The sequence below is a fragment of the Streptomyces sp. NPDC030809 genome, from assembly GCF_055572195.1.
This window is the reverse complement of record NZ_JBVIDV010000016.1, coordinates 170,536-212,974: the sequence shown is the minus strand read 5'-3', so window position 1 is coordinate 212,974 and position 42,439 is coordinate 170,536. Positions and strand designations below refer to the sequence as shown.

Here is a 42,439-nt window from a genome sequence, read left to right as displayed (position 1 = left end):
CCCCCCACCCCCCCCCCCCCCCCCCCCCCCCCCCCCCCCCCCCCCCCCCCCCCCCCCCCCCCCCCCCCCCCCCCCCCCCCCCCCCCCCCCCCCCCGCCGGAGGTACTTGGAGGCGGACCCGATCATTCCTTATCGGGGCGCCTCACGGCAGAGGGGTGCCGTCAGTTGCGCAGCTGCGGCGCAACGATGTTCGCGTAGGTGCTGTACTTCGCGTACACCGGGTACAGGCCCTTCTGCACGCAGTTCAGGACACCCCAGGACGTAACGCCCACGACGCGGCCGTTCACGACCAGCGGGCCGCCGGAGTCACCGTTGCAGGGGGCGACGGTGGTGCGGTCGCTGCCGGTGGTCTTGTTGCCCACGCACAGCATGTGGCCCTTGATGAAGCGGTTGCCCCACACGGACGGGCTGGAACACTTCGAGTCCGCCTGGATGGGCAGGGTGGCCCGGCGCAGGTAGGTCGAGATGTTCTGGCTGGTGGAGCTGGTACGGCCCCAGCCGACCGCGGTGGCCTTGGTGCCCGGGCGGTAGGAGGCCTTGTCACCGGAGGTGGTGACCTTGATGGGCTTGGCGTGGGTGGACGCCGCCAGGGTCAGCACCGCGATGTCGTTGTCGAAGGTGCGCGCGTTGTAACGCGGGTGCTGCCACTGCTTCTTGACGCGGAAGACCTTGCCGCCGTACAGGTTGGAGCCGGAGGCCAGGCGGGTGGCGCCCGTGACGACGACGCCGTTGCGCGCGAAGTTGCGGCCGTTGACGCAGTGCGCGGCCGTCAGGATCTTGCGGGAGTTGACGACGGCGCCGCCGCAGAAGGACACCCGGCCCGGGCTGACCTCGACGAACAGCTGCGCCATGTACGGGTAGTTCTTGATGCTGGTCTTGGTGCCGCCGATGATGTACGAGTCACGCTCGGGGCGGTCGGTGCCGGTGGTGGCGCTCTGGATGATGCGCATGGCCTCGGCGTCGGCCTTCGGCGCTGCGGCGGCACCGGCCGGCGCGGCGGAGGTGGCCATCAGGCCGGCGGCGATGGCGGACGCGAACCCGGCGGCGGCAATGCGACGCACGGACGTGGAAAAGATCACTCAGACTCCCCGTGGGAACGGCTACTCGGGCACGCGGGGAAGGGATTCCGGTTCGACCCGGCTGCGGCATGAGGGCAGGAGGTCCTGCCGGCCGCCCATGAGCCCGGCTGTCGTCTGTCGTCGACAGTCCGGCTGATGTCCCCCGACGTGCGGCATGGCGATCTTATGGCGTGCTCACGCCCGGCTCCAATCAATAACGGGCATAAAGCGAGCGTAAGTTGACCCCATGACCATTCCGAGACACGGCGGTGACAAAGGAGACCTGGCCGTTATCCGGAGCGTTCCGCTTCGGGCCGGGAGCAACGACAAGGCCGCCCCGTCACTGGGTGACGGGGCGGCCTGAGACCGGGTCAGGCGGGGCCTGGGTCCTAGTCGTTGTTGTTCGACGGAGTCGTCTTCGCGATCTGCATCAGGAACTCCGCGTTCGACTTCGTCTGCTTCATCTTGTCGAGGAGCAGCTCGATCGCCTGCTGCGAGTCGAGCGCGTGCAGCACCCGGCGCAGCTTCCAGACGATGTTGAGCTCCTCGCTGTTGAGGAGGATCTCCTCCTTGCGGGTGCCCGAGGGGTCCACGTCCACGGCCGGGAAGATGCGCTTGTCGGCGAGCTTCCGGTCGAGCTTGAGCTCCATGTTGCCGGTGCCCTTGAACTCCTCGAAGATCACCTCGTCCATGCGCGAGCCGGTGTCGACCAGCGCGGTGGCCAGGATGGTCAGCGAGCCGCCGTCCTCGATGTTGCGCGCGGCACCGAAGAAGCGCTTCGGCGGGTAGAGCGCGGTCGAGTCGACACCACCGGACAGGATGCGGCCGGAGGCGGGCGCCGCGAGGTTGTACGCGCGGCCCAGGCGGGTGATGGAGTCCAGCAGGACCACCACGTCGTGACCCAGCTCGACGAGGCGCTTGGCGCGCTCGATGGCCAGCTCGGCGACCGTGGTGTGGTCCTCGGCCGGGCGGTCGAAGGTCGAGGAGATGACCTCGCCCTTGACCGACCGCTGCATGTCGGTGACCTCTTCCGGACGCTCGTCGACCAGGACGACCATCAGGTGGCACTCGGGGTTGTTGGTGGTGATCGCGTTGGCGATCGCCTGCATGATCATGGTCTTGCCGGTCTTCGGCGGGGCCACGATCAGGCCGCGCTGGCCCTTTCCGATCGGCGACACGAGGTCGATGATGCGGGTGGTCAGCACGCCCGGGTCGGTCTCCAGGCGGAGCCGGTCCTGCGGGTAGAGCGGGGTCAGCTTCTGGAACTCGGGACGGCCGCGGCCGGACTCCGGCGCCATGCCGTTGACCGAGTCGAGGCGCACGAGCGCGTTGAACTTCTCGCGGCGCTCGCCTTCCTTGGGCTGGCGGACCGCGCCGGTGACGTGGTCGCCCTTGCGCAGGCCGCTCTTGCGGACCTGGGCGAGGGACACGTACACGTCGTTCGGACCGGGCAGGTAGCCGGAGGTCCGGATGAACGCGTAGTTGTCCAGGATGTCGAGGATGCCCGCGACGGGGATCAGGACGTCGTCGTCGGCGACCTGCGGCTCGTTCGGGCCGAACTCGTCGCGGCCGCGGCGGCCACGGCGGTCGCGGTAGCGGCCGCGACGGCCTCGGCGGCCGCCCTCGTCGTCGAAGTCGTCCTGCGGCCCGTTGTCCTGGCGGCCCTGCTGGCCGCGGCCGCCCTGCTGCTGGCGCTGGCCGCCCTGGCCGCGGTCCTGGCGGTCCTGGCGGTCCTGGCGGTCGGCCTGCTGGCCGCCGCCCTGCTGCTCGTCGCCCTTGGCGGTGCGGTCGCGGCGGTCGCGCTGACCGCGCTCGCCGCGGTCGGCGCGCTCACCGCGGTCGCGGCGGTCCCGGCGGCCGCGGCCCTCGGCCGCGCCCTCCTGGGTCTGGACCGCGCCGGCCTCGGCCTTGGCCTCGGCCTGGACCGTCTCGGTCTTCGGCTCGGCCTGCACCGGGGCGGCCTGCTCCGGGCTGCCCGAGGGGGCGGTGGCCCGGCGGCGGCGGCGCTCGCCGACCGGCTGGTCGGCACCGGCCGGCTGGCCGGGGATGTCGATCTGCTGCTGGGCGGCCGGCTTCTCGGCGGCCTTCTCGGCAGCGGCCGGGGTCTCGGCGGCCTCGGTGGCGCGGGCCTTGGAGGTGGCGCGGCGCTTCGGCTTGGCCTCGGCCTCGGCGGAGTCCGCGGCCTTGGGGGCGCTGCCCCCGCCGGCCTGGGCCTCCTTGATGACCTCGATCAGCTGGCTCTTGCGCATCCGCGCGGTGCCCCTGATACCGAGGCCCGAGGCGACCTGCTGCAGCTCGGCCAGGACCATGCCCTCAAGGCCGGTGCCGGAGCGGCGTCGCTTGGGGGCGGAGCCCGCGGCGGGCGCGCTGGTGTCGACAGAGCTGTCGGCAACGCCCATCAGATCGGTGGTGTCGCTCACGAAGGGTCCTTCCCTGGAGCGGACGTCGGCCTGTCTGGCTCGGCGACCGGTTGTGCTGTCCGGCCTCGGCCCTTTTGTCTGGACCGTGCCGGGGCGGTGGTCCGCCGGAACCCGGAACGGGGTACGGCGGAGGAATTCAGTGCATGGGTTCCGGCGAGAAGCCCCCCAGCTGGAAGCGTGGGAATTACACGCCGATTCCGGAGCGTGCTCGAAACTGCCTGGCAGTGATCAAAGCAGTTGGGGAGGCTCCCGGAAGAAAGGTGGTCCCGGATGGGGACACTGAGCACCGAGCCGCAAAGGCTTCGGATGCGTACTTGAGGTTAACACTACCGGATCCAACAGACATTCCCCCTCTCACTCACCGGCAATCGCAAGACTCACCGGCGCAAGCGCTCCCGCCTGCCCTGTGCAGGAGCGCTCCGACGGTCGCCGGCCGGGCCGGTCAGGCGCCGAGCGGCAGCACGCTCGCACCCGCGGTGTCGAAGGCCAGCCGGTTGGCCGCCCAGCCCTCGCCCGCGAGCAGCGCGACCTTGTCGGCCGCACCGTTGTCGACCAGCGCGAGGACCGTGGGGCCCGCGCCGGAGATGACTGCGGGGACGCCGTCCGCGCGCAGCCGGTTCACCAGGGCGGCGCTCTCCGGCATGGCCGGGGCGCGGTACTCCTGGTGCAGACGGTCCTCGGTCGCCGGCAGCAGCAGCTCGGGGCGCCGGGTCAGGGCCTCGACGAGCAGCGCGGACCGGCCGGCGTTGGCCGCGGCGTCGACGTGCGGGACGGTACGCGGCAGCAGGCCGCGCGCCGTCTCGGTCAGCACCGGCTTCGAGGGCACGAAGACCACCGGAACGATGGAATCGTTCGGCTGCATCGTGATCGCCTTGGCGGACCCGCCGTCCATCCAGGCGAGGGTGAAGCCGCCGAGCAGACAGGCGGCGACGTTGTCGGGGTGGCCCTCGATCTCGGTCGCCAGCTCCAGCAGCGCGGCGTCGTCGAGCTTGGCCTCGCCGCCTATGGTCACGGCGCGGGCGGCGACGATGCCGGCGCAGATGGCGGCGGAGGAGGAGCCGAGGCCGCGGCCGTGCGGGATGCGGTTGGCGCAGACGACCTCGAGGCCGCGCGGCTGCCCGCCGAGCAGGTCGAAGGCCGTGCGCATCGAGCGGACCAGCAGGTGGCTCTCGTCGCGGGGCAGCGTGTCGGCGCCCTCGCCCGCGATGTCGATGTTCAGGCCGGAGTCGGCCACCCGGACGACGACGTCGTCGTAGAGCCCCAGGGCCAGGCCCAGGGCGTCGAAGCCCGGGCCGAGGTTGGCACTGGAGGCGGGGACGCGCACCCGTACGGCGGCGGCGCGGAACGCTGGACCGGCCATCGCTCGATGACACTCCTTGTGACTGGCTGCGAGATTTCGCGGCGAATGTACTGCAGAAGGTACGACATCCACAGGCCGCTGCGGGCGGAACCCTGGCATATGCAGTATCGGCACGGCATATGCGGCGGACGGATGTAAGTACAGCGTATCGAAGGAAGGTTCTGTCGCGACATAGGGCGCACAGGAGGCGCACGATGCGTGTCGGAACCCCGCTGTGCCTCTTTATCGCGTTTTCACCGCGTTTCAGGCGGCTTGGGAGGGCCTTCCGCCAGGCGGTACGCCGGCCCCGGCGCCCGCGGGGACGCCCGTACGGCATCGGTTTTCGGCCATCAATGGCCGGTTGTGTGCCGGTGTGGCCGGTCCCCGGCCCTCCGGCACGCGTCCGGACGGGCTCCGCCGCCGCCCGCAGGTTTCCCCGCGGGCGGCGGCGGCACACCCGGCCCGGCACCGCGTATGCCACCGCGTACGGAGCCGGAAGGCCCGTACGGCCCGTACGGCACCGCGTACGGAGCCGGAAGGCGGCTACGCCAGGCCCAGGCGGGCCGCGGCGGCCTCGGCGTCCACCGGAACGGTGATCGGCTGCGGAGCGCCGGCCACCGCCCAGTCGGGGTCCTTGAGGCCGTTGCCGGTGACGGTGCACACGATCTTCTGCCCCGGATCGACGAGCCCCAGCTCGGCCGCCTTGAGCAGACCGGCCACCGAAGCGGCCGACGCCGGCTCGACGAAGACGCCCTCCTGAGAGGCCAACAGCCGGTAGGCAGCGAGGATCTGGCGGTCCGTCACCTCGTCGATGAAGCCGCCGGACTCCTCCCGCGCCTGCAGGGCGTAGTCCCAGGAGGCCGGGTTGCCGATCCGGATCGCGGTGGCGATGGTGTGCGGCTCCTTGACGACCTCCCCGCGCACGATGGGGGCCGAACCCGAGGCCTGGAAGCCCCAGATCCGCGGCGTACGGGTGGCCAGGCCGTCGGCCTTGTACTCCTTGAAGCCCTTCCAGTACGCGGTGATGTTGCCCGCGTTGCCGACGGGCAGGACGTGGATGTCGGGGGCGTCGCCGAGCGCGTCCACGATCTCGAACGCGGCCGTCTTCTGGCCCTCGATGCGCACCGGGTTCACCGAATTGACCAGGGCGACCGGGTAGTTCTCGGACAGGCTGCGGGCCAGGTCCAGGCAGTCGTCGAAGTTGCCGTCCACCTGGAGGATGCGCGCGCCGTGCACGAGCGCCTGGCCCATCTTGCCGAGGGCGATCTTGCCCTGCGGCACCAGCACCGCGCTGACCATGCCGGCCCGTACCGCGTACGCGGCCGCGGACGCGGAGGTGTTGCCGGTGGAGGCGCAGATGACGGCCTTGGCGCCGTCCTCCTTGGCCTTGGTGATGGCCATGGTCATGCCGCGGTCCTTGAAGGACCCCGTGGGGTTCGCCCCCTCGACCTTGAGGTGCACCTCGCAGCCGGTGCGCTCGGAGAGGACCTGGGCCGGGACGAGCGGAGTGCCACCCTCGCGGAGCGTGACCACCGGAGTCGTGTCCGTGACCGGAAGCCGGTCCCGGTACTCCTCGATGATGCCTCGCCACTGGTGGGTGCGATTGCTGCTCATGGGTCCTTTACTCCCCTTCAACACGCATGATGCTGGCGACACCGCGCACGGTGTCGAGCTTGCGCAGCGCCGCAACGGTCCCCGAGAGGGCCGCGTCGGGCGCGCGGTGGGTGACGACGACGAGGCTCGCCCCGTCGCCGGCCTTTTCCGGATGGCCCTGCTGCCGCACGGTGTCGATCGACACTCCGTGCTCGGCGAACACCGTCGCGACCTGCGCGAGGACGCCCGGCTTGTCCGCCACATCGAGGCTGATGTGGTACCGGGTGACGACCTCGCCCATGGGGCTGACCGGCAGCTGGGTGTACGCCGACTCGCCGGGCCCCGTTGCCTCGGCGAGCTTGTTGCGGCAGACGGCGACGAGGTCGCCGAGCACGGCCGAGGCGGTCGGCGAACCGCCGGCGCCCGGACCGTAGAACATCAGCCGCCCGGCCGCATCCGCCTCGACGAAGACGGCGTTGTAGGCCTCCCGCACGGAGGCGAGGGGGTGGCTGAGCGGAATCATCGCCGGGTGGACGCGCGCGGTGACGGACTCGCCGTCCGCGGCGCGCTCCAGGATGGCGAGCAGTTTGATGGTGCAGCCCATCCGCTTGGCGGAGGCGAAGTCGGCCGCGCTGACCTCGGTCATGCCCTCGCGGTACACGTCGTCCAGCCGGACGCGGGTGTGGAAGGCGATGCCGGCGAGGATGGCGGCCTTGGCGGCGGCGTCGTAGCCCTCGACGTCGGCGGTCGGGTCGGCCTCGGCGTACCCGAGGGCGGTGGCCTCGTCGAGCGCCTCCTGGTAGCCGGCGCCGGTGGTGTCCATCTTGTCGAGGATGAAGTTCGTCGTGCCGTTGACGATGCCCATCACCCGGTTGATCTTGTCGCCGGCGAGGGACTCGCGCAGCGGGCGGACCAGCGGGATCGCGCCGGCGACGGCGGCCTCGTAGTAGAGGTCCCGGCCGTGCTGCTCGGCGGCGGCGTGCAGGGCGGCGCCGTCCTGGGCCAGCAGGGCCTTGTTCGCGGAGACCACCGAGGCCCCGTGCTCGAAGGCGGTGGTGATGAGGGTGCGGGCCGGCTCGATGCCGCCGATCACCTCGATGACCACGTCGATGTCCCCGCGTTTGACCAGGGCGGTCGCGTCGGTGGTGACCAGCGCGGGGTCGATGCCCTCGCGGACCTTGGAGGGCCGGCGCACGGCCACGCCCGCGAGCTCCACGGGCGCACCGATCCTCTGCGTGAGGTCGTCGGCGTGCGTCGTCATGATGCGCGCCACCTCTGAGCCGACCACTCCACAGCCCAGCAGCGCCACCTTCAGCGGACGCGTACGCATCATTCGACCTACGCCTTTCGTCAGAACACGGCCTGCGCCCTGCAGGCCGCTCCCCCGGCCGGGGGACATTCCCGGCCAGGTACGAACCAGTCTCACGCACTGGACACAAGTTTCCACCCTCTGTCCAGTGCGTGAGATGCCTATTTCATCATCCGAGGTCGAGACGCAGGAGATCTTCCTCCGTCTCGCGGCGGACGATCACCCGCGCCGCCCCGTCCCGCACCGCGACCACCGGCGGCCGCAGGGCGTGGTTGTAGTTGCTGGCCATGGAGCGGCAGTACGCCCCGGTGGCGGGCACGGCCAGCAGGTCCCCCGGCGCGAGGTCCTCGGGCAGGAACGCGTCGCGCACGACGATGTCCCCGCTCTCGCAGTGCTTGCCGACCACCCGGGTGAGCATCGGCTCGGCGTCGGAGGTGCGCGAGACCAGGGACACGCTGTACTCGGCGTCGTAGAGGGCGGTGCGGATGTTGTCCGACATGCCGCCGTCCACGCTCACGTACGTGCGCAGCCCCTCCAGCGGCTTGATCGTGCCGACCTCGTACAGGGTGAAGGCGGTCGGGCCGACGATGGCGCGGCCCGGCTCCACCGAGATGCGGGGGGTGCGCAGCCCGGCGGACTCGCACTCGCGGGTGACGATCTCGGAGAGCGCCTTGGCGATCTCGTGCGGCTCGCGCGGGTCGTCCTCCGAGGTGTACGCGATGCCGAGGCCGCCGCCGAGGTCGATCTCGGGCAGCTCCACCCCGTGCTCGTCGCGCACGTCGGCGAGCAGCTTGACCACGCGGCGGGCGGAGACCTCGAAGCCGGCCATGTCGAAGATCTGCGAGCCGATGTGCGAGTGCACGCCGATGAGTTCGAGGCTCTCGTGGCCGAGGGCGCGGCGGACCGCCTCGGCGGCGGTGCCGTCGGTGATGGCCAGGCCGAACTTCTGGTCCTCGTGCGCGGTGGCGATGAACTCGTGGGTGTGGGCCTCGACTCCGACGGTGACGCGGATCTGCACGCGCTGGCGGACCCCGAGCTCGGCCGCGGTGTGCGCGACGCGGGCGATCTCCTGGAAGGAGTCGAGGACGATGCGTCCGACGCCCGCCCCGATGGCCCGGCGGATCTCGGCGGCCGACTTGTTGTTGCCGTGGAAGGCGATCCGCTCGGCGGGCATCCCGGCGGCGAGCGCGGTGGCGAGCTCACCGCCCGAGCAGACGTCGAGGTTGAGCCCCTCCTCCTTCAACCAGCGGACGACCGCCTTGGAGAGGAAGGCCTTGCCGGCGTAGAAGACGTCGGCGTCCGGGCCGAAGGCGTGCGCCCAGGCGCGGCAGCGCTCGCGGAAGTCCGCCTCGTCGAGGAAGTACGCCGGGGTGCCGAACTCCTCCGCCAGCTTGGTGACTTCGATGCCGCCGACGGCCACGACGCCGTCGGCACCGCGCGTGACGGTCTTCGACCACACCTTCTCGTCGAGGGCGTTGAGGTCGGCGGGCGGCGCGGTGTAGTGGCTCTCGGGGAGCACGTCCCCGTGGCGGGGCCCTGCGGGGTGCGCGGAACGGCTCATCGTCGGTTCTCTCTTTGCTTTACAGGGTGTCGGGTGCGTCGATGCCGAGCAGGGACAGGCCGCCGGCCAGCACCGTCCCGGCGGCCTCGGCGAGGGCCAGCCGGGAGCGGTGGGCGGCCGAGGGTTTCTCGTCCCCCTTGGGCAGCACGTCGTACGAGGCGGAAAGCAGCGCATCGGCAACCACGACCAGATGCCGCCCGACCCGCTCGGGCTCCCGCCGATACGCCGCGGCCTCCAGCACGAGGGGGTACTCGGCGAGGGCGGCGCGGAGGGCGGGGGTGGGGTCGGGGGCGGGGGTGGGGGTGGGAGTGACGGTGAGGTCGGAGGCAGGGGTGACGGTGAGGTCGGGGGCGGGGGTGGGATTGGCGGCGGGGGCGGGGGTGGGGGTGGCCGAATCGTGCGCACGGGGGCCGAAACCGAGCAGGGCGGCGTTGCGCACGAGGGCGCGGGCGCGCGAGTGCGCGTACCGCACCAGGAAGCAGGGGTTCCCCTCGTCCTGCGGCAGGGCCCCGGGCCCGGTTCCCCGCACCGTCACCGTCTCCTTGCCGGCGACGGCGAGCATCAGCCAGTACGCGTCGTCCCGCCCGAGCCGCTCCACGAGATCGACGTCCCGGCGGGCCAGGGGGGCCACGTCGAGGTGCAGGGTCTGCACGGGAGAAGGAGAAGAAGAAAGAGGAGGAGGACCGACACGGGGGGACACGCCGACCGGGCCGGCCGGGTCGGCGGGGGCCGCAGGGGCCGCAGGGGCCGCAGGGGCCGCCGAGTCTGCCGGGTCGGACGGGACTGCCGGATCGGACAGCTCCGCAGGAACGGACGGGGCTGCCGTATCCGACGGGTCCGCCGGGTCCGCCGGCCGCGCCCCCTGGGCCTCCAGCAACCGCCCGACGGCAGCCCGTACGACCTCCCCGCGCAGCCCGCCCCCCTCGGTGAACCGGAAACGCATTCCGGCCAGCGCGTCGGAGTGCCCGTACCGCCGCCCCTGCGCCGCCACGAGAGCCGGCAGGTCGTCCTGCCCGCCGAGCGAGAAGTTGAGGAACCCGGGGCCGGTGATCTCCACCCCGGCGATCCCGGCCGTACCCGCGAGCCGCCCGGCCAGCACCTCGGCCACCTCCCGCGGCGGCCTCCCGGCCTCCCGCGCGATCCGCAGCGCCACGTTGCAGGCGTACTCCCCCACCCCGCCGGGCCGGGTCCGCTCGACCACGACCCGCGCGGGCACCTGTACGCGCAGCTCCCCGTCCTCGACGGCGCCACGCACAGCACGCACGACGTTCCGGGAAAGCTCTGCGGGGGTCACAGCCCCAGCCTAGGCGAGGACCCCCACCCCACCGCGAACGGTTTCGCCATGTGGTCGCCCCCTGCCCCCACCAGCCCGAATGCCGCGGGCCGGCAAGCCGCCGGCCCTCCCCCGGACCGGGTAACGTCATCGCCATGTTCTCCACACCCGGATGCCGAGTGCGCGCGTGACGGCCCCCGGCCGAGGCCCGCACCACCGCATCCGCGGATCACTGCACGAGACCACTGCACATCACGACCGGGAGAACCCGTGACCAAGAGCAAGAACATCAACAACCCCGTGGGCCAGGGCGGCGGCCAGCGCAAGCGCCAGTCCCGCACCGAACGCCAGAACAACGGCCCCCACCGCAACCTCGACCGCAAGACCGCCGCCGACCAGAAGGCCGAGCTCCTCCGCAAGATGCGCGAAAAGACGGCCGCCCCGGACCCGACCACCCAGCCGTCCGACACCCCCACCGAAGACTGACCCACCGCCGCCCTGGCCGGCCCGTGGACAAAGGCCCCGCCCCCCAGCGCTCCCGCTGGGGGGCGGGGCCTTCAGCCGTTCTCGGCCATTCCCGGCCGTTCCCGGCCGTTCCCGGCCGTTCCCGAAGTCCGACCCCACGCCCGGAGGCCTTCTTGTGGGGGGGCTGCTTGTCCTGTTGCCATGTTCAGTGGGGACGGCCAAGGCTGAGGGGGGCTTGTGGGGGGCTTGTGGGGGAGCTGACGGTCAAGGCGTGGAAGAGGTACGGGCGCGACCGGCTGTACGTGAATGCAGCCGATGGCGGCGAGGTGGCCTGGTTCGATCAGGTCAGCGGGCATCTGGAGTTGAAGCGTCCGGAAATGCAGGCAGAGGTGTTGAAGGCGCTCGTTCGGTACGTGCCGAAGGAGGGCGGCACGAACGCACCCCCGGCGGGGAGGGCTTCGAAGCCCGTTTTTCAGGCGCCACCTCCCCCTCCCCGCCCTGCGCTGCCTCCCTCGCTACCGCCCTTGGCCGACGCGGACGATCTGGCGCGGCACAGGCCCGGTGAGGCTCTGAAACGGAAGCTGGACGCAGAGGGGCCCGGGCCGGCTCGGCGGATGCTCGACGTGGCGCTGCGGCGCCCGTCGGAGATGGACAGCTGGCGCAAGGGCCTGGTGGGAGAGCGGAAGGTCGGGAAGGAGCTGCGGCGCTTCCTGGGGCACGGCTGGGAGGTCTTGCACTCGGTGCCGTTGCCGCCGCAGCACGACATAGATCACTTGCTGATCGGCCCCGGCGGGGTGTTCACCTTGAACACGAAGAACTTCCGCGGGCGGAAGGTCTGGGTCGGCGACGACGTCGTCAAAGTCGATCACGGCCCGGGGCACCCCCTCCCGAAGAAGGCCCGGCGGGAGGCCGAGCGCGCGGCCGGAGTCCTGACGGCGCACTGCGGGTTCCCGGTTGACGTGACCCCACTCCTGATCTTCGTACAGCCGGCGGCGGTCGACTTCGCTTCGCCTCGGCAGAAAGTGCAGGTGTACGACGACCGGAGCCTGGCGGCTCTCGCACACCGCAGCGGAGTTCTGGACGCCCGGAAGGTGGAGCACATCTACTCCGTGGCCCGGCACCGCCAGGCGTGGCGGGATGCGTGAGACGGACCCGGCGGACCGAGGTCCTGCCGACCAGCCAAAGCGACCCCCGCCCGAACCGCACGGACCTCGCGCCTGCACAACCGCCCCCAGGTTCCCCCAGCAGCACCCGCCCCACATACACCAAGACCCCACCCCCAGCGTTGCTGCTGGCGGCGGGGTCTTTCGGCACTTCTCCCGAAGTGCCCCCGGCAGGATTCGAACCTGCCACACGGCTCAGGAGGGGCCTTGAGCCTCACGCGTTTCAGCAGGTCACAGCCTCACGGACTGAGCATGCGCTCCGGTCAGTCCATGAATAGGCCGCGCGCGGTGTCAGAGCGTCGCTTTGCGCCACTGCTGCTGGCCGCCTCCATCCAACCCTAGACCAATCGGGTGTTTACAGAGGGTTACCGTGCGGGTAGGCAGAGGCTCTGTCGCTCAGTCTGATCAATCAGGGGGGCTCATGCGCGTTTCGGAGTACTACAACCTCGGCCGCACGCAGGGGACGCTTGACTTTGTCGACGTCGACACCGTGAACGACGTGCCCGTCTACGTGGATCCTGGAGCGATCCGGCACCTGGCCGATGACTGGGGCAAAGAATGCCTCATCATGCTGACCACGTTCTTCGACAGCGTTCTGGACGCGGTTAGGCATGGAGACAAAGGCCGATCGACCCACCTCCTTGGCAACCTCGGAGAACCCAACGAGACGCATCTCGGAATCTCGAAGGGAAAGAGCGCAGGGAGGGGGTTCGGGCAGAGGATGGGGGTGGAGTTCGCGGAAAAACTGGCCGCGAGCGAGGCTGCCAAGTCCGGCCTTATCGAAGACCTGGAAGACACTTCCTTCTTCTTGGACAAGGTCGACAAGGACATAATCTCGGACATCACGACGAACATCATCCGAGGGCCCCTAATCAAGTACACGCAGCAGATGGCCGCAGTGCATGGGATCCCGCTGGAAGAGGGGATCGCCAGTGGCGCAGTGTGGAACCCTCAGACGTGCAAATGGGAACAGGGTTATGTAAAGCTGCCTGTGGCTGACGGCGCGAAACTGCTGCTTGTCCCAAAGGTAATTGTGCGCCGATCTATGCACTCTTCTCGCGGTGACTACTTTCGCAACCACCTGGTGCCTGCCCTTCAAGCGGAGGAGGAAGGGAAGGTGGGTAGCAGTCTTGTTCGCACCCTTAAGGACGGCTCGAAAAAGGTCTACAAGAAGGACATCGAAGAGTTTTATGGATCTTCGAAGGGTGACCTAATTCGAGAGACGCTTCAGCGGCCCGACGTCTATGCGCACTACAGGGACCTGAAAAAGAAGGTGGCACCAGAGCCGATCTCGCACGAAGACCTCAGTGAGGTCAGCAATACGCCCCTGCCGGACTATGAAGCCCTCCTTGGTAATGTGCTCAGCACGCCGACTGGGCCGGCGGAAGCAAACAACTACCACCATAGGGTCGGGGCCCTCCTGAGCGCACTCTTCTATCCTTCTCTTGCCATGCCGGAGCTAGAAGAGGAAATCCATGGGGGGCGGAAGCGGATCGACATCTCGTACACGAACCTGTCCCGATCTGGATTCTTCCGATTCCTGCCACTTCATAAGGTCGCGTCGACGTATGTTTACGTGGAATGCAAGAACTATGGTGGCGACGTCAGCAATCCGGAGATGGATCAGCTGTCCTCCAGGTTTTCTCCACTCCGAGGTCAGTTCGGGATTCTAGCGTGCCGGGCTTTCAAGGATAAGGAGCACTTCCTCAGTAGGTGTCGAGACACGGCCTTGGATCACCGTGGCTACGTCATCGCGCTTGACGATGAAGATCTCAAAACACTGGTGAAGGACGTTCTGGAGGCGATCAACTGGACTCCGGCAGACCCGCCGCCGGCGGAGCCGGAAGTCCCGCCGCAGGTACACGACTACCCCCTGCTGTATCGGCGCTTCAAGGCGCTGGTCAGCTAGTTGTGACCAGCCCCCGTCTCGCGGTATGGCCTAGGTGACCGATCCTTCAGGCCGGCCACAAGTGACGCCCCCGCCGCCCTGACCTGTGGCCGGGCGGCCGATCAACGCGCTGACCAGCGGCTGAGCCGCCACCAGTTGTCCTCGTTGGTCACTAACGAGCGCCCTCCCACGGCCCAGAGATGGCCCGGGAGGGCGCTCGATTGCTGCGCGTCTGTTCCGTAGCCCGGTCAGGGCCGTCATTCCGGCCGCTTCTCGGCTCCTCCGAGCCGCCAAGGCTCAATGCCGGTTGCAGCGGTTGAGGTGCGCCGACCTTTCCGGGGGCGGATGAGAGCCTGAGCCCTCATCAGCACCCATGTGGTCACTCCCTGGGCTGCGTCCCGGACGCTGCCATGGGCGCTTCCGTAGGCGACGCGCCGTCGGCTTGGCGCCGTGCTCGTTCGAGCCTCAGTTGTTTGCGACGGGCTACCCGAGCCGGTGACTGAAATACCTCTTCAAGAATTTCGTCCATCAGCCCGAGGATCTCGAAGGCAGTGGCCCCATCGACAGGCTCTGCCGTGAGATCTCCGTGTGCGACCTCATTCCCGCCGAATCGCACTTCGTGGGCCGCCTCCTTCACATGCTCCCTGATGTACTGCTGAGCAAAAAGGGCATCGATCTTGTTGGCCAGTGATCCACTGGTGATCCCTTTAGCCTTTGCCGTGGCTTCAACCACGGACCGCGCCAGTGCTACTGCGGCTCGGTTCGCCCTGATTGTTAGGCACTGGTGCGCCTCAGTCGCAATGCCAGCGATGGGCTCAGGCACATCGGGAAACTCCTTGCGTCCGGCCTGATGCGGTAGCCAGAACGAAGAGTCATCGACGTGTACCTCGTGGCCGCTGCCGTAGGACTTACGCTTGCGGACTCCAGTCGCAAGACTCAGGCGTCCGCAGCCATCGCACTTGAAGGCGATGTGTACAGGGACAGCTTGCCAATCGTCATAGGACAACTCAATCGGTTCGTGCCAAGGAGTCATGTGACAGCGGACGTTGCACCAGCCGCACGTCCTGCTCACGCTTGAGGAGCTCGCCATGGCGGCAAGCGTAGATCGGATAGGAGCCACAGCCGTATGTTTTTCGGACGTTGGGCCCCGGAGCGCTGGGATCGACGCGGATCGCGCTAGCCACAGGGCGCCCTGCTGTCATCCCCACCACGAACCGGCCGGCAGACGCAGGACGGGCCCCGGTCATCCCGGAGTCGGTGCGCCCCCGCCGGAGGCATCCATCTGTGACGGGGAGCCGACGGCTCAGGCCGGGTTCACCCACATCAAGCCCTCAGCCCATTGGCGCGCGGCCGGCGGTCCGGGCGGGAGCGGGGCGGAGACAGGAGCGCAGGCCCGGGGCGACGGGCGCGCGACGCCGCCTTGGCGGCGGAAGCGCCCTTGATGAAGTAGGGGAAGTTTGACCGCATGCTCTGAGGCCTTCTTGTCGGCCGGCGCTCGGGCTGTTGCCATGTTCTGTGGGGATGGCTGCGGCTGAGGGGGGTCTGTGGGGGATCTGACGGTCAAGGCGTGGAAGAAGCATGGGCGGGACCGGCTGTACGTCAATGACTCGAATGGGAGTCTGGTGGCGTGGTTCGACCAGGTCAGTGGGCATCTGGAGTTGATCCGGCCGGAGTTGAAGGCTCAGGTGCTCAAGGCGCTTGCGCAGTACGTGCCGCCGGATGAGGCTCGGCCGAACGGCCACAGCTCTGCTGGGAAGGTTGTGAAGCCTCCGTCTGGGTCTCCTCCCCCGCCCGCCTCTCCGCCTCGGCCGGCATCGACGCCGCCACGGCCGCAGACACCGCCTCCGCCCCGACCCTCGTCACTGCTCGCGCTGCCGCCCCTGGCTGCCGAGGACGACTTGGCCCGCAACCGGCCCGGGGCCATGCTCAAGGACAAGTTGGATGCCGAGGGGCCAGGGCCGGCTCGGCGGCTCCTGGATGCGATGCTCCGACGTCCTCCCAAATTGGAGAGCTGGCGCAAGGGGCTAGAAGTTGAGCGGAAGGTCGGGAAGGAGCTGCGGCGCTTCCTCGGGCACGGCTGGCAGGTGCTGCACTCGGTCCCGTTACCTCCGAAGCACGACATCGATCACCTGCTGATCGGGCCCGGCGGAGTGTTCACCCTCAACACCAAGAACTTCCGCGGACGGAGCGTCTGGGTCGGCGACGACGTCATCTCAGTGGATCACGGGCCGGGGTACCCCATCCCCCGGAAGGCCCGTCGGGAGTCCGAGCGGGCGGCAAAGGTCCTGTCCGCGCACTGCGGGTTCTCGGTCGCCGTGAACCCCCTGCTCGTCTTCGTCCAGCCGGCAGCGGTCGAACTCGCCTCGCCCCAGCAGAAGGTGCGGGTCTACGACGAACGCACCCTCGCAGCCCTCGCCCACGTCAACGGAGTGCTCGACGCCCGGCAGGTGGAACAGATCTACGCCGTGGCCCGGCACCGCCAGGCCTGGAAGGGCGCCTGAGATCAGCTCGAAAGTCGGCCTGGATCCCTAGCTGGCCTGGATGAGCCGGCGCCCGTCGTGGCTCCGTACGTGGGGCCCGGCTCCATCCAGCGCGTCCAGTAGGCGCACCGCGAAGACCTCGGCCATGCGCTCTGCGACTTCGTCGGGGGTGAGCCAGGCAACGGCTGTGGACTCGTCGGAGGTGCGTTCCGTGCCGCCTGTCGGGGTGCGGCGGAAGACCAGGGACGCGAACTCAAGGAGGATGCACGCATCTCCTTCGGGAAGGTGGCCGAGTTCCAGAAGCGCGGTGCGATCCACTTTCACGCCGTGATCCGACTGGACGGGCCGGGCGGTGCTGTTACTCCGCCGCCCTACTGGGCCAGCACCCACCTGCTCACCGAAGCGATCGGGCCGCCGTCGCCCACACGTACACGGCCCTCACGATCCCGGCCGCCGGCGACCAGTCCACCCGCGTCCTGCGCTGGGGCTCCCAGCTCGACATCCGGCCCCTCAAGGCCTTCGGCGACGGCTCCGACATCACCGAACAGGCCGTCGCCTCCTACGTCGCCAAGTACGCCACCAAGGCAGCCGAGAACACCGGCACCCTCGACCGACCCATCGGCAACCGCGAGGCACTGGTCCTCCTCGATGTCCCCGACCACACCGCCCGCCTCATCGAGGCCTGCCTCGACCTGGACGCGCTCTACCCGGACCGCCGCCTCGCCGCCTGGTCGCACATGCTCGGCTTCCGCGGCCACTTCTCCACCAAGTCCCGCCAGTACTCCACCACCCTCGGTGCCCTCCGCCAGACCCGCGCCGACTACCGGGCCGCCCAGGAACAGCACACCTGCGACGCCGAGCCGGACACCGTCCTCGTCCTCGCCTCCTGGCAGTACGCCGGCCACGGCCACACCCCCGGGGAGTCGGTCCTCGCCGCCACCATCGCCCGGGACATCCAGCTCAACCGCCAGACCGCACGCGAAGCCATGAAAGACCTACTCGACCAGGAAGGGGGCACGGCGTGAAGGACGAATTGATGACGACGGCAGAGGTCCTTTCCGAGCTGAAGGGGATCTCGCGGCTGACCTTCTACCGGTGGCGGGAGCTGGGCAAGGCACCAAAGGCCTTCACGCTGCCGAACGGTGAGCTGCGGTTCTGGCGTTCCGACTTCCACGCCTGGCTGCGGTCCCGGGAAGGGGCTGCCGCGTGAAGACCACCGATGTGCGGATCTGGGCGATCCGCGTCAAGCCGGGTGCTCGCCCGTCGTACGAGGTGCGGTGGAAAGTGGCCGGTGCTCCCTTCTCGCGGACGCGCCGGACCAAGGCGCTCGCTGACAGCCTTCGGTCGAAGCTCCTGCGGGCCGCGCGCGATGGCGAGGAGTTCGACACCGACACCGGGTTCCCGGACTCGATGGCCGAGAAGAAGTCGGCGCTGACCTGGTACGCCTTCGCCCTGCGGTACCTCGCGATGAAGTGGCCGCACGCGGCGCCGGACACCCGCGACGGGATCAACGAGTCCTTGGCGTCCGTCACGGTGGCTCTGCTCGCCGACCGGCGCGGCCGGCCTGACGCGCGTCTCCTGCGGTGGTCCCTGCGGAACTGGGCCTTCGTGCTGCCGAGGCCTGACGAAAGTGAGCTCCCGCTCGACGTCGCCGAGGCGCTGCACTGGGTGGCCAAGGCATCGCGGCCGCTGACGGACCTGGCCGACCCGGTGAATGCCCGGATGGTTCTGGACTCCCTGAAGATCAAACTGGACGGGACCACCGCCGCGGCCGAGACCGTGCAGCGCAAGCGGCGCACGCTCGTCAACGCGCTCCACTACGCCGTGGACTGCGGCGAGTTCAAGGACAACCCGTTGGCCGGGGTGCGCTGGCAGAAGCCGAAGATCGCGAACGAGGTGGACCCGCGCGTCGTCGCCAACCCGGTGCAGGCGCGTTCCCTCCTGCACGCCGTCTCGTACGTCGGCGGCTACCGGCGGGCCCGCGGCCGGCGCCTCGTGGGCCTGTTTGCGGTCATGTACTTCGCCGGCCTCCGGCCCGCCGAGGCGGTCGGCCTGGCCGAATCCGATCTCACGCTGCCCACCTCCGGCTGGGGCGAGGTACTGGTTCACAGGACCCGTCCGAGCGTCGGGAAGCGGTGGACGGACTCGGGGCAGAGCCACGACGACCGCGGCCTCAAGAACCGCCCCGTCGCCGACGTGCGTCGGGTGCCCGTGCCGCCGCAGCTGGTGTCCGTGCTCCGCGAGCACCTGGAGACGTTCGGGACCGCTTCGGACGGCCGGCTGTTCTTCAGCGAGGGTGGCGGCGTGGTGTCCTCCTCGACCTATTACCGGGCGTGGCAGGAGGCCCGGGTCCTGGCCCTGCCGCCCTCGACGGTGGCCTCGCCGCTCGCGCACCGGCCATACGACCTGCGGCACTCGGCGCTGTCCACGTGGCTGAACGCGGGGGTGGATCCGACCGAGGTGGCCGAGCGTGCCGGCAACAGTGTGGAGGTGCTGCTGAGCCGGTACGCGAAGTGTCTCGACGGTCGGCAGGAGGTGGCGAACCGGCGGATCGAGGACCTACTGAACGAGTACGAGTGATCTTCGCCTAAGCCACGAGTGATCTTGTGGTGGCGACGACGTCACGGCCCCTGGGAGCGTCCCGGGGGCCTTCTCGTTTTCCCGGGCTGAGCTGGGCGGATGCGGTGCGGCCCATCCCGCGTATAGGCCGCAGGGGCTGTCACACCGCAGCCTACGGTGGCACCCGGCTGCACATACGCGAAGACCCCGTCCCCAGCGTTTCTGCTGGTGGCGGGGTCTTTAGGCACTTCCTGCGAAGTGCCCCCGGCAGGATTCGAACCTGCGCACACGGCTCCGGAGGCCGTTGCTCTATCCCCTGAGCTACGGGGGCGTGTCGTTCGTCTTGCGGCGACGGGTAGAACCCTACCAGCTTCTGGGGGGTGATCAGGAACGGGTTTGGGAGGGAGTGGGGGGCGGGGTCGCCCGGAGGGGGTGGAAGTGGGGAAAACCCGGACGCGGGGGCGGGGGCGCACCTACTCTCGAGTTGTGCCAGGCGCGTCTGGCCGGGTGCTTGTTGTCGACGACAACAAGGTCATCCGGCAGCTGATCAGGGTCAACCTCGAGCTGGAGGGCTTCGAGGTCGTGACCGCGAGCGATGGTGCCGAGTGTCTGGACGTGGTGCACGAGGTGCGTCCGGACGTCGTGACCCTCGACGTGGTCATGCCACGGCTGGACGGGCTCGGGACCGCGGCCCGGCTGCGGTCGGATCCGCGGACCAGCCATCTGCCGGTCGCGATCGTGAGCGCCTGCACCCAGTACGAGGTGGAGAGCGGGGTCGCCGCCGGGGTCGACGCGTTCCTCGCCAAGCCCTTCGAGCCCGCCGAGCTGATCCGGCTCGTACGGCGGCTCATGGAGCGGGAGAAGCGGGCGGCGCAGACCGAGAGTGCCCACGGGTAACCCCCCGGGTCCCGGTTTCCTTCCGGGCCGGGTGACCGGCTGGTAACGCTCTAGACTCGCGCGGATGGGCATGGCGGGTGGGGAGTCGGGGGCGGCCGGCGGGCGGTGGTACCGGCGGGGGGAAGTGGCCGAGGCCGCCGGGGTGAAGGAACGGAACCTCCGGTACTACCAGGAGCGCGGGCTGCTGCCGGCGCCGCGGCGGGAGGGCCGGGTCGCCTGGTACTCCGAGGACCACCTCGCGCGGCTGCGGCTGATCGACGACCTGCTGGGCCGCGGGTACACCGTCAATGCGATCGGGGAGCTGCTCCAGGCGTGGGAGCGCGGCGGGGGGATCGGCCCGCTGCTGGGGCTGGAACGCGCCATGACGCGGGACTGGCAGCGGGAGGATCCGGTCAGCATGCCGGTGTCCGAGCTGCGGGAGCTCTTCGGGCCCGGGAGCACGGCGGAGGACGCGCGGCGGGCCGTGGAGCTCGGGTACCTGACCGTGGACGGGGACACGGTGACGCATCGCAGTGCGCGGCTGCTGGAGGCGACGGTCGCGCTGGCGCGGCAGGGGGTTCCGGTCTCGGAGATCCTGGACGCCGGGGAGTTCCTGCAGCGTGAGGCGGCTGCGGTGGCGGACCGGTTCGTGGGGCTGTTCCGGCGGTACGTGATCGGCAGCGCGGGGCTCGAAGGGCTGTCCGCGGGGCGGCTGGAGGAGGTGGCCGAGGCCGTCGCGGCGCTGCGGCCGCTGGCGGCCGAGGTGGTGACGGCCGAGTTCGCGCGGGCCATGGCGGCCCGGGCCACCGCCGAACTGGAGTTGCTGCTGCGGCCGTTGAGTGGTGGCGAGGCGGACCCGGAGTAGGCCGAAAGCGGCCGTTCCGACAACCTTGCCAACCGTCATTGGCACTCATACGTTCAACTCGTCAACGCGCCAACTCGTCGGTAACCGGGCGGGTGTTGGGCTGTTGGGGGTGTTGGGGTTGGAGGCGGGTGGATGCCGGGCGAGGGGTTCGGCGGCCGACCGCCGACTGGCCGACCGCCGACTTACCGACCGGCCGACCGGCCGACTGCGGCGGTGTGCCCGACCCCGCTCGTCCCGCCTCGCCGCCCGGCCTTTGCGCCACGCGCCATGCACCACGCGCCACTCGTAGTTCGCCGCTCGTAGTTCGCCGCTCGTCGCTCCGCACGCTGCTCGTCGTACGTGAACTCCGCTCCGACCTCGCTTCGACCGCCTCGAAGCCTTCGGCAAGGGACATGTCGCCATGCAGGAAGCCCAGTTACCGCCCGAAAGAGAACCCGACCCCGGAGCCGCGCCGGAAACCGCGCCGGGGGCCGCCCCGGAAACCGTCGCCGAGCCAGACCTCGCCGCGTCCGTCGCGGACGTGGTCGGGAGGGTCCGTTGGCGGCGGTTCGCCGTGCTCACCATGCCCGCGCTCGCCGTGACCGCCGCGCTGGGCATCGCCCTCGCCAACGGTGCGCTCGCCGCCTCGTTCGCCGTCTCCGGGCAGCAGTTCAAGGTGTCGGCGGACAGCCTCACCGGCTCGGGGTTCGCCCAGTACGGGAGCATCGACGCCAATGCCCGGGAGGAGCTCATCCCGGTCGCCGTGACCGCCATCAAGAAGGCCGAGCTGCACAACCTGTGCCAGTCGGTGGTCACCACCCTCCCCGTGATCGGGGACATCTCCCTCAACCTCAGCGCGGGCCGCAAGGCGCCCGTCGAGGCCAGTGACCTGTTCGTGGACGCGACCCAGCTCTCGGGCGACGCCCTGTTCCGGAACATCGAGATCGGCCGGGACGCGTCCACCCTCGACAAGGGGCCGACGGACGCCCAGGGCATGCAGGACCTCTTCGGGCAGCAGGCCGACGAGGTGTCGATCACCCGCCTGCACCAGACGGCCTGGGCCACCAATGCCGGAACGTTCAAGCTGAGCGGCCTCAACATGACCGTCGCCAAGGGCAAGAAGGAATGCTTCTGACCGCCCGGGCGGGCGCCGGGGCCGGGGCCGGGACCTCGCGACGGCGGTGGCGACCGCGGGGGCGACGGCCGGGACCACGGCTGCCGCAGCAGCCGCAGCGGCTGCGGTCCGTTCCCGGCGCGGCCGCCCGCGGCTGGCGGCGGTGGCGCCGCAGCCGGCCCTTCTGGGGCGGGCTGCTCACCGTCCTCGCCGGCCTGGAGATCGCCGTCCTGCCCCTGGCCCCGCTCAAGGTCATGCTCCACCAGGGCGTCGCGGGCATCCCGTCCGTCCTGATGGCGGCCATCATGATCGTGATGGGTCTCGCGGGCTGGTTCGCCCCGCACCACCGCTCCCTGGCGGGCATCGTGACCGCCCTGCTCGCCTGCGCCGCCCTCGTCCTGTCGAACCTGGGCGGCTTCCTGATCGGGACCGTCCTCGGCATCGTCGGCGGCGGTCTGATGTTCGCCTGGCGCCCGCTCCCCACGGCCGCGCCCGCTCCCCCACCTCTTCGAGGAGAACCGTCATGACCGCACGTGCCCGCACTCCGTTGACCCGTACGCCCCTCACGCACGCCCCCTCGGCGCCCCGTACGCGCCTGGCCCTGGCCGCGCTCGCCGCCGCCGGGCTGGCCCTCGGCGGTCTGGCCGGGACCGCCGCCGCGCAGAGCCCGCTCGCGGGCTCGACCACCGTCACCCCCGCCGGCCACGCCTACAAGGCCACGCTCACCGGGAAGGCGACGCTGAAGGCCGGCTCCGTCACGGTGACGTGCTCCGTCTCGGCCGCCACCGGCTCGGTGCCGCAGGCACCCGCCAACCACAATGCGGCCGGCCCGGTCGCCAACACCCTCTCGGCGCCGACGTTCACCTCCTGTACGACGAGCATGCCGGGGGTCTCGGCCACCGTGACCACCAGCGGCACCTGGTCGGTCTCGATGCAGAACGGCGCCCCGGTCGCGGCCACCATGACGGTGCCGACGGGCGGTCTGGTCGTCCGTACGAGCGGACTGGCCAGCTGTACGGTGACGGCGGCCCCGACCGGTCCGGCGGCGGCCACCGGCACCTGGACGAACGGGGCTCCGTCCTCGCTGGCGTTCGCGGGCGCGTCCGTACCGGTCAAGGTGGTCGGCGGCTTCGGGTGCCCGACCAGCGCGACCGCGTCCTCCTTCACCGCCGCGTACCTGGTGACCGACACGACGGATCCCTCGCAGCAGATCACCGTGGGGGCCTGAGGCCGCGGGCCCGGCCGTGGCCGTGGCCGTGGCCGTGGCCGTGATAGCGGCCGTGAGCTGGGCCGGGCTGGGCTGGACTGAACTGGACTGGACCGGGCTCCCTGTCGTACGCGTGACCGGCCCGTCGTCCCCTCCGGGGCGGCGGGCCGGACCCGTGGGTGGATCATCCGACGAGAGGGGTTGGGCGATCCCATGGACCTGGCGGCGAAGCGGCCGCCGTGCCCGGATGCGGGCATAGGGTCGGGACGACCAGGTTCTTCTGTCAGGAGGGCGGCGCGTGATGCGGGAGCTCGTGGAGACGGCGCGGCAGTGGACGGGCGAGGGGCGGGGGGCCTTCCTGGCCCGGCCCGTCACCGAGCAGGGGTTCGGGCCGCGGGAGCCGGGAGGGGCCGTGCTGGTCGATCCGCGCGGTGCCTGCGCGGGCAGTCTGTACCGCGGGGTGTTCGACGCGCAACTGGTGGCCGAGGCGGCCGCGGTGCCGGCCGGGGACAGCGCGCGGGTGTGCGAGGTGTCCGTGCACGGGAGCGAGGCCGAGGCGGCCGGGCTGACCTGCGGCGGGCAGGCCGAGATCCTGCTGCAGCCGCTGGAGTCCGTACCGGCGGAGTGGTGGGCGCTGCTCGGCGAGGGCGCCGGGGCGGCGCTCGTGTCCCGGCTGGACGAGCCGGGCCGGCAGGTCGTCAGCACGGTCGTACGGCCGGGCCGGGCCGCGCAGTCGGAGGCGGAGCAGCGGGCGCTGGAACTCCTCGGGCGCCACCGGGCCGGGCGCGACGCGCAGTGCGGGGACGGGGACCAGGGGCTGGTGCTGATCGAGGCGCTGCCGGCGGACCCGTTCCTGGTGATCGGCGGGCGCGGTGAGCTGGCCGGTCTGATCGAGGCACAGGCGCGGCTGCTGGGGTGGCAGGCAGCGACCACGCTGGACGCGGCGGAAGCGGTGAAGCTGCTGGGGGCCGGGCGGGGGTCGGAGTGCCTGGTGATGCTCAGCCACGACCCGGAGTTCGACGTGCCGACGCTGCGGACGGCGCTGCGGGGCGGGACCCCGTACGTCGGTGCGCTCGGCTCGCGCAAGACGCAGGCGCGGCGGCGGGACGGCCTGCTGGCGGCGGACGTCGCCGAGGAGCTCCTGGACCGGATCCACGGCCCGATCGGCCTCGACCTGGGTGCCCGCAACCCGGCGGAGACGGCGATGGCGATCTGCGCGGAGATCCTGAGCAGCCTGACGGCCGGGGACTGAGCGTCCCCGGCCTGGACGGGGCGTCCGTGGCCTGGACGGGGCGTCCGTGGCCTGGACGGGGCGTCCCCGGCCTGGACGGGGCGTCCGTGGCCTGGACGAGCGGCCGTGGCCTGGACGGAGCGTCCGTGGGTGGACCGGGCGTCCGGGGCCCCTGGGTGGGCCGAGCGTTTCCGGCCGGGCGGCCCTGGGCGGGGCGGAGCAGGTCCGGCCAGGCGGGGCGGCCCTGGGCGGGGCGCCTGCCCGGCGGGGCGCCTGCCCGGCGGGGCATGTGCGGGTCGGGCACGGTGCGGGTCGGGCACGGTGCGCTTGGGCGGTGGTCGTAGGGCCGATGCCCAAGGGCAGCTCTGCGTACGGGGGTCCGGCCGTCGCGTGAAGGGCGGGGCAGGGGGCGGGCAGACGCGCACGGCAGGCTCGCCGGGCCGTTCGTCCGACCTCCTGTGTCTCCAACTTGCCTTGACTAGTTGCTTGTTCGACTCGGTGTCTCGAACCGTCCCCGGGCTGCTTGCCGTTCGGCCGTACGTGGGGAACAGGCTTCGCCAGGTGCTCCGTTCAGCCGCGCCCCGAAGCGTTCGGCTGCACGTGCTCGTACGGTCGGCCGCGCGCCCCGGGCGGGTGGAGCTCAGGCGCCCGGACCGCCGTCCGCCTACCCGGGACCTGCACAGCTCAGGCGCCCGGACCGCCGTCCGCCTACCCGGGACCTGCACAGCTCGGGCGCCCGGACCGCCGTCCGCCACGCCGGACGGGTGCAACTCAGGTGCGGCGGCGCCACCAGCGGCGGGGGGTTCGGGTGGTCCAGGCGGCCAGGAGGGTGCGGCTGCGGGTGGTGGCGGGGTGGTCGGGGCCGAGGGTGCGTTCGCGGGTGTCCGCCACCTCCCTCAGGAGGGCGACCGCCTCCTCGCGGCGGCCCTGCGACCAGTAGGAACGCGCCAGCCCGGCGCGGGCCTTGAGGGCGTCGGGGTGTTCGGACCCCAGGACCCGGGTGCGGGCTGCGGCCACGCGTTCCTCCAGGGCGATCGCGGCGGCCGGCCGGCCCGCGGACCAGTACGCGGCCGCGAGCCGGGCGGCCGCGGCGAGGGTGTCCGGGTGGTCGCGGCCGCGGAGCTCCTCGTGGGTGTCGTGGATCTCCTCCTCCAGGGCGAGGGCGTCCTCCGGGCGGCCGGACGCGGCCAGGGAGGCCGCGAGGTCGGCCTGCGCGGCGAGGGTGCGGGGGTGGCCGGGGCCGTGGGTCTGCTCGTGGGCCGTCACCACCTCCTCCAGGAGGGCGATGCCCTCGGAGAACCGGTTGAGGTCCAGGTAGGTGGCGGCCAGGTCGGCGCGGGCCGCGAGGGATTCCGGCTCGTCCGGCCCGAACAGCCGGATGCGGTCGGCCAGCACCTGCTCCTTGAGGTCGACCGCGGCGGCGTGGAAACCGGCCCGTGAGTAGCAGACGGCCAGGCCGGCGCGCAGCGCGAGGGTGTCGTGGTGTTCGGGTCCGAGCACCTCCTCGGCGCGGGCTCCCATGAACTGCCAGTAGTCGATCGCCGCCCCGTGCAGCCCGTCGTCGAGCAGGCTGCGGCCGGCCCGGGGCAGCACCCGGTGGACCCCGTGGGACCACAGCGCGCCGGAGGGGTGGGCGGCGAGGACCCAGGTGTTGGCGCGCAGTGCGCCGTACGGGTGGGGGGCGGTGCCGGTGCCGGTGCCGTTCACCCGGCCGTCGAGCCGGGGCTCCTGCGGCCACAGGTCCAGTACGGCGTCCGCCGCCGCGATCAGGACGGCGGGGCGGGCCGCCTCGGGTGTGGCCCTACGGGCGGCCCGGGCGGTGAGCGGGTGCATGCGTACGGCCCGCGGGCCGGCCCGGTGTTCGACCGAGAGGATCCCGTACCGGTGCAACAGCCGTACGGCGGCCCGCGCCTGGCCCGCGTCAACGGGGGTGCCGGAGGCCTCGCCGAGGTAACGGACCACGGCCGCACCCGTCCACAGCTCGGGCGGATGCCCGGCGGGGTCGAGCACGGCCGCGAGCCGCAGCGCGGGCACGGCCAGCCCGACCGGATCACACTCCTGCGCCGCCGCCATCGCCAACCGCAACGCGGCGGCGACGGGCCGCGCGGCGGGGGCGGGAGCGCCGGGGCGGGTACGGGCTCGGGCGCGGGCGGAGCGGGGGCCCGGCCCGGGGCCGGGGGCGTGGACGCGCTCCCGAACGGCGTCGGCTGGACGGGGAACGGGGGCGGGGTCGGGGGCGTGGACGCGCTCCCGAACGGCGTCGGCTGGACGGGGAACGGGGGCGGGGTCGGGGGCGGAGGCGGCCAGGCCCACATCGTGCCCCGGGGCGGGCGCCGGAGCCCGGTGGCCGGAGGCCGGACCGGGCCGACCGGCAGCGGGGTCGGGGGCCGTGCGCGGACTCTGCTCGGGGCTAAGGCCTGACGCCCCGGCAGCGGAGCCGGACGCCGAGGCCGGGCCCTGGTCGGAGGCGGAAGCGCCCGGACCCACGGCCGGACCGGACAGCGCGGCCGGGCCCGGGTCCGAGCCCGTGCGGAACGCACCGGCAACAGGCCCGGACCCCGACGCCGGGCCCCGGCCCGGAGCGGGACCGGACGGACCGGCACCACGGCCCCGGGCCGGGCCCTGCTCCGGGGCCACACCGGGCAAACCGACGACACCATCGGCCACCGCGGCCGGACCCGGGCCGGGGGCTGCACCGGACAGACCATCGGCAGCGCCCGACACCGCGCCCGGGCCCGAGCCGGGAGCAGGGCCGGACACCGACGACGAGCCCCGGCCCGGAGCGGGACCGGACGGACCGGCACCACGGCCCAGGACCGGGCCCTGCTCCGGGGCCACACTGGACGGACCCACAGCAGGACCGGACAGCGCGGCCGGGCCCGGGCCGGGAGCGGCACCGGACGGGCCGACACCCGGATCCAGGGCCCGGCCCTGCTCCGGGGCCACACCGGACGAACCCACGACAGGACCGGACACCCCGGCCGAGCCCCGGCCGGGAGCGGGACCGGACGGGCCGACACCCGGCCCAAGGCCCCGGCCCTGCTCCGGGGCCACACCGGACGAACCCACGACAGGACCGGACACCCCGGCCGAGCCCCGGCCGGGAGCGGCACCGGACGGGCCGACACCCCGACCCAGGCCCCGGCCCTGCTCCGGGGCCACACCGGACGAACCCACGACAGGACCGGACACCCCGGCCGAGCCCGGGCCGGGGGCGGCACCGGACGGGCCGACACCCGGCCCAAGGCCCCGGCCCTGCTCCGGGGCCACACCGGACGAACCCACAGCAGGACCGGACAGAGCGGCCGAGCCCCGGCCGGGGACGGCACCGGACAGACCATCGGCAGCGCCCGACACCGAGCCCGGGCCCGGGCCGGGGGCAGGAGCGGGCGCCGGGGCCGCATGGTCGGGGGTGGGGTCGGGCCCGCCGTCGCCGGGGGCCGGCGCTGCGACCGAACTGTGGCCGGGAGCAGGGCCGGACGGGCCGGGGGCCGGGCCGGGCGCCGACGGCGGGCCCTGCTCCGGCGCGAGACCGGACGGAATGACACCAGGACCCGACGCCTCGGCCGGGCGTTGGCCGGAGGCCGGGCCGGACGCCGTGGCCGGACGGTGGTCGGGGGCCGGGCCGGACGCCGTGGCCGGACGGTGGTCGGGGGTGGGGCTGTGGTCCGGAGTGGGCTCGGCGCTCTGGCCGGGGGCGCAGCGGTCGTCGACGACGGGCTCGTAGTCGCGGACGTCGTCGTCGCCGGCGCGGGCCGGGCGGGCGGGGACGGGGCCGCGGCCTGGCTCTTGTTCGCGAGGGGGGCAGGGGTCGGCGTCGGAGGGGTCCCCTGCGTCGTGGGATGCGGCCCGCACCGCCTCCGGGCCCGGGACCTGGTCCCGATCGTGTCCCGGGCGCGGCTCGGAGGCACGTTCCCGGCCGTGATCGGGGGCCAGTCCGGGGCAGGCGGCACCGAGAGCCCGGCCGCTCTTGCTCCCGTCGCCTTCGAGGGGAACGGCGTCGGGCCGGCCACCGGCGTCGGGGGCGGATATGTCGGCCTCGGCTCCGCCGGGCGGGCCAGGCGGGCCGAACGGACCAGGCGGGCTGATCGGGCTGGGCGGGCTGGGCGGACCAGGCTGGCTGGGCGGGCCAGGCGCGCTGGGCGCGCTGGGCGCGCTGGGCGGGCTGGGCGGGCCAGGCGGGCCGGGCGGGGCGGGCGGGCTGGGCGGATCAGGCTGGCCGAACGGGCCAGTCGGGGGCGGAACCGGCAAGGGAAGTGCGGGGGGAACGGCTGCGCCCGGGCCGAACGGGTCGGCCGCTCCCGGCAGGGGCGAGCCGGAGCCCCCCGGCAGCGCAGGTGTGTCGGGGCGGCCGGGAGCGGACGGGCGGGATCCGCGCTCGGCGAGGGGACCGGCCGGGCCCGCCGGAGGCCGATCAGAGGAACCCCCCGCGGCCGGGTCCTCCTGCACGGCGGCGGGCCGGGCGGGGGCGTTCGGCAGGTCCTCCCACACGGCAGCGGACCGCACCGGGCCATTCGGCAGGTCCTCCCCCACGGCAGCGGGCCGCGCCGGGCCATTCGGCAGGTCCTCCCACACGGCAGCGGGCCGCGCCGGTTCGCACTCGCCGTAAGAACCGGCCGGTCCCACCGCAGGCCCACCTCGGGGACCCCACACCGCCGGCTCAGCCGGCCCGGCAGTGGGCATGACCTGCTCGCACCCGCCGAAGGAACCGGGCGGACCCAGCGGCGGCGGCGATGCAGAAAGATGCCGCGGATACGTGTCGGCCTGCGGGGGTCGGCCGGAAGGCGGCTGCGCGGCAGGAGCGGGCAGGGTGCGACTTCCAGCAGGCGGCAGGGGCGGACGGGACCGGCCCGCGGCGAGCGGGTCGGTCGGGAGCCGCACGGACGAGCCGGCGGGTTGAGCGGGCCCCGCCTGCGCGGAGCCGGTCCGTTCGGCCTCAGGCGGGGCACCCGGGTGGGGATGGGCGGGGACGGCCCGGGACGCCGGGGCCGACGGGGATGCCCCGGCAGAATCCCCCTCCGGTCTTTCCGCTCGCGCACGGACCGCCGGAGCCGTCTCGGCGGCGGCCCTGAGGTCGGCTTCGGGCGGTCGCGCGAGGTCCGACGCGGCCGCTGCACACACGTCGGCCCCGGGTTCCGCAGGCGTACCTTGCCGGGCAGGTGCACGGAGGCCTGATGCGAGTGGTTCCGGCCGGTCGGTGGGACCGGGGGGAGAGGGGAGGACGGGCCCCGACACCCGCCGCTCGGCCTGCTGCGGCGGCAACTCCCGCTCCCGCGCCGGTCCCGTCGACTCCGTGAGACCGTACGGGGCCGCCCTGCCCGGGTCCCCCGGGCCGGCCCGCAGCCGGAACCCCTGCGCTTCTCCCGGCGAACCGGGCGTATCCGCGTCCCACGACCCTGGAGGGTCCACAGGCCCCGGCCCCGACCACCGGGCAGAGCCCGCCCCGGACAGACCCGCCGCACCCGAGGCCGGACCCGAGGCCGGACCCGAGGCCGCGCCAAGTGGCGTACGTGAAACGGGACCTGACGCTAAACCGGACGCAGAGCCCGGCCCGCGCGGATCCGCGGGTCGCACCTCCGGCGGCCCCACGGGACCCGGCTCGGGCAGGGCCGCCGGACCCGAGGCCGATCCGGGTGCCGGCCCCGGCTCGTGCCGGCTCCGCCCCCCTGCCTCCGGCGCCACCCCCCGCACCCCTTCCGGCGAACCAGGCGCGGCCGCAGACCACTTGGACCCCCACCCCGGCCGACCCGAAAGGCCAGGCGCAGGGGCCGACTCAGGCCGACCCGCCGAACCCGAAGCAGGTCCGCCTGCCGGACCAGGCTCCAAACCCGGCCCGCCCGGGCCACCGCCAGACTCCCCCGGCACCCCCCGCACCTCTTCCGGCGAACCAGGCGCGGCCGCAGACCCCGCCCCCGGGGAGACGGGGCCTCGCCCCGGCTGCCGGTCCGCCGGGCGCGGGTCCGGCGGGCGCGCCGGGGCCGGGGCCGATCCGGGTGCCGGGCCCGGCTGCCCGGGGGCGGCTGCGGGGGGCGGGGTCCGGCCCGGGGGGAGGCCGGGGGCCGGAGTCTGCGGAGGGAGCGGGGTGCGTGCGGGCGCGCCGTCCGGCCGTGGGGGGCCGGCGGGGCCCGGACCCCCGGGGCCGGTCGCCAGGGGCGGGCCGGGGTCCGGGGGTGGGGGGCCGAGGAGGGACAGGTACTCCGTGCAGGTGGCTTCTACGTTGATCATGTAGGAGGCCGCGTGGGAGAGGGCCAGGGGGTGGCGGGAGAGGTGTTCGGCCAGGGGGGTGACCTGGTCGTCCAGGAGGTGGGGGCGGGCGGCGGCGGTGAGGCGGGTGCGGAGGTAGGAGACAGCCTCGGCGGGCGTGTAGACGTCCACGGGCACCGTGTCCACGGCGCCGCGGCCCACCGCCGCGAGGGCGGCGTGGCGGCGGCGGGTGGTGGCCAGCACGCGGCCCGTGCCGCTGCGGGACGCCGGGGGCCACCAGCGGGCCAGGGTGTCGGGATCGCTGAGGTCGTCGAGGACGACGAGCCAGCTGCGCGGGGTGGTGGCCAGCCAGTCGAGGAAGGCGCGGGCGTCCTGTTCGGCGTCGAGCCCCTCCGCACCCGGGGCCTCGACCCGGCGGGCGGCCTCGGCGTAACGGGCGGGGACCTCCGCGGCACCGGCGGCGTCCACCCACACCACCACCTCGCAGCCGGCCTCCCGCGCCTGGTGCGCGTAGGCGGCGGCCAGTTGGGACTTGCCGACCCCGCCCCGGCCCGCGAGGACCAGCGTGGGCACGTCCGGGCCGATGCGAACGCGCAAACGTTTGCGGTCCTGGAAGGCCGGGGCCAGGGCGGGGACGGTGCCGATCTCCACGGCGGGCGGGGCGGGCGGGGCCGGCACCGGGCGCAGGAGCCACTTCATTTCCGCCGCGACCCCCTCGGTCTCGGTGCACTCGCGTGTCCGTGCCGGTCCGTCCCGGGATGCATGCGGGATGTATGCCCTGTGCACCGGCCGTCTTCACCCGGCCCGGCCGCGCTGGCCTGATCTCGACGTTCGCGGACGCGTACGCGTACGAGCAGCCGTTTGGGGGTATTTTCATCGTATGGACACATTCGTGGACATCGTGTGGTTCCTGGTCGTGGGGATCGCCGTCGTGGCCTTCCTGATGCTGGCCTTCTGGCTGGGCCAGCGCGTACGGGACCGCGAACCGGCTCCCCCGTCTCCGGAGAGCCAGCCCCGGCTCCCCGCATCCGGCCAGGCAGAGATCTGTGAGGACCGGGAGTACGTGGACATCCCGGAAGGCGGCCTGCGGCCGCACGAGCTCCAGGGGTACGGCAACTTCGGCTCCCGGAGCGCCCACCCCGAGGAGCAGCAGCCGTCCGCCACGGCCGCCACGGCCGCCAAGGAGGAGACCGCGCGACGCCGGTTCGGCCAACCGGGCACCGGCGGACGGATGAAACCCGCCTGACCGGATGAATGCGTGCCCCAGCCCCGGCTTCGTGCCTTCAGGCAGCGGAGGGGTCCGGGAACCCCGTAGGTTCCCGGACCCCTCCGCCGTGTCCCTCCGCCGTGTCCCGGCCCCGGCCCGGCCCCCGGCCCTCAGGCGGATGCCCGGCCCCGGCCTCCGGCCGCCTTCTTCGCCGTCTTCTTCGCCGCGGTCTTGGCGGCGGCCGTCTTCGCCGCCGGCTTCCCACCCGCCGCCGCCCCCGCCGCCCCCGCTGCCCCCGCCCCCGCCGTCCCGGCTCCCGCGGACTTCGCACTCTTGACGGCCTTGACGGCCTTGACGGCCTTCACGTCCTGGGCGGGCTTGGCCGTCTTCGCGGTCCTGGTGCTCTTCGCCGCCGTCGCCGTCTTCGCGGTCTTCGCCGTCTTCGCGGTCGACTTCCTCGCCGTCGCCGCCGCAGGCTTGCCCGCTGCGGCCGCCGTGGACTTCTTCCCGCCCACCGGCTTGGGCGTGCCGCCGCCCGCCGCCGGCCGCAGCGGCGTCACCTTGGCGCCCGCCCCCGCACCGCTCTCCTCCGCACCGGCCGCGGCCGCCGCCTCCTGCCCGGACTCCCCCGGCTCCCCCGCCCCGCCCTCCTCCCCGCGCGCCGCTTTCGCCTCGCGCACGCTGCGCTCCAGAGCCGCCATCAGGTCGATCACCTGGCCGCCGGGTTCCGCCGCGGCCGCCGCAGCCGGCGTCTCGCCGGCCGACTTGGACGCGATCAGGGCCTCGACCGCCGCGCGGTAGTCGTCGTGGAGCTCGCCGATGTCCACCGTGCCGAGGGTGGCCATCAGGGCGTCGGCCAGGTCGAGTTCGGCATCGCGGACGGTGACCGCCACCTCCGGGGCCACCCCTTCCGGGGTGCGGATCTCGTCCGGCCACAGCAGTCCGTGCATGGCGATCACATCGTCCACGACCCGGAGCATGCCGAGCCGCTCCCGCCCCCGCAGGGCGAACTTCGCGATGGCCACCTTCCGGCTGCGTTTGAGCGCCTCGCGCAGGAGGACGTACGGCTTGGCGGCCGCGGCCCCGTTCGCCGCCAGGTAGTACGCGGCGTCCATCTGGAGCGGGTCGATCTCGGCGGCCGGCACGAAGGCCACGATCTCGATCGTCTTCGCCGTCGGCAGCGGCAGGGCGGCCAGGTCCTCGTCCGTGATCGGGATGACCGATCCGTCCGCCTCCTCGTACCCCTTGCCGATGTCGGCGGCGGCCAGTTCCTCGCCGTCGAGCTCGCACACCTTGCGGTAGCGGATCCGGCCGCCGTCGGCCTTGTGGATCTGGCGGAAGGAGATCGAGTGGTTCTCGGTGGCGTTCACGAGCTTGATCGGGATGCTGACCAAGCCGAAGGAGATCGCACCGTTCCAGATGGATCGCACGGCGGGGGGTCCTTTCGCGCCGTTCGTGCCCTTTGTCGCCCCCCGTGGCAGTCTCATCGTATGACGCCGATCACACAGGTGGAGGGGCGTCGCCTCGCGCTCAGCAATCTGGAGAAGGTCCTCTACCCGGAGACCGGCTTCACCAAGGGCGAGGTGCTGCACTACTACGCCACGGTCGCCGGGGCGATGCTGGCGCACGTGCGCGACCGGCCGGTCTCCTTCCTGCGCTATCCGGACGGGGTGGAGGGGCAGCGGTTCTTCACGAAGAATCCGCCGCCCGGCACGCCCGACTGGGTGAGCACGGCCGCCGTGCCGCGCTCCGAGGACAGCCGGGCCCGGCAGGTGCTGGTCTGCGACCTCGCGAGCCTGATCTGGGCGGCGAACCTGGTGGTCGAGTTCCACGTCCACCAGTGGCGGGCGCAGAGCCCGGCCGTTGCCGACCGCCTGGTCCTCGACCTGGACCCGGGCCCGCCCGCCACCGTGGTCGAGTGCTGTGCGGCGGCCCTCTGGCTGCGGGAGCGGCTGGCCGCCGACGGGCTGGAGGCGTACGCGAAGACCTCCGGGTCCAAGGGGCTGCACCTCTCCGTGCCCCTGGAGCCGACCCCGTCCGCGCAGGTCTCCGCGTACGCGAAGGCGCTCGCGCAGGAGGCGGAACGGGAGCTGCCCGAGCTGGTCGTGCACCGCATGGCGAAGGCGCTGCGGCCCGGGAAGGTGTTCGTGGACCACAGCCAGAACGCGGCCGCGAAGACCACTGCCGCGCCCTACACCCTGCGGGCCCGGCCGCTGCCGTCCGTGTCGGCCCCGGTGTCCTGGGCCGAGGTGGCCGACTGCCGCAGCCCGGACCGGCTGGTCTTCCTGGCGCCGGACGTGCAGGCGCGGCTGGCGCGGGACGGGGACCTGTTCGCCCCGCTGGCCGACCCGGAGCGGGCCCGGCCGCTGCCCGCTCCGGGCGGGGGCCGGCCGTGATCCGGGTGGCGCTGGCGGAGCCGGTGCGGACCCTGCCGCGGGGGGACGGACTGGCGTACGAGCCGAAGTTCGACGGGCACCGGCTGGTGGTGCACCGGACCCTGACCGAGGTGGTGCTCCAGGCCCGGTCGGGGCGGATCGTCACGAGCGCCTTCCCCGATCTGGTGGCGGCGGCCCGGCAGTTGCCGGCGGAGACCACGCTCGACGGCGAGGTGGTGGTGTGGCACGCGGGGCGTACGGACTTCGCGCTGGTGCAGCGGCGGGCGGCGGCCACGGCGGCCAGGGCGGCGGTGCTCGCCCAGACCCTGCCGGCCTCGTACGCGGCGTTCGACGTGCTCAGCCTGGCCGGGCTGGACCTGCGGTCGCGGCCGTACGAGCGCCGCCGGAGCCTGCTGGTGGACCTGCTGCTGCCCCTGGGTCCGCCGCTGCAGCCCGTACCGATGACCACGGACCCGGAACTGGCCGCCACCTGGTACGAGACCCTGCCCGCGAGCGGGATCGAGGGCCTGGTCATCAAGCGGCTGGACCAGCCGTATCCGGCGGGGCGGCGGGGCTGGCAGAAGCTGCGGCACACGGACACGACGGACGCGGCGGCGATCGGCTGGACGGGGACGGCCCGGCGGCCGGCGGGCCTGGTGCTGGTGCTGCCGGGGGACGACACGCCGGTGGTGTCGAGCCCGCTGTCGCCCGCGCTGCGGGCGGAGGTCGCGGAGGTGGTGGCGGGGGCGGGGGCCGGTGCGGGGGCGGCGAGTGCGGGGGCCGGTGCGGGCGCTGCTGCGGGCGCCGGGGGGACCGTGACGGCCATCGGGCTGGGCGAGGTGCCGTACCACCTGCTCGATCCGCCGCTGACGGTCGAGGTCCGGCACACCACGGCCCGCCATCCGCCGCCGGAGGTGCTGCGGGTCCGTGGCGAGGGGTGAGGGGGCGGGTGGGGGCCGGCGGGGACGGGCTGCCGGCGGCGGGTGGCGGGCGGCGGGTCACGGGCTGGGGGTGACGGCCGGCCGGCGGCAGGTGACCGGCGGCGGCGGCGGCCGACGGGTGGCGGGTGGCGGCCGACGGGTGGCGGGTGGCAGGTGGCGGGGCGACGGTGCCGGGCAGCGGAGGCGGGCGACGGGCGCACGTGGCGGCTGACGGCTGACGGCTGACGGCTGACGGCTGAGCGCTGACGCGCGGATCCCGTGGCGGGTTGCGGTTGCTTCAGCAGCGGGTCCACGTGTGGCGGTTGCGGGCCGTGGCGTACAGGGAGTCGATCTCGGCCGGTTTGAGGACCCCGCCGAGCCCGGCCAGGGCGACGGCCGCCCCCTCGCGCAGGACCCGGACCTCGCGCTGGGTGGGTGCGACGGCCACCTCGGCCGCGTCGATCACGGCCAGGGCCGGGACCACCGCGGTGGCCAGCGCGTACCCGGCCCGGTCGGCGGCCTGCCGGGCCCGGCGGGGCTCCGGGCCGGGTTCGCCGCGGCCCACGGTCAGCAGCAGCTCGCCGACGCCGGCGCGCTTGCGGCGGGCGGTCGCGGTCAGTACGGCCAGCACCCCGCCGGGTCCGATGAGCAGGTGGTCGATGACGGCGGTGCCGGGCAGCGCGACCGCGTGCAGCACCCGCCAGCCCGCCCCCTCCAGGGTGTCCAGCTCGGTCCCGAACCGCTGCTGGGCCTGGAGCAGGGCACGCAGCCGCAGCCGCTGGCGGGTGCGGGTGCCCGCCGGGCCGTGTTCGAGGGCGCCGAGCAGCAGCTCGCCCGGGCGGTTCGGGGCGAGGTCGTCGTCCGGGTGCAGGGCGAGGCGGGCGAGCTCGGCGGCGGTGGGCACGGGGGGCGGGCCCATGGTCCAGGTGCCGGTGAGGTACGGGCGCAGGGCGCCGAGCACGGCCTCGGCGTCCTGCTCCGCGAGGAGGCTGATGCGGGAGGTGTCGCGGTCGTACCAGGCGAGGGTGCGGCCGTCGGGGCGGGTCACGTAGAGGCGGGCGGGGGTGGCGCGGGTGCCGGCCGGTGTCACCCTGAGTGTGCGCATTGCCCGTCCCCCTGCCTTTGCCGGTCCCGGTGGTCAGCGGCTCTCCGGCGCGTCCGGTCCGGCTGCGGAGCCGGGGTCCGCCCTTGCGTAGCCGTACCCGCCGTCTCATGGGAGCAGGCGTGGGGGCGGGGGGCAATATTCGCGACGGGATGGGGTCGGGCGGGCGTTGCTCGTCCCCATACCCGCCCCTTCCCGAAACCGTGGCTCCGCCCCGGACCCCGCGCGGGTCGCACGGACGGGGCTCCGCCCCGGACCCCGCGCCTCAAACGCCGGCGAGGCTGCACACCCCGGGGCTCCGCCCCGGACCCCGGTCCTCAAACGCCGGACGGGCTGAACCTCGCCCCGCCGATCCGAATGCCCACCGCGGACAGGCAGATCCCGCCCCCGGACCAGAGTCCCCACCGCGCACGGGGGCCGACATTTACCCCCCGACCGGCCGTCACCGCGAACGGGCCGACATTTGCCTCCCCCGACCGGCCGTCACCGCGGACGGGGCAAACTCAAGCCCCGCCGGCGATTGAGGCGCGGGGGCCCGGGGGCAGAGCCCCCGACACCACCCCCGGACCACACCCTCCCCACCACCCCGGACCGCACCGTCCACACCAGACCGGGCAAACTCAAGCCCCGCCGGCGATCGAGGCGCAGGGTCCCGGGGGCTGAGCCCCCGGGATGTGGGGTGTGTAACGACACCGCGCGGATCGCTATGGGCGGCTGTTACACAGCAGCCGGTCGGCTGCAACGGCGCGCGGCTAGCTTGGCGGCGTCGGCTCGCAAGGGCCTCCCCTCCGTCTGTGAAAGGACCGCTGCCGTGCGCACTCTCTTCCGCCGCCGCGCCCTGCTGGTCCGTGCCGCCGTCGTCGGCGCGGTGCTCGGCTGCGTGCCCGCCTTCGGTTCCGCCGCCGCGTCCGCCGAGCCCGTACCGCAGGCCCCGGCCGGGTCGCGGACCCTGGTCAAGACCCTCGCGCTCGCCGACGGCCGGTCCACCGCGCACGTCTACCGGGTGGGCGGGGCGTACGAGGCCGACGTGGTCGCGGCCGACGGCACCGGATCCACCCTGACGGCCGCGGGCGGCCGCGCCGCCACCGCGGGCTTCGGCAGCGGCGAGGGCGGGCTGCACGTGGCGCTCGGGCCCGACGGCCGGCTGTCCTCCTGGGTGAACGCCGCCGATGCGCAGACGGGCATCCCGGTGCAGGACGGGTACAAGACCGCCCGCCGTACCGGCGCCACCGGAGCAGACGGCCGGGACGGTACGGACGGCCGCGAGGTCCGTGCGCAGGCCCCCGGCACCGTGGACGCCCTGCGGCTCGACGCGATCGCGGACCGCCCGGGCGGCGGAGTGCTGCTGCTCGCGGCGGGCGGCGGCATGGCGGCCGCCGGAGCGGCCGGGCTCGGCTTCGCGATGCTGCGCCGCGGCCGCACCTCGGCCTGAGCCCCCGGCTCCGGCCCCTCCGGCCCTCCGGCCCTCCACCCCCTCCGACCCCCACAGCCCCTCGCTCGCTCCGCTTCCTCCCGCCCCCTCCCTCACCCGTAGGGGAGCAAAAAGGACTTACATCCGAATAATGCGAATAAGGTGGGCGGACAGAGGTGCGGCCCCAGGGAGGACGAAAACTCGCGTGAAGCTGCGTCGTAGCGCCGGGTCCGCGCTCCTGCTGGCCGCCGTCGCCGTGACGGCCGCCGGCTGCGGCGGCACGGGACGGCTGGAGAGTGCCGGGCCCACGCCGATCGCCAGCGGGCCGGTGCACCTGTGGCCCGGCCGCAAGGGGGCCACCGTGCAGCCCGCGGACCCGGCCGGCAGCCCGCCGGAGTACGTGACGGGCATCCCGCCGGTCACCGGGCAGAACGTCCACCAGGTGGACCCGCTGGCCGTCGTACGGGCCGAGCAGAAGGCGACCTCGGGGACGACCACCGGCCCCGACTGGCTCCCGGACGAGGTGGTCGCACGGATCGGGCGGTGCAAGGCGGCCGGGGCGCCGGGCTGCCCGGTGCTCAGGCCGTACTACCGGGACCTGACCGGCAACGGCCGCGACGAGCTGGTCCTCGGCATCGAGCTCCCCGACCGGCAGCTCGCCGTACGGGCGTACACCGCGGACCGGGACGGTCGCCTCAACCGGATCATGGGCACCATCGAGTCGGTGATCGCCGTGGAGCTCGCCGGCCGGGACATCATCCTGCGGGTCCCGGGCGGCAATCCCGGATACGAGTGGAACATCGCCTGGTCCTGGGACCCCAAGCAGCGCACGATGCTCATCACCCGTGACCAGATCCTGCGCATCCCGCAGCCCGGCCCCTCGGCGCTCCGTACGGGCCCCGCCGTCCTCCCGTCCGCCACCCCCTCCGCGGCGGATGCGCGATGAGGGTGCGGCTGCCCGCCTGGACGGCGACCCTCACCTGGAAGTCCGCGTGCTTCATCGTGGTCATGTGCTGCACCCTCGCGGCCGTGCTCGGCGCGCTCGTGCACGTCGAGGTGACCCGGCAGACCGTGGAGGCGGCCCGCGAGAAGGCCCTGTCCAAGCTGACGGACACGGCCCGCGCGTACGAGGCGGGGGACCCGCTGCCGCCGGGGTCCGGCATCGACCCGGCGGGCCTGCCGCCCTCGCTGCGCGCGCTGGCGGTGGGCGGCCGGCGCGGTACGGCGGTGGCGATGCTGGACGGGGTACCCACGATGTGGGCCGCCACCCCGGCGGACGGGCGGGCGCTGGCCACCACCATCGACTACAGCCAGAGCGCGAAGACCATCAACGGCCTGGACAAGGCGATCATCGGCTCCTCGGTGCTCGCGATCGGCCTGACCCTGCTGGTCGGGGCCTTCGCCGTCACCCGGGTCACGCGCCGGCTGCACCAGACGGCGCTGGTGGCCCGCCGGATCGGCATGGGCGATCTGGACGCCCGGGTGGACGACCCCCGGGCCCGGGACCCGCACCGGCATCCGGACGAGGTGACCACCGTCGCGGGCGCCCTGGACTCCATGGCCTCGACCCTCCAGGCCAAGCTGCTGAGCGAGCAGCGCTTCACGGCGGACGTGGCCCACGAGCTGCGCACCCCGCTCACCGGGCTGTCGGCGGCGGCCGAGCTGCTGCCGGAGAGCCGTCCCACCGAGATGGTGCGCGAACGGGTGCGCACGATGCGGCAGCTGACCGAGGACCTGCTGGAGATCTCGCGGCTGGACTCGGGCAGCGAGCGGCTGGAGACGGACCTGCACCGGCTGGGCCCGCTCGCGGAACGGGCGGTACGGGCCTCCGGCCGCCCGACGGAGGTGGTCGTGGTCCGGGACCTGTACGTGGAGACCGACCGGCGGCGGCTGGAGCGGGTGCTGGGCAACCTGCTGGCGAACGCGCACAAGCACGGGCGGGAGCCGGTGGTGCTCACGGTGGACGGCCCGGTGGTCTCGGTGCGCGACCACGGCGAAGGCTATCCGGACTACCTGGTCGCCCACGGGCCGCAGCGGTTCCGCACCGAGGCGGGGGCGGGCGGCAAGGGGCACGGGCTGGGCCTGACCATCGCGGTGGGCCAGGCCGAGGTGATCGGCGCCCGGCTGGAGTTCCGCAACGCGCCGGACGGCGGGGCACTGGCGGTCCTCACCCTCCCGGAACCCCCTGCGGGCACCGCCCCACCGGCCCCGTAGGGCCCCTCCACCCGACCCGGGTCCGGCGCGGCCCACCCGCGCGGCGGGCTACTCGGCTCCCAGCAGACGCCGCTTGGCCAGGGTGAACTCCTCCGGCGTGAGCAGCCCTTCGCGCGCCAGCCCGGCCAGCGCGGCCAGCTCCGCGGCCAGCCCGCCGGCCGCCGGAGGTTCCGCGGTCGGCCCGCCGGCCGCCGGGGGCTCCACCTCCTCCGCGCCCCCCGCCGGGACGCGTCCGGCCGGGGTCACCGCCGGGACGCGTCCGGCCGCGGGCCCGGGCCCTGCCGGGGCGCGGGTTGCCGCCGCGGAGGCGCCGTACGGCTCCGTGTGCGGGCCGCCGTCCCACACGTACACGCCGCTGGTCAGCAGCCCCCGGAGCAGGGGCGCGCCGGGCGGGCGGTCGGCGGGGCGGGGGGCCGGGTGGACGGGTCGGATGAACATCAGAGGGCCAGTCCCTTCGCCGCGCGGACCTGTTCCAGCCGGTCCGCAGGGATCCGGACCGACCCGGCGATCCGGCCGCCGGCGGCCCGTACGGCCACGGCCGCGTCCTCGGCCCACACGTGTTCGACGAGGACAAGCAGCGCGCAGCTGCCGCGGTCGAGCAGGCCCGCCGCCTCCTCCACGTCCTCCGGACCGATCAGCGGGGCCACCTCACGCCCCGTCAGCAGGCCCCTGAGCTCGTGGAACTCGTCGAGCTCGGCCGCCCGGACCTCGCCCCCGGCCGTCCTGGTGGCGACGAGCGCGTCGATCAGCCGTACGTTCCCGGTCTTGCGCAGGCCCAGCACGGCGGTCACGGCCTGGACCCGGAGCTGCTCTTCCGGGAAGGCGAGGACGATGAACTCCACAGGCCCCATGCGGCGGCCCCCTGTCCGGTTCCGAGTCGGGTTCTGACGTTTCTTCAGCAGACTATGACATGAAAGGACATTAAGGGGCATAAGCTCCGGACGCTTGCTACGTTGCCCATATGACCGCATTGACGGCACGGCCGGCGGCGGACCCGTCCCCGCCGGCCGCCCGCCGCCCCCGGCGACGGCACCGGGGGACCGAACTGGCCCTCCTGGCCGGCGCCGTCCTGACCGTCCTGCTCGGCTACGCCTGCACCGGCCTGGCCACGCGCGGCCGGCTGCCCCCGGACACCTCCCGGTACGCCCTCGCCCTCGTCCTCGCGGTGCTGCTCGCGCACCTGGCCGTACGGCTGTGCGCCCCCTGCGCCGACCCGCTGCTGCTGCCCATCGCGGTGCTCCTGAACGGGCTGGGCCTCGTGCTGATCTCCCGCCTGGACCGGGCCGCCCCGGGCCGGCCCGCCGCCGGGACCCAGCTGGTCTGGTCGGCGCTGGGCCTGCTGCTGTTCGTGGCGGTGGTGGCCCTGCTGCGCGACCACCGGGTGCTCCAGCGGTACGCGTACCTGTCGGTGGCGGCCGCCCTGCTGCTGATGCTGGTGCCGGTGCTGTTCCCGCCGGTCAACGGGGCGCACATCTGGGTGCGGGTGGGCGGCCTCTCCTTCCAGCCGGGGGAGTTCGCGAAGGTCCTGCTGGCCGTGTTCTTCGCCTCCTACCTGGCCGCGAACCGCACCGCCCTCGCGCTGACCGGCCGCCCGGTGCTGGGCAGGCTGCGACTGCTGCCGGGCCGGGTGCTGGGGCCGATCCTGGCGATCTGGCTGCTGAGCGTCGGGGTCCTCGTGCTCGAACGGGACCTCGGGACCTCGCTGCTGTTCTTCGGCCTGTTCGTGGTGATGCTGTTCGTGGCCACCGGCCGGATCGGCTGGATCGCGGTCGGGCTGCTGCTCGCGGGGCTCGGGGCGTACGCGGTCGCCACCTTCGAGCCGCACGTGCACGGCCGGGTCGAGGACTGGCTGAATCCTTTCGCCTCCATCGAGCGGGGCCAGGGGCCGGACCAGCTCGCCCAGTCCCTCTTCGCCTTCGGCGCGGGCGGGTTCCTCGGCACCGGCCTCGGGCTCGGCCACTCGGCCCTCATCGGCTTCGCCGCCAAGTCGGACTTCATCCTGGCCACGGCCGGGGAGGAACTGGGGCTGGCCGGGCTCACCGCGGTGCTGCTGCTGTACGGGCTGCTGGTCGCGCGGGGTTTCGGCGCGGGCCTGGCCCTGCGGGACCCGTTCGGGCGGCTGCTGGCGACCGGGCTCGCCGCGATCGTGGCCCTCCAGGTGTTCGTGATCACCGGCGGGGTGACCGGGCTGATCCCGCTGACCGGCATGGCGATGCCCTTCCTGGCCCAGGGCGGCTCCTCGGTGGTCACCAACTGGGTGATCGTCGCCCTGCTCGTCCGGCTGAGCGACTGCGCCGGACGCCCCGAGCCGAGCCCGCCGCCGGGTCCGGGCCCGGGCCCGGGCCCGGACCTGAATACGGACCTGGACCCGGTCACGCCCCTGCCCCCCGCCCCGGACTCGGGCCCCGCCGCCGGAGCCGCCCCGTGATCCGCTACATCCGCTGGTCGGCCGGGTTCTGCGCGCTGCTGCTGGCCGCCCTGTGGGTGAACGCCGTACGGGTGCAGGTGGCCGAGGCGGGGGCGCTGGCCGGCAACCCCGCCAACAAGCGGGCGAGCATCGCCCGGTACGCCAAGCCGCGCGGGGACATCCTGGTCGACGGGAAGCCGGTGACCGGCTCCAAGGACA

At 73.3% G+C, this 42,439-nt stretch carries 33 protein-coding genes, 1 tRNA gene and 3 pseudogenes (1 of these 37 cut by a window edge); 21 read left to right on the top strand and 16 right to left on the bottom strand.

Going from position 1 to position 42,439, the window contains the following annotated elements; translation table 11 throughout:
* Positions 1 to 161: 161 nt before the first annotated feature.
* From ACZ407_RS22245 to nrtL, 7 genes are all read right to left on the bottom strand, one after another.
* Positions 162 to 1,061 (bottom strand): S1 family peptidase, encoded by a 900-nt coding sequence (locus ACZ407_RS22245; protein ID WP_468130760.1) that lies wholly within the window; start codon positions 1,059 to 1,061, stop codon positions 162 to 164.
* A 386-nt stretch (positions 1,062 to 1,447) separates the two neighbouring features.
* A complete protein-coding gene (gene rho, locus ACZ407_RS22240; protein ID WP_468130758.1) occupies positions 1,448 to 3,478 on the bottom strand; it encodes a transcription termination factor Rho in 2,031 nt (676 codons plus the stop codon).
* A gap of 442 nt (positions 3,479 to 3,920) precedes the next feature.
* Positions 3,921 to 4,838: a homoserine kinase gene (thrB, locus tag ACZ407_RS22235; protein WP_468130756.1), complete on the bottom strand. Its 918-nt coding sequence runs from the start codon at positions 4,836 to 4,838 to the stop codon at positions 3,921 to 3,923.
* Positions 4,839 to 5,360: 522 nt separating this feature from the next.
* Positions 5,361 to 6,431 (bottom strand): threonine synthase, encoded by a 1,071-nt coding sequence (gene thrC, locus ACZ407_RS22230; RefSeq protein ID WP_468130754.1) that lies wholly within the window; start codon positions 6,429 to 6,431, stop codon positions 5,361 to 5,363.
* Between the two features lie 7 nt (positions 6,432 to 6,438).
* Positions 6,439 to 7,740, bottom strand: a complete 1,302-nt coding sequence (locus ACZ407_RS22225; protein WP_468130800.1) for a homoserine dehydrogenase — start codon at positions 7,738 to 7,740, stop codon at positions 6,439 to 6,441.
* A gap of 148 nt (positions 7,741 to 7,888) precedes the next feature.
* Entirely contained in the window at positions 7,889 to 9,280 is a 1,392-nt protein-coding gene (gene lysA / locus ACZ407_RS22220; protein ID WP_468130752.1) for a diaminopimelate decarboxylase, read from the bottom strand.
* 19 nt (positions 9,281 to 9,299) lie between these two features.
* Positions 9,300 to 10,544, bottom strand: a complete 1,245-nt coding sequence (gene nrtL / locus ACZ407_RS22215) for an ArgS-related anticodon-binding protein NrtL (RefSeq protein WP_468130750.1) — start codon at positions 10,542 to 10,544, stop codon at positions 9,300 to 9,302.
* A gap of 279 nt (positions 10,545 to 10,823) precedes the next feature.
* Between nrtL and ACZ407_RS22210 the strand changes: the two genes are divergently transcribed.
* The 3 genes from ACZ407_RS22210 to ACZ407_RS22200 all read left to right on the top strand — a co-directional run bounded on the left by ACZ407_RS22210 (position 10,824) and on the right by ACZ407_RS22200 (position 14,090).
* Positions 10,824 to 11,039, top strand: a complete 216-nt coding sequence (locus tag ACZ407_RS22210; RefSeq protein ID WP_468130748.1) for a DUF6243 family protein — start codon at positions 10,824 to 10,826, stop codon at positions 11,037 to 11,039.
* 227 nt (positions 11,040 to 11,266) lie between these two features.
* Complete coding sequence (locus ACZ407_RS22205; protein ID WP_468130746.1) at positions 11,267 to 12,163, top strand: nuclease-related domain-containing protein; 897 nt, start codon at positions 11,267 to 11,269, stop codon at positions 12,161 to 12,163.
* A 439-nt stretch (positions 12,164 to 12,602) separates the two neighbouring features.
* Positions 12,603 to 14,090, top strand: coding sequence for a hypothetical protein (locus ACZ407_RS22200; protein ID WP_468130744.1), 1,488 nt, complete (start codon positions 12,603 to 12,605; stop codon positions 14,088 to 14,090).
* Between the two features lie 358 nt (positions 14,091 to 14,448).
* Here the strand turns inward: ACZ407_RS22200 and ACZ407_RS22195 are convergent, their stop codons facing one another.
* Complete coding sequence (locus ACZ407_RS22195) at positions 14,449 to 15,102, bottom strand: DUF4145 domain-containing protein (RefSeq protein ID WP_468130742.1); 654 nt, start codon at positions 15,100 to 15,102, stop codon at positions 14,449 to 14,451.
* A gap of 970 nt (positions 15,103 to 16,072) precedes the next feature.
* Between ACZ407_RS22195 and ACZ407_RS22190 the strand changes: the two genes are divergently transcribed.
* The gene (locus ACZ407_RS22190; RefSeq protein WP_468130740.1) at positions 16,073 to 16,570 is read left to right on the top strand and encodes a nuclease-related domain-containing protein; all 498 of its coding nucleotides are present in this window, start codon (positions 16,073 to 16,075) and stop codon (positions 16,568 to 16,570) included.
* A 27-nt stretch (positions 16,571 to 16,597) separates the two neighbouring features.
* On the opposite strand, the pseudogene ACZ407_RS22185 reads toward ACZ407_RS22190, so the two are convergent.
* Positions 16,598 to 16,795 (bottom strand): annotated as a pseudogene (locus ACZ407_RS22185) (NUDIX hydrolase); the annotation flags it as partial.
* Between ACZ407_RS22185 and ACZ407_RS22180 the strand changes: the two are divergent.
* The 3 genes and pseudogenes from ACZ407_RS22180 to ACZ407_RS22170 form a co-directional block, all read left to right on the top strand.
* Positions 16,796 to 17,574: pseudogene (locus tag ACZ407_RS22180) on the top strand (replication initiator); the annotation flags it as partial.
* 11 nt (positions 17,575 to 17,585) lie between these two features.
* Positions 17,586 to 17,759, top strand: coding sequence for a helix-turn-helix transcriptional regulator (locus ACZ407_RS22175; RefSeq protein ID WP_468130739.1), 174 nt, complete (start codon positions 17,586 to 17,588; stop codon positions 17,757 to 17,759).
* Positions 17,756 to 19,129 carry a tyrosine-type recombinase/integrase gene (locus tag ACZ407_RS22170; protein WP_468130738.1) on the top strand — a complete coding sequence of 458 codons (1,374 nt, stop codon included), beginning with the start codon at positions 17,756 to 17,758 and terminating at the stop codon, positions 19,127 to 19,129. Before ACZ407_RS22175 ends, ACZ407_RS22170 begins: the two co-directional genes overlap by 4 nt.
* A gap of 238 nt (positions 19,130 to 19,367) precedes the next feature.
* Here the strand turns inward: ACZ407_RS22170 and ACZ407_RS22165 are convergent.
* Positions 19,368 to 19,439: transfer RNA gene (locus ACZ407_RS22165), tRNA-Arg, on the bottom strand.
* 101 nt (positions 19,440 to 19,540) lie between these two features.
* On the opposite strand from ACZ407_RS22165, the gene ACZ407_RS22160 reads away from it, so the two are divergent.
* The 6 genes from ACZ407_RS22160 to ACZ407_RS22135 all read left to right on the top strand — a co-directional run bounded on the left by ACZ407_RS22160 (position 19,541) and on the right by ACZ407_RS22135 (position 24,401).
* Positions 19,541 to 20,005: a response regulator gene (locus ACZ407_RS22160; RefSeq protein WP_468130737.1), complete on the top strand. Its 465-nt coding sequence runs from the start codon at positions 19,541 to 19,543 to the stop codon at positions 20,003 to 20,005.
* Between the two features lie 64 nt (positions 20,006 to 20,069).
* Positions 20,070 to 20,849, top strand: a complete 780-nt coding sequence (locus ACZ407_RS22155; protein WP_468130736.1) for a MerR family transcriptional regulator — start codon at positions 20,070 to 20,072, stop codon at positions 20,847 to 20,849.
* Positions 20,850 to 21,411: 562 nt separating this feature from the next.
* Entirely contained in the window at positions 21,412 to 21,963 is a 552-nt protein-coding gene (locus tag ACZ407_RS22150) for a DUF6230 family protein (RefSeq protein WP_468130798.1), read from the top strand.
* Positions 21,954 to 22,469, top strand: coding sequence for a DUF6114 domain-containing protein (locus tag ACZ407_RS22145; RefSeq protein ID WP_468130735.1), 516 nt, complete (start codon positions 21,954 to 21,956; stop codon positions 22,467 to 22,469). Before ACZ407_RS22150 ends, ACZ407_RS22145 begins: the two co-directional genes overlap by 10 nt.
* On the top strand, positions 22,466 to 23,170 hold the full coding sequence (locus tag ACZ407_RS22140; RefSeq protein ID WP_468130734.1) for a hypothetical protein: 705 nt from the start codon (positions 22,466 to 22,468) through the stop codon (positions 23,168 to 23,170). Before ACZ407_RS22145 ends, ACZ407_RS22140 begins: the two co-directional genes overlap by 4 nt.
* 280 nt (positions 23,171 to 23,450) lie before the next feature.
* Positions 23,451 to 24,401: an XdhC family protein gene (locus tag ACZ407_RS22135; protein ID WP_468130796.1), complete on the top strand. Its 951-nt coding sequence runs from the start codon at positions 23,451 to 23,453 to the stop codon at positions 24,399 to 24,401.
* Positions 24,402 to 25,151: 750 nt separating this feature from the next.
* Here the strand turns inward: ACZ407_RS22135 and ACZ407_RS22130 are convergent.
* Positions 25,152 to 26,453, bottom strand: coding sequence for a tetratricopeptide repeat protein (locus ACZ407_RS22130; RefSeq protein WP_468130794.1), 1,302 nt, complete (start codon positions 26,451 to 26,453; stop codon positions 25,152 to 25,154).
* 4,344 nt (positions 26,454 to 30,797) lie between these two features.
* Positions 30,798 to 31,283 (bottom strand): annotated as a pseudogene (locus ACZ407_RS22125) (NB-ARC domain-containing protein); the annotation flags it as partial.
* A 181-nt stretch (positions 31,284 to 31,464) separates the two neighbouring features.
* Here ACZ407_RS22125 and ACZ407_RS22120 point away from each other — a divergent pair.
* The gene (locus ACZ407_RS22120) at positions 31,465 to 31,830 is read left to right on the top strand and encodes a DUF6479 family protein (protein ID WP_468130733.1); all 366 of its coding nucleotides are present in this window, start codon (positions 31,465 to 31,467) and stop codon (positions 31,828 to 31,830) included.
* Positions 31,831 to 31,961: 131 nt separating this feature from the next.
* Here the strand turns inward: ACZ407_RS22120 and ku are convergent, their stop codons facing one another.
* On the bottom strand, positions 31,962 to 33,221 hold the full coding sequence (ku, locus tag ACZ407_RS22115; RefSeq protein ID WP_468130731.1) for a non-homologous end joining protein Ku: 1,260 nt from the start codon (positions 33,219 to 33,221) through the stop codon (positions 31,962 to 31,964).
* A 60-nt stretch (positions 33,222 to 33,281) separates the two neighbouring features.
* Between ku and ligD the strand changes: the two genes are divergently transcribed.
* Positions 33,282 to 34,187, top strand: a complete 906-nt coding sequence (ligD, locus tag ACZ407_RS22110) for a non-homologous end-joining DNA ligase (protein WP_468130729.1) — start codon at positions 33,282 to 33,284, stop codon at positions 34,185 to 34,187.
* A complete protein-coding gene (locus tag ACZ407_RS22105; protein WP_468130792.1) occupies positions 34,187 to 35,107 on the top strand; it encodes an ATP-dependent DNA ligase in 921 nt (306 codons plus the stop codon). The genes ligD and ACZ407_RS22105 overlap by 1 nt, the downstream gene beginning before the upstream one ends.
* Before the next feature lie 277 nt (positions 35,108 to 35,384).
* On the opposite strand, the gene ACZ407_RS22100 is transcribed toward ACZ407_RS22105, so the two are convergent.
* Complete coding sequence (locus tag ACZ407_RS22100; RefSeq protein ID WP_468130727.1) at positions 35,385 to 36,191, bottom strand: nuclease-related domain-containing protein; 807 nt, start codon at positions 36,189 to 36,191, stop codon at positions 35,385 to 35,387.
* 808 nt (positions 36,192 to 36,999) lie between these two features.
* Between ACZ407_RS22100 and ACZ407_RS22095 the strand changes: the two genes are divergently transcribed.
* The 3 genes from ACZ407_RS22095 to ACZ407_RS22085 all read left to right on the top strand — a co-directional run bounded on the left by ACZ407_RS22095 (position 37,000) and on the right by ACZ407_RS22085 (position 39,813).
* Positions 37,000 to 37,620 carry a hypothetical protein gene (locus ACZ407_RS22095; RefSeq protein WP_468130725.1) on the top strand — a complete coding sequence of 207 codons (621 nt, stop codon included), beginning with the start codon at positions 37,000 to 37,002 and terminating at the stop codon, positions 37,618 to 37,620.
* Between the two features lie 184 nt (positions 37,621 to 37,804).
* Positions 37,805 to 38,545, top strand: a complete 741-nt coding sequence (locus ACZ407_RS22090; RefSeq protein WP_468130723.1) for a hypothetical protein — start codon at positions 37,805 to 37,807, stop codon at positions 38,543 to 38,545.
* Positions 38,542 to 39,813, top strand: coding sequence for a histidine kinase dimerization/phospho-acceptor domain-containing protein (locus ACZ407_RS22085; RefSeq protein ID WP_468130721.1), 1,272 nt, complete (start codon positions 38,542 to 38,544; stop codon positions 39,811 to 39,813). Before ACZ407_RS22090 ends, ACZ407_RS22085 begins: the two co-directional genes overlap by 4 nt.
* A 48-nt stretch (positions 39,814 to 39,861) precedes the next feature.
* On the opposite strand, the gene ACZ407_RS22080 is transcribed toward ACZ407_RS22085, so the two are convergent.
* Both ACZ407_RS22080 and ACZ407_RS22075 read right to left on the bottom strand, forming a co-directional pair.
* Positions 39,862 to 40,251 (bottom strand): hypothetical protein, encoded by a 390-nt coding sequence (locus ACZ407_RS22080; RefSeq protein ID WP_468130719.1) that lies wholly within the window; start codon positions 40,249 to 40,251, stop codon positions 39,862 to 39,864.
* A complete protein-coding gene (locus tag ACZ407_RS22075) occupies positions 40,251 to 40,664 on the bottom strand; it encodes a DUF6325 family protein (protein WP_468130717.1) in 414 nt (137 codons plus the stop codon). The genes ACZ407_RS22080 and ACZ407_RS22075 overlap by 1 nt, the downstream gene beginning before the upstream one ends.
* Before the next feature lie 110 nt (positions 40,665 to 40,774).
* Between ACZ407_RS22075 and ACZ407_RS22070 the strand changes: the two genes are divergently transcribed.
* A complete protein-coding gene (locus ACZ407_RS22070) occupies positions 40,775 to 42,241 on the top strand; it encodes an FtsW/RodA/SpoVE family cell cycle protein (RefSeq protein ID WP_468130715.1) in 1,467 nt (488 codons plus the stop codon).
* Positions 42,238 to 42,439, top strand: the 5' portion of a protein-coding gene (locus ACZ407_RS22065; protein ID WP_468130713.1) for a penicillin-binding transpeptidase domain-containing protein. It continues 1,328 nt past the right edge of the window; the window shows 202 of its 1,530 coding nt (coding positions 1-202); it begins with the start codon at positions 42,238 to 42,240; the stop codon falls past the right edge of the window. Before ACZ407_RS22070 ends, ACZ407_RS22065 begins: the two co-directional genes overlap by 4 nt.

Excerpts from the sequence above, each read along its gene's own strand:
- thrB (WP_468130756.1), bottom strand. The coding sequence starts at position 4,838 with ATGGCCGGTCCAGCGTTCCGCGCCGCCGCCGTACGGGTGCGCGTCCCC.
- thrC (WP_468130754.1), bottom strand. The coding sequence starts at position 6,431 with ATGAGCAGCAATCGCACCCACCAGTGGCGAGGCATCATCGAGGAGTAC.
- ACZ407_RS22225 (WP_468130800.1), bottom strand. The coding sequence starts at position 7,740 with ATGCGTACGCGTCCGCTGAAGGTGGCGCTGCTGGGCTGTGGAGTGGTC.
- lysA (WP_468130752.1), bottom strand. The coding sequence starts at position 9,280 with ATGAGCCGTTCCGCGCACCCCGCAGGGCCCCGCCACGGGGACGTGCTC.
- ACZ407_RS22200 (WP_468130744.1), top strand. The coding sequence starts at position 12,603 with ATGCGCGTTTCGGAGTACTACAACCTCGGCCGCACGCAGGGGACGCTT.
- ACZ407_RS22195 (WP_468130742.1), bottom strand. The coding sequence starts at position 15,102 with ATGACTCCTTGGCACGAACCGATTGAGTTGTCCTATGACGATTGGCAA.
- ACZ407_RS22175 (WP_468130739.1), top strand. The coding sequence starts at position 17,586 with ATGACGACGGCAGAGGTCCTTTCCGAGCTGAAGGGGATCTCGCGGCTG.
- ACZ407_RS22155 (WP_468130736.1), top strand. The coding sequence starts at position 20,070 with ATGGGCATGGCGGGTGGGGAGTCGGGGGCGGCCGGCGGGCGGTGGTAC.
- ACZ407_RS22150 (WP_468130798.1), top strand. The coding sequence starts at position 21,412 with ATGCCCGCGCTCGCCGTGACCGCCGCGCTGGGCATCGCCCTCGCCAAC.
- ACZ407_RS22145 (WP_468130735.1), top strand. The coding sequence starts at position 21,954 with ATGCTTCTGACCGCCCGGGCGGGCGCCGGGGCCGGGGCCGGGACCTCG.
- ACZ407_RS22140 (WP_468130734.1), top strand. The coding sequence starts at position 22,466 with ATGACCGCACGTGCCCGCACTCCGTTGACCCGTACGCCCCTCACGCAC.
- ACZ407_RS22135 (WP_468130796.1), top strand. The coding sequence starts at position 23,451 with ATGCGGGAGCTCGTGGAGACGGCGCGGCAGTGGACGGGCGAGGGGCGG.
- ACZ407_RS22130 (WP_468130794.1), bottom strand. The coding sequence starts at position 26,453 with ATGGCGGCGGCGCAGGAGTGTGATCCGGTCGGGCTGGCCGTGCCCGCG.
- ACZ407_RS22120 (WP_468130733.1), top strand. The coding sequence starts at position 31,465 with ATGGACACATTCGTGGACATCGTGTGGTTCCTGGTCGTGGGGATCGCC.
- ligD (WP_468130729.1), top strand. The coding sequence starts at position 33,282 with ATGACGCCGATCACACAGGTGGAGGGGCGTCGCCTCGCGCTCAGCAAT.
- ACZ407_RS22100 (WP_468130727.1), bottom strand. The coding sequence starts at position 36,191 with ATGCGCACACTCAGGGTGACACCGGCCGGCACCCGCGCCACCCCCGCC.
- ACZ407_RS22085 (WP_468130721.1), top strand. The coding sequence starts at position 38,542 with ATGAGGGTGCGGCTGCCCGCCTGGACGGCGACCCTCACCTGGAAGTCC.
- ACZ407_RS22080 (WP_468130719.1), bottom strand. The coding sequence starts at position 40,251 with ATGTTCATCCGACCCGTCCACCCGGCCCCCCGCCCCGCCGACCGCCCG.
- ACZ407_RS22075 (WP_468130717.1), bottom strand. The coding sequence starts at position 40,664 with ATGGGGCCTGTGGAGTTCATCGTCCTCGCCTTCCCGGAAGAGCAGCTC.
- ACZ407_RS22070 (WP_468130715.1), top strand. The coding sequence starts at position 40,775 with ATGACCGCATTGACGGCACGGCCGGCGGCGGACCCGTCCCCGCCGGCC.